At 64.4% G+C, this 56,805-nt stretch carries 50 protein-coding genes and 1 pseudogene (1 of these 51 only partly in view); 20 read left to right on the forward strand and 31 right to left on the reverse strand.

The features are described from left to right. Both C1A35_RS37350 and C1A35_RS14885 read right to left on the reverse strand, forming a co-directional pair. Positions 1-104, reverse strand: a pseudogene (locus tag C1A35_RS37350) (molybdate ABC transporter permease subunit); the annotation flags it as partial. A 121-nt stretch (positions 105-225) separates the two neighbouring features. Continuing rightward, positions 226-1,263 (reverse strand): sulfate ABC transporter substrate-binding protein, encoded by a 1,038-nt coding sequence (locus C1A35_RS14885; protein ID WP_440271527.1) that lies wholly within the window; start codon positions 1,261-1,263, stop codon positions 226-228. Positions 1,264-1,525: 262 nt separating this feature from the next. Here C1A35_RS14885 and C1A35_RS14890 point away from each other — a divergent pair, with 262 nt between their 5' ends. Together C1A35_RS14890 and C1A35_RS14895 are read left to right on the forward strand one after the other, a co-directional pair. Next, complete coding sequence (locus C1A35_RS14890) at positions 1,526-2,359, forward strand: metalloregulator ArsR/SmtB family transcription factor (protein ID WP_199772942.1); 834 nt, start codon at positions 1,526-1,528, stop codon at positions 2,357-2,359. Then, positions 2,352-2,951, forward strand: a complete 600-nt coding sequence (locus tag C1A35_RS14895; protein ID WP_104665082.1) for a dihydrofolate reductase family protein — start codon at positions 2,352-2,354, stop codon at positions 2,949-2,951. The genes C1A35_RS14890 and C1A35_RS14895 overlap by 8 nt, the downstream gene beginning before the upstream one ends. Positions 2,952-3,008: 57 nt before the next feature. Here C1A35_RS14895 and C1A35_RS14900 read toward each other — a convergent pair whose 3' ends face one another. Next, complete coding sequence (locus C1A35_RS14900) at positions 3,009-4,067, reverse strand: D-TA family PLP-dependent enzyme (RefSeq protein WP_104665083.1); 1,059 nt, start codon at positions 4,065-4,067, stop codon at positions 3,009-3,011. A gap of 163 nt (positions 4,068-4,230) precedes the next feature. Between C1A35_RS14900 and C1A35_RS14905 the strand changes: the two genes are divergently transcribed. From C1A35_RS14905 to C1A35_RS14920, 4 genes are all read left to right on the forward strand, one after another. Then, the gene (locus C1A35_RS14905; RefSeq protein ID WP_104665084.1) at positions 4,231-5,070 is read left to right on the forward strand and encodes a transporter substrate-binding domain-containing protein; all 840 of its coding nucleotides are present in this window, start codon (positions 4,231-4,233) and stop codon (positions 5,068-5,070) included. A gap of 66 nt (positions 5,071-5,136) precedes the next feature. Beyond that, entirely contained in the window at positions 5,137-5,799 is a 663-nt protein-coding gene (locus C1A35_RS14910) for an amino acid ABC transporter permease (RefSeq protein WP_104665085.1), read from the forward strand. A gap of 5 nt (positions 5,800-5,804) precedes the next feature. Continuing rightward, complete coding sequence (locus tag C1A35_RS14915) at positions 5,805-6,467, forward strand: amino acid ABC transporter permease (protein ID WP_104665086.1); 663 nt, start codon at positions 5,805-5,807, stop codon at positions 6,465-6,467. Positions 6,468-6,480: 13 nt separating this feature from the next. Further along, on the forward strand, positions 6,481-7,251 hold the full coding sequence (locus C1A35_RS14920; RefSeq protein ID WP_104665087.1) for an amino acid ABC transporter ATP-binding protein: 771 nt from the start codon (positions 6,481-6,483) through the stop codon (positions 7,249-7,251). Between the two features lie 62 nt (positions 7,252-7,313). On the opposite strand, the gene C1A35_RS14925 is transcribed toward C1A35_RS14920, so the two are convergent. From C1A35_RS14925 to C1A35_RS14950, 6 genes are all read right to left on the reverse strand, one after another. Then, positions 7,314-8,399 carry an ABC transporter ATP-binding protein gene (locus C1A35_RS14925; protein ID WP_104665088.1) on the reverse strand — a complete coding sequence of 362 codons (1,086 nt, stop codon included), beginning with the start codon at positions 8,397-8,399 and terminating at the stop codon, positions 7,314-7,316. Next, positions 8,396-9,331 carry a PfkB family carbohydrate kinase gene (locus tag C1A35_RS14930; RefSeq protein ID WP_104665089.1) on the reverse strand — a complete coding sequence of 312 codons (936 nt, stop codon included), beginning with the start codon at positions 9,329-9,331 and terminating at the stop codon, positions 8,396-8,398. Before C1A35_RS14930 ends, C1A35_RS14925 begins: the two co-directional genes overlap by 4 nt. A 3-nt stretch (positions 9,332-9,334) precedes the next feature. Then, positions 9,335-10,351 carry an aminotransferase gene (locus C1A35_RS14935; protein ID WP_104665356.1) on the reverse strand — a complete coding sequence of 339 codons (1,017 nt, stop codon included), beginning with the start codon at positions 10,349-10,351 and terminating at the stop codon, positions 9,335-9,337. A 5-nt stretch (positions 10,352-10,356) separates the two neighbouring features. Next, complete coding sequence (locus C1A35_RS14940; protein WP_104665090.1) at positions 10,357-11,202, reverse strand: carbohydrate ABC transporter permease; 846 nt, start codon at positions 11,200-11,202, stop codon at positions 10,357-10,359. Next, the gene (locus C1A35_RS14945) at positions 11,202-12,083 is read right to left on the reverse strand and encodes a carbohydrate ABC transporter permease (protein ID WP_104665091.1); all 882 of its coding nucleotides are present in this window, start codon (positions 12,081-12,083) and stop codon (positions 11,202-11,204) included. Before C1A35_RS14945 ends, C1A35_RS14940 begins: the two co-directional genes overlap by 1 nt. Before the next feature lie 176 nt (positions 12,084-12,259). After that, positions 12,260-13,498, reverse strand: coding sequence for an extracellular solute-binding protein (locus C1A35_RS14950; RefSeq protein ID WP_104665357.1), 1,239 nt, complete (start codon positions 13,496-13,498; stop codon positions 12,260-12,262). 232 nt (positions 13,499-13,730) lie between these two features. On the opposite strand from C1A35_RS14950, the gene C1A35_RS14955 reads away from it, so the two are divergent. Beyond that, positions 13,731-14,960 (forward strand): ROK family transcriptional regulator, encoded by a 1,230-nt coding sequence (locus C1A35_RS14955; protein WP_104665092.1) that lies wholly within the window; start codon positions 13,731-13,733, stop codon positions 14,958-14,960. 17 nt (positions 14,961-14,977) lie between these two features. Here the strand turns inward: C1A35_RS14955 and C1A35_RS14960 are convergent, their stop codons facing one another. Next, positions 14,978-15,898: a LysR family transcriptional regulator gene (locus C1A35_RS14960; RefSeq protein WP_104665093.1), complete on the reverse strand. Its 921-nt coding sequence runs from the start codon at positions 15,896-15,898 to the stop codon at positions 14,978-14,980. A 121-nt stretch (positions 15,899-16,019) separates the two neighbouring features. Between C1A35_RS14960 and C1A35_RS14965 the strand changes: the two genes are divergently transcribed. Then, positions 16,020-16,889, forward strand: coding sequence for a pirin family protein (locus C1A35_RS14965; protein ID WP_104665094.1), 870 nt, complete (start codon positions 16,020-16,022; stop codon positions 16,887-16,889). Between the two features lie 180 nt (positions 16,890-17,069). After that, complete coding sequence (locus C1A35_RS14970; RefSeq protein WP_104665095.1) at positions 17,070-17,747, forward strand: isochorismatase family protein; 678 nt, start codon at positions 17,070-17,072, stop codon at positions 17,745-17,747. 67 nt (positions 17,748-17,814) lie between these two features. Here C1A35_RS14970 and C1A35_RS14975 read toward each other — a convergent pair whose 3' ends face one another. The 10 genes from C1A35_RS14975 to C1A35_RS15020 all read right to left on the reverse strand — a co-directional run bounded on the left by C1A35_RS14975 (position 17,815) and on the right by C1A35_RS15020 (position 30,661). Continuing rightward, complete coding sequence (locus C1A35_RS14975; RefSeq protein ID WP_104665096.1) at positions 17,815-19,068, reverse strand: Zn-dependent hydrolase; 1,254 nt, start codon at positions 19,066-19,068, stop codon at positions 17,815-17,817. Further along, positions 19,065-19,601, reverse strand: a complete 537-nt coding sequence (locus C1A35_RS14980; protein ID WP_104665097.1) for an L-2-amino-thiazoline-4-carboxylic acid hydrolase — start codon at positions 19,599-19,601, stop codon at positions 19,065-19,067. Before C1A35_RS14980 ends, C1A35_RS14975 begins: the two co-directional genes overlap by 4 nt. 206 nt (positions 19,602-19,807) lie before the next feature. Beyond that, entirely contained in the window at positions 19,808-22,363 is a 2,556-nt protein-coding gene (locus C1A35_RS14985; RefSeq protein WP_234822873.1) for a spermidine synthase, read from the reverse strand. Between the two features lie 69 nt (positions 22,364-22,432). Then, on the reverse strand, positions 22,433-24,016 hold the full coding sequence (locus C1A35_RS14990) for an arylsulfatase (RefSeq protein WP_104665359.1): 1,584 nt from the start codon (positions 24,014-24,016) through the stop codon (positions 22,433-22,435). 211 nt (positions 24,017-24,227) lie between these two features. Beyond that, complete coding sequence (locus tag C1A35_RS14995) at positions 24,228-25,595, reverse strand: BatD family protein (RefSeq protein WP_158665077.1); 1,368 nt, start codon at positions 25,593-25,595, stop codon at positions 24,228-24,230. Next, on the reverse strand, positions 25,592-27,163 hold the full coding sequence (locus C1A35_RS15000) for a vWA domain-containing protein (RefSeq protein WP_104665099.1): 1,572 nt from the start codon (positions 27,161-27,163) through the stop codon (positions 25,592-25,594). The genes C1A35_RS14995 and C1A35_RS15000 overlap by 4 nt, the downstream gene beginning before the upstream one ends. Continuing rightward, on the reverse strand, positions 27,160-28,164 hold the full coding sequence (locus C1A35_RS15005; RefSeq protein ID WP_104665100.1) for a vWA domain-containing protein: 1,005 nt from the start codon (positions 28,162-28,164) through the stop codon (positions 27,160-27,162). Before C1A35_RS15005 ends, C1A35_RS15000 begins: the two co-directional genes overlap by 4 nt. Continuing rightward, positions 28,151-28,609: a DUF4381 domain-containing protein gene (locus C1A35_RS15010; RefSeq protein ID WP_234822874.1), complete on the reverse strand. Its 459-nt coding sequence runs from the start codon at positions 28,607-28,609 to the stop codon at positions 28,151-28,153. Before C1A35_RS15010 ends, C1A35_RS15005 begins: the two co-directional genes overlap by 14 nt. Before the next feature lie 68 nt (positions 28,610-28,677). Then, positions 28,678-29,673 carry a DUF58 domain-containing protein gene (locus tag C1A35_RS15015; RefSeq protein WP_104665102.1) on the reverse strand — a complete coding sequence of 332 codons (996 nt, stop codon included), beginning with the start codon at positions 29,671-29,673 and terminating at the stop codon, positions 28,678-28,680. 16 nt (positions 29,674-29,689) lie between these two features. After that, positions 29,690-30,661 (reverse strand): AAA family ATPase, encoded by a 972-nt coding sequence (locus tag C1A35_RS15020; RefSeq protein WP_104665103.1) that lies wholly within the window; start codon positions 30,659-30,661, stop codon positions 29,690-29,692. A gap of 279 nt (positions 30,662-30,940) precedes the next feature. Here C1A35_RS15020 and C1A35_RS15025 point away from each other — a divergent pair, with 279 nt between their 5' ends. From C1A35_RS15025 to C1A35_RS15040, 4 genes are all read left to right on the forward strand, one after another. Next, positions 30,941-31,906, forward strand: coding sequence for a formylglycine-generating enzyme family protein (locus C1A35_RS15025; protein ID WP_104665360.1), 966 nt, complete (start codon positions 30,941-30,943; stop codon positions 31,904-31,906). 44 nt (positions 31,907-31,950) lie between these two features. Beyond that, positions 31,951-33,015: an HAD family hydrolase gene (locus C1A35_RS15030; RefSeq protein WP_440271533.1), complete on the forward strand. Its 1,065-nt coding sequence runs from the start codon at positions 31,951-31,953 to the stop codon at positions 33,013-33,015. 432 nt (positions 33,016-33,447) lie between these two features. Further along, positions 33,448-33,708 carry a hypothetical protein gene (locus tag C1A35_RS15035; RefSeq protein ID WP_104665104.1) on the forward strand — a complete coding sequence of 87 codons (261 nt, stop codon included), beginning with the start codon at positions 33,448-33,450 and terminating at the stop codon, positions 33,706-33,708. A gap of 234 nt (positions 33,709-33,942) precedes the next feature. Next, entirely contained in the window at positions 33,943-35,715 is a 1,773-nt protein-coding gene (locus tag C1A35_RS15040) for a hypothetical protein (protein WP_158665078.1), read from the forward strand. 127 nt (positions 35,716-35,842) lie between these two features. Here the strand turns inward: C1A35_RS15040 and C1A35_RS15045 are convergent, their stop codons facing one another. The 9 genes from C1A35_RS15045 to C1A35_RS15085 form a co-directional block, all read right to left on the reverse strand. Then, positions 35,843-36,868, reverse strand: coding sequence for an NADP-dependent oxidoreductase (locus C1A35_RS15045; RefSeq protein ID WP_104665106.1), 1,026 nt, complete (start codon positions 36,866-36,868; stop codon positions 35,843-35,845). Between the two features lie 171 nt (positions 36,869-37,039). Beyond that, positions 37,040-38,401, reverse strand: a complete 1,362-nt coding sequence (locus C1A35_RS15050) for an O-acetylhomoserine aminocarboxypropyltransferase/cysteine synthase family protein (RefSeq protein WP_104665107.1) — start codon at positions 38,399-38,401, stop codon at positions 37,040-37,042. A 49-nt stretch (positions 38,402-38,450) separates the two neighbouring features. Beyond that, the gene (locus tag C1A35_RS15055) at positions 38,451-39,488 is read right to left on the reverse strand and encodes an isopenicillin N synthase family dioxygenase (protein ID WP_104665108.1); all 1,038 of its coding nucleotides are present in this window, start codon (positions 39,486-39,488) and stop codon (positions 38,451-38,453) included. 454 nt (positions 39,489-39,942) lie between these two features. Next, on the reverse strand, positions 39,943-40,179 hold the full coding sequence (locus C1A35_RS15060; RefSeq protein ID WP_158665079.1) for a hypothetical protein: 237 nt from the start codon (positions 40,177-40,179) through the stop codon (positions 39,943-39,945). A gap of 119 nt (positions 40,180-40,298) precedes the next feature. Then, the gene (locus tag C1A35_RS15065) at positions 40,299-41,024 is read right to left on the reverse strand and encodes a TfuA-like protein (RefSeq protein WP_104665110.1); all 726 of its coding nucleotides are present in this window, start codon (positions 41,022-41,024) and stop codon (positions 40,299-40,301) included. Then, entirely contained in the window at positions 41,021-42,214 is a 1,194-nt protein-coding gene (locus tag C1A35_RS15070) for a YcaO-like family protein (RefSeq protein WP_104665362.1), read from the reverse strand. Before C1A35_RS15070 ends, C1A35_RS15065 begins: the two co-directional genes overlap by 4 nt. 61 nt (positions 42,215-42,275) lie before the next feature. Beyond that, the gene (locus tag C1A35_RS15075) at positions 42,276-42,497 is read right to left on the reverse strand and encodes a hypothetical protein (protein WP_104665111.1); all 222 of its coding nucleotides are present in this window, start codon (positions 42,495-42,497) and stop codon (positions 42,276-42,278) included. A gap of 29 nt (positions 42,498-42,526) precedes the next feature. Beyond that, positions 42,527-44,398 (reverse strand): SARP family transcriptional regulator, encoded by a 1,872-nt coding sequence (locus tag C1A35_RS15080; protein ID WP_104665112.1) that lies wholly within the window; start codon positions 44,396-44,398, stop codon positions 42,527-42,529. 24 nt (positions 44,399-44,422) lie between these two features. After that, entirely contained in the window at positions 44,423-44,878 is a 456-nt protein-coding gene (locus C1A35_RS15085) for a helix-turn-helix domain-containing protein (RefSeq protein ID WP_104665113.1), read from the reverse strand. A gap of 432 nt (positions 44,879-45,310) precedes the next feature. Here C1A35_RS15085 and C1A35_RS15090 point away from each other — a divergent pair, with 432 nt between their 5' ends. The 6 genes from C1A35_RS15090 (at position 45,311) to C1A35_RS15115 (ending at position 54,029) form a co-directional block, all read left to right on the forward strand. Continuing rightward, on the forward strand, positions 45,311-47,881 hold the full coding sequence (locus tag C1A35_RS15090; RefSeq protein ID WP_104665114.1) for an SH3 domain-containing protein: 2,571 nt from the start codon (positions 45,311-45,313) through the stop codon (positions 47,879-47,881). 142 nt (positions 47,882-48,023) lie between these two features. Beyond that, positions 48,024-50,126, forward strand: a complete 2,103-nt coding sequence (locus C1A35_RS15095; RefSeq protein ID WP_104665115.1) for a mechanosensitive ion channel family protein — start codon at positions 48,024-48,026, stop codon at positions 50,124-50,126. A 36-nt stretch (positions 50,127-50,162) separates the two neighbouring features. After that, positions 50,163-51,617, forward strand: coding sequence for a lytic transglycosylase F (locus C1A35_RS15100; RefSeq protein WP_104665116.1), 1,455 nt, complete (start codon positions 50,163-50,165; stop codon positions 51,615-51,617). 112 nt (positions 51,618-51,729) lie between these two features. Continuing rightward, positions 51,730-52,008, forward strand: coding sequence for a hypothetical protein (locus C1A35_RS15105; protein WP_104665117.1), 279 nt, complete (start codon positions 51,730-51,732; stop codon positions 52,006-52,008). Positions 52,009-52,158: 150 nt separating this feature from the next. After that, complete coding sequence (locus C1A35_RS15110) at positions 52,159-53,256, forward strand: glycosyltransferase family 4 protein (protein WP_104665363.1); 1,098 nt, start codon at positions 52,159-52,161, stop codon at positions 53,254-53,256. Next, positions 53,253-54,029, forward strand: coding sequence for a polysaccharide deacetylase family protein (locus C1A35_RS15115; RefSeq protein WP_104665118.1), 777 nt, complete (start codon positions 53,253-53,255; stop codon positions 54,027-54,029). The genes C1A35_RS15110 and C1A35_RS15115 overlap by 4 nt, the downstream gene beginning before the upstream one ends. A gap of 102 nt (positions 54,030-54,131) precedes the next feature. Here C1A35_RS15115 and C1A35_RS15120 read toward each other — a convergent pair whose 3' ends face one another. Both C1A35_RS15120 and C1A35_RS15125 read right to left on the reverse strand, forming a co-directional pair. Beyond that, the gene (locus C1A35_RS15120) at positions 54,132-54,314 is read right to left on the reverse strand and encodes a hypothetical protein (protein ID WP_104665119.1); all 183 of its coding nucleotides are present in this window, start codon (positions 54,312-54,314) and stop codon (positions 54,132-54,134) included. 237 nt (positions 54,315-54,551) lie between these two features. Further along, positions 54,552-55,385 carry an MBL fold metallo-hydrolase gene (locus C1A35_RS15125; protein ID WP_104665120.1) on the reverse strand — a complete coding sequence of 278 codons (834 nt, stop codon included), beginning with the start codon at positions 55,383-55,385 and terminating at the stop codon, positions 54,552-54,554. A 279-nt stretch (positions 55,386-55,664) separates the two neighbouring features. Between C1A35_RS15125 and C1A35_RS15130 the strand changes: the two genes are divergently transcribed. Next, positions 55,665-56,805, forward strand: the 5' portion of a protein-coding gene (locus C1A35_RS15130) for a DUF3095 domain-containing protein (protein ID WP_104665121.1). 53 nt of this gene lie beyond the right edge of the window; the window shows 1,141 of its 1,194 coding nt (coding positions 1-1,141); the start codon lies at positions 55,665-55,667; the stop codon falls past the right edge of the window.

The following is a 56,805-nucleotide window of genomic DNA, read 5'->3' on the forward strand; positions in this document are numbered from 1 at the left end:
ATCAGAACCAGCCAGCTCAGCGTGATCCCGAGCGACAATCCAAATCCAGGCAAAACACTCGGCTGGCGAAATCGCCAGGGTGCAGTCTTCGTCGCATCCGTCAATGGCACTACCTTTGCAGACTTTACGAGGCACGATGAAGCGCGCTTCGCACCGATGTTCGACACGGTGCGGCGCGAAGCAGAGCGCGCGGCCGGGTCGTCCGGCTGCGCGCTCTGTCATGTCTTATTGACCCGGCTTGTAGAGCGTGTCGAAGACGCCGCCATCGCCGAAGAATTTAGGCTGGGCTTCCTTCCAGCCTCCAAAATCTTCGATGGTGACGAGCTTGAGTTCGCCGAAGCGGGCGATGTCGGCCGGATCGGCTGCCGCCGGCTTGAACGGCCGGTAGTAGTGCTTGGCGGCGATCTTCTGGCCGGTGTCGCTGTAGAGGTAGCCGAGATAGGCCTCCGCCACCTTGCGGGTGCCCTTGGCGTCGACATTGCCGTCGACGAGCGCGACGGGCGGTTCGGCCTTGATCGAGATCGACGGCGTGACGATTTCGAACTTGTCCGGGCCGAGTTCCTCGAGCGACAGATAGGCTTCGTTTTCCCAGGCGAGCAGCACGTCGCCGAGGCCGCGTTGCACGAAGGTCGTCGTCGAGCCGCGTGCGCCGGTATCGAGCACCGGAACGTGCTTGAAGAGTTCCGTCACATATTCCTGCGCCTTGGCATCGTCACCGCCATTGGCGGCGCGGCCATAGGCCCAGGCGGCAAGGAAGTTCCAGCGCGCGCCGCCCGAGGTCTTCGGGTTCGGCGTGATCACCTGGATGTCGGGCTTGACCAGATCGCCCCAGTCCTTGATGCCCTTGGGGTTACCCTTGCGCACCAGGAACACGATCGTCGACGTGTAGGGCGCGCTGTTGTTTTCGAACTTCGCCTTCCAGTCCGCCGGGATCTTCCCGGTTTCCTTGGCGATCGCGTCGATGTCGGCTTCAAGCGCCAGCGTCACGACATCGGCCTGCAGGCCGTCGATGACCGAGCGGGCCTGTTTGCCCGAGCCGCCATGCGACGTCTGGATCGTCACCGTTTCGCCGGTATCTGCCTTCCACTTCTCGGCAAAGGCAGCGTTGAAGTCCTTGTAGAGTTCACGTGTCGGATCATAGGACACGTTCAGGATCGTCGTGTCGGCAAACGCAACACTCGCAGCTCCCAGCTGCAGGCCTCCGAGCACGATTGCCAGTCCCACCATTCCGGTAATTCGTCCAAAGACCATTTCGACCTCCATTGGTTACCAGATAAAACTATCAATTTTGTCGACTGCTACAACGTAAACCGATGACACCAGAAGCAGCTATGGGGAAATGTCCTATCGTTTTGTCGGGCTTTTCGGGAACGGTTTGCCTGCAACCGCCTCCGCGGCCACGTCAAGGCAACGACAGAATACATGGAGAGCGCGACGCCGCTGTCCAGCGGAATCGCGTATCGCCCCAAGGTATTCCTTGACGTGAATATTCCTTGTGAGGAATATGGTCGCCATGGAGAAGATCATGTCAGCCCTCGCGGACAGCGCCCGCTGGCGCATTTTGGAGCTGCTCGCCGAGCGGCCCCGGTCGGTCGGTGAACTGGCGGAGCTGACAGGGCTTCGCCAGCCGCAGGCGACAAAACACCTCCAGACGCTCGCCAATGCCGGCCTCGTTACGGTGTTTCCCCTCGGGCAGCGTCGCGTCTATGCACTAGAGGCAGCGCCCCTCGCCGAAATCGGCGAACGCCTTCGCCTGCTGATCGAGACGGCGGAGACAAACAGCGGCGAGCGCGACGTGGTCGCGCGCTATCGGGCGGCCATCGAGACCGACGCGGCCAAGGCAGATCGGGACCGTTGGGCGGACGGACGCAGTTTCCTGTTCGAGCGCGCCTTGCCGGCCCCGCGCGACCTTGTCTGGCGTCACTTCATCGACTCGACGCTGCTTGCTTCCTGGTGGGCGCCGCCTTCGCTGACGGTTAGCGAATGTGTTCTCGAACCCAAGGTGGGCGGGCGGGCCGTCCTCGAATATCGCGATGCCGAGGGGCGCTATCGTTCAGAGGGCCGCGTTCATGCGGCGCAGGCACCCGAACGCCTCGTCTTCGACCTCTCGGTACTCGACGGGGCCGGCGGTGTTTCCTTTACAGGCCACTATGAGGTTGGCCTCAAGGAAACGGACGGCGGCACCGCGCTCCGCCTTCGCCTGAACATCACCGAGACCACCGCCGGAGCCTTGCCCTACATCGCCGGCATCGAAACCGGCTGGCGGCAAGTGCTCGACAACCTCGCACGGGTCGTCGAGGTCACGCCGCCGATGAAAGCTACGACGAAGAAGAGCAAGGATGAGAACGATCATGACTAGGGCGACTGTCCGCCGCGTAACGGCAAACCTGGCGCTCACCCTCGACGGGCGATACAACGGCCCGGGCGGGGCAGCCGATCTCGGGGCGATCGTCCCTTATGCGATCACCGATGTCGCGCGGAACCATATGGCGCGCATATGGGAGACGGCGACGACGGCCGTGCTCGGCCGGCTGAACGCGGAGGGCTTCCTCGGCTACTGGTCGGCCATTGCCAGGGACGAGGCGGCCGATCCCCGCGACCGCGGCTATGCGAACTGGCTGGTGGGGACGGAAAAGGTGGTGTTTTCCAGGACGCTGACCGAAGCGCCCTGGGAGCGCTCGCGGATCGCGAACGGGTCGGTGGTGGACGTCGTTTCGAAACTCAAGGCGTCCGGCGAAGGCGACATTCTCGTCAACAGCAGCGCCAGCCTCATCAAGTCGCTTCTTTCGGCCGACATGATCGACAGGCTCTATCTGCTGATCTGCCCGGAGATCGCCGGAGGCGGGGAGCGGCTGTTCGAGGATGGTCTGCCGGGCACCTCCTGGTCGGTCGCCCATCAGGAAGCCGGCAGCCGGGGCGAGATCGCCGTTGTCTATGACCGGGTGCGCTGAGCGCGGAGCGTCAGGAGTAGCGGCGCGGCAGATGCGCCGCTCAACTATGCCGACCGGCTAAAGCACGTGGCCGCGCGCCACGACCGGCCAAACGTCCTTGAGCTTGTCGCCTTCGACGATCTGGATGGCGTCGACCATGTTGGTCACGACACAGGCGTGGTTCGGCACGATCCTCAGCTGGTCGCCGACCTTGAGATTTATCGGGCCGTCGGTGACGAGGCGGCCGTGCTCTTCCGAAAGCTGGTCGATGCGGATGTCGTCGCGGCCAAGCACGTGGCCGTAGCCCGAGAGGCCGAGCAGGTCCGAGGTCAGCACTTTGCTGCCGGCGTCGATGATGGCGCGGTTTTCGGACGGAACCGAGACGACGGTCGCAAGCACGGTCAGGGCGCACTCGTCCCAGCTCGCGACGCCACGTGAGACCAGCGAACGGTCGTTGTAGATATAGGTGCCCGGCCGGTACTCGCCGGCGACTGGGGCGCCATCGGCATGCATCATGCTCGGCGTGCCGCCGGAGGTGATGGCCGGGACTACGATACCGTCGGCTTCGATCAACTGCTTCGCCTCCGTCATGAAGGCCTGGACCTTCGCCTGGCCGTCGACCGGCGGATAGGTCATCAGGCCGCCGAAGGCGAGCCCCTTTGCATCCTCGATCCGGCGGGCGAGTTTCGCCGCCGCCGCCGGAGAGCCGACGCCGCAGCGATCGGCGCCGGTGTTGCATTCGACGAACACATGCAGCGGCTTGTCCTTGCCGGCGAAATAGCCGGAGAGTCCGTCGATGACCGCTTCGCTGTCGGCGACGACCGAGAGCGAAACGCGGGCATTGAGCCGTTCCAGCCGCGCCATCTTGGCTTCGCCGAGGATATTGTAGGTGATCAGCACGTCCTTGATCCGGTCGCTGCCCTCGACCATCGCCTCGGCCTCGGTGACCTTCTGGCAGGTAATGCCGATGGCGCCGGCTTCGAGCTGGAGCTCGGCCATCTGTGGCAGCTTGTGCGTCTTGATGTGCGGCCGCACGCGAATGCCGTGTTCATCCGCATAGGCCTGAAAGCGCGCGATGTTGCGCTTGGCAATTTCAAGATCGACGAGAACGGCCGGCGTTTCGATCGGCAGGGGCATCGCGACTCATCTCCTCTTGGGCGGCGCAGGATCGGCAGCGAAACTACCTCAACTGCCCTTGACAAGATATGACCGCGGGCCTTTGATACGTCAATCCATTATTCAAGATTACGATACACAGTAATAGAATAATGGTGGGGAGGCTAAAAAAGGGAGGAATGAAATGAACAAGACCATTTTTGCGGCGGCCGCTGTTGCGGCCATGGCTCTCGCCGGCTCGGCTACGGCCCAGCAGCCGGCGAGCAAGCTGGACGAAGTTCTCGCCCGCGGCCATCTGGTCATGGGCACCGGCAGCACCAATGCGCCATGGCATTTCAAGAGCGCCGAGGACAAGCTGCAGGGCTTCGATGTCGATATGGGCCGCATCATCGCCAAGGCGTTGTTCGGTGACCCGGACAAGATCGAATATGTCAACCAGTCCTCCGACGCCCGCATTCCGAACATCACCACCAACAAGGTGGATATCACCTGCCAGTTCATGACCGTGACCGGCGAGCGCGCGCAGCAGATCGCCTTCACCATTCCCTACTACCGCGAGGGCGTGGGCCTGATGCTGAAGGGCGACGGCAAGTATGCCGACTATGCCGCGCTCAAGGCCGCCGGCTCGTCCGTCACCGTATCCGTCCTGCAGAACGTCTATGCCGAAGACATGGTGCATGCGGCACTGCCGGAGGCGACGGTTGACCAGTACGAGTCCGTCGACCTCATCTATCAGGCGCTGGAATCCGGCCGCGCCGACACGGTTGCCACGGACCAGTCGTCGCTCGCCTGGTACATGACCCAGAACCCCGGTCGCTACAAGGATGCCGGCTATGGCTGGAACCCGCAGACCTATGCCTGCGGCGTCAAGCGCGGCGACCAGGACTGGCTGAACTTCGTCAACACGGCGCTGCACGAGGCGATGACCGGCGTCGAGTTCGATTTCTATGCGAAGTCGTTCAAGACCTGGTTCGGCAAGGATCTTGCCCCGCCGCAGATCGGTTTCCCGGTCGAATACAAGTAAGCCTCTCCGGGGCGATCCCGCAGCCTGCGGGGTCGTCCTCCGTCCTTCGGCATGGGTGGCTGAATCATGGGTTATACTCTGAACTTCGCCGCGGTCTGGCGCTCCTTCGATCTGCTGCTCGAAGGGCTGGCGCTCAGTCTCGGCCTCGCCTTCGCGGCGATCCTCGTGGGCTGCCTGATCGGCCTCGTCACCGCTTTCGGGCTGGTGTCGAAGAACCCGTTCCTGCGCAAGCCGGCCGGTCTCTACGTGACCGTCATCCGCAACACGCCGATCCTGGTGCTGGTGCTGTTCAGCTACTTCGCCCTGCCGCAGCTCGGTGTCCGGCTCGGCAAGATCGAGAGCTTCGTGCTGACGCTGGCGATCTATTCCGGCGCCTATCTGGCGGAGGTTTTCCGCGGCGGGCTTCTGTCGGTTCCGCCGGGACAGCGCGAGGCGGGACTTGCGATCGGGCTTACGGAAATGCAGATCCGCACCTCGATCATCCTGCCGTTGATGCTGCGCAACGTGCTGCCATCCTTGAGCAGCACGATGATCTCGCTGTTCAAGGACACTTCGCTTGCCGCCGCGATCGCGGTCCCGGAACTGACCTTCGAGGCGCGCAAGATCAACGTCGAGACCTTCCGGGTCATCGAGACATGGATCGTCGCGAGCTGCCTCTATGTCGCCACCTGCTCCGCGCTTGCCGCTCTTTTGCGCGCGGTCGAGCGTCGCCTGATCGTACCGAGGTGATCGCCATGGATATCCCGGCATTTCTCGACCAGCTCTGGCTCGCCCGCATTCCCTTGCTGAAAGGGCTCGGCGTTTCGATCTCGATCTCCTTCCTGTCGATCCTGGTCGGAACGGTGCTCGGCGTCTTCGTCGGCCTCGCGCTCACCTATGGCTACCGGCCGGTGCAGTGGATCGTGCGCGGCTACACGGATTTCATCCGCGGCACGCCGGTGCTGGTGCTCGTTCTTGCGAGCTATTATGTGCTGAGCACCATCGGCATCGATCTCGGCCCCTTCCAGGCGGGCATCCTGGCGCTCTCGATCTTCTGCAGTTCCCATGTCGGCGAACTCGTGCGCGGTGCGCTGCAGGCGATCCCGAAGGGACAGACGGAGGCGGCGAAAGCCATCGGCCTGACCTTCCCGCAGACCTTCGTCTATGTGCTCGGGCCCCAGGCACTCAGGCAGGCGCTGCCGGCCTGGGTCAATACGGCGGCCGAGATGGTCAAGGCCTCGACGCTTCTGTCGATCATCGGCGTCGCTGAGCTTCTGCTTCGCACCCAGGAACTGATCTCGCGCACCTTCATGAGCCTCGAGTTCTACTTCTTCGCCGGCTTCCTCTATTTCGTCATCAACTACAGCATCGAGCGCTTCGGCCGTTATGTCGAGCGCAAGACCGCTGTCCCATCCTAAGGCTTCGGCTCCGATGACCCAGACTTTGCTTGAAATCCGCGACCTCCACAAACGCTACGGCGCTGTCGAAGTGCTGAAGGGCGTCGACTGCACCATGGCGCAAGGGGAGGTCATCTCGATCATCGGCTCCAGCGGCTCGGGCAAGACGACGATGCTGCGCTGCATCAACATGCTGGAGGAATTCCAGGGCGGCTCGATCCGCATCGACGGCCAGGAGATCGGCTACGAGACCGTGGGCGGCGTGCGCAAGCGCAAGAAGGAAAAGGAAATCGCCCGCCAGCGGGCGATGACCGGCATGGCCTTCCAGCAGTTCAATCTCTTCCCGCACATGACCGCGGCGAAAAACATCATGCTCGGCCTCATGAAAGTCCGCGGCATGGGTCGCGACGAGGCGCGATCCGTTGCCGAGAAGTGGCTCGATCGCGTCGGACTTCTGTCGCGCATCGATCACTATCCCGGCCAGCTCTCGGGCGGCCAGCAGCAGCGCGTGGCGATCGCCCGGGCAATCGCCATGAACCCGAAGCTGATGCTGTTCGACGAGGTGACCTCCGCCCTCGACCCGGAACTTGTCAACGAGGTGCTGCAGGTCATCAAAGGCTTGGCTGAAGACGGCATGAGCATGCTGCTTGTGACCCACGAGATGCGCTTTGCCTATGAGGTCTCGACACGGGTGATCTTCATGAACCAGGGGCGCATCGCTGAGGAGGGCAATCCGAAGGACATGTTCGTGAAGCCGCAGACGGAGCGCCTGGCGGAGTTCCTGAAAAGCTCCTCGTTCAATTGACGCGGGCCTTCAGATCGCGCCGGCCGCCGCGGAAGCGATGGCCGGCCTTTGCTTGGCGGGGCTCAGCCCTTCGCCAGCGACCGGCCGCTCTCCGGATCGAACAGGTGAAACGCCTCCGCCTCGACGGTGAAGGTGCGTTCTTCACCGGCCAGAACAGAACTGCGCGGCGGCAGGCAGGCGGTAACCCGCTGCTCGCCGATCCGGGCCGTAGTCACAAGCTCGGGGCCGGTGAGCTCGACCACCTCGACGCGCGCCCTGAACTGTGGGCCAGCTTCGCTGCCGCCAGCCAGGCGCAACGCTTCCGGGCGGATGCCGAGCTTGACGCGTTGGCCATCGGCGACCGCGCCGCCAAGGCGGCTGGGCAGGTCGATGGTGTGATCGTCGCCGGCGATGCGCAACTGGCCTTGTGAAGCGGTCGCATCGAGGATGTTCATCGGCGGCGAGCCGACGAAACCGGCGACATAGAGCGTGGCCGGCCGGTCGTAGATCTCTTCCGGCGTGCCGAGTTGCTCGATCCGCCCGTCGCGCATGACCGCGATGCGGGTCGCGAGCGTCATCGCCTCGATCTGGTCGTGCGTAACGTAGACGACGGTGGTCTTCAGCATCTGGTGCAGGCGCTTGAGCTCGGTGCGCATCTCCATGCGCAGCTTGGCGTCGAGGTTGGAGAGCGGCTCGTCGAAGAGGAAGACCTGCGGGTTGCGCACCAGTGCCCGGCCGATCGCGACACGCTGACGCTGGCCGCCTGAGAGCTGGCTCGGCTTGCGCTCGAGCAGGTTCTCGATCTGCAGCAGCTTCGCCGTATCCTTCACCGCCTTCTCGCGCGCGGCGACCGGCACCTTGCGCATCTCCAGGCCGAAGCCGATGTTCCGCGCGACGCTCATGTTCGGATAGAGCGCATAGGACTGGAACACCATGGCGATGTCGCGGTCCTTGGGGTGCGCGCCGAGAATGGAGCGATCACCGATGCGGATGTCGCCGCCGCTCGGCTCGGCCAGTCCGGCAATGATGTTGAGGAGGGTCGACTTGCCGCAGCCGGACGAGCCCAGCAGCACCAGGAATTCGCCACTTTCGAGCGCGATGTCGATGCCCTTCAGCGTCTCGACCTCGCCATAACGCTTGTGGATGTTCTCGATGGCGAGTGCGCTCATGCGCCGGTCTCCTGAAGGTAGGACGAAAGCGGTTTGCCGTAGCTGCGCGGCAGGGTGGAGATCGCTTCGGAAGCGATGGCGACGCCGGTTCGAAGGCATGCTTCCACGGGCATTTCGGCGGCAAGTGCCGCGAGGAAACCGGCATTGAAGACGTCGCCGGCTCCGATCGTGTCGACCACGGTGACGACGGGGGCTGATGCGGTGGAAATCTCGCCGCTGGCATCGATGGCGATCGCGCCGTGCGGGCCGCGCTTGACGACGACGATGGCGCCTTCGGGCATGTGTTTCCGCAGTTCGCGTGCGGCCCCGATCGGGTCGGCAACACCGGTCAGCGTGGTCGTCTCGACCTCGTTGAAGAGGGCCAGCCGGCAGCGCTTCAGCCAGCCGATGGTCGCGGCGCAGTTTGCCGCGGTCCACCCGTCGAGCGGCCAGCCGGTGTCGAGGGCGACGGTGACGTCGTGCGCGTCGGCCCAATCGAAGAAGCGCTCGTAGTCGGAGGTCAGCGCGTCGGTCAGGAACGAACCGGTCAGAAGCGCGTAGCCGCCCCGCAGTTTCTCGCCGTCGAGCATCGCTCGGACTTCCTCGAAAGTGAGGAGCGGCAGATGGCCGCGCGTGGTGAAGAAGGTGCGCTCGCCGTCGGGATGGGTGATGCCGACCGACAGCGTGGTCCCGACAGTCTCGACCGGCCAGGACCTGGATCGCTCGGGAAAGGCTTGCCTCAGCCAGATGCCGAACTGGTCGTTGCCGACATTGGCGGCGATCGCGTAGTCGACGCCGAGCGAATCCCAGGCGAGCGCGCTGTTGCCGGCGCAGCCGCCGACGCGCAGCTCGTCATGGTCGACGATGATTTCCGTTCCGGCTTTCGGCCAGGGGGCCGCCGGCCCGAGGATGAGATCGACATTGGCGTTGCCGATCACGGCAAGAGCACGCATCGTCTATTCGCTCCGGGTGATCTTGGTCGAGCGCACGGGGGTGCCGGCATTCTCGACGCGGGCCGCCGCAAAGGCGATCATGAAGGACTGGGCGACCGGCAGCATGGCAAAGATTGCCGCAAGGCCAGCGGCCGGCGCAAAGGAAATGGTGGTGACGCCTTCGATGGGCGCCTCGCCCGAAGCATCGAAAACGATGATCGGCGAGCCGGCTTCCGCGGCGGAGATGGCCATCGCCCGAACGAGCCCGGCAGTCGGATCCGCTCCGCGGAAGAGCACGACACCGACCGAGGGCCCGAGCATTTCCATCGGGCCGTGCCGGAGCTGGCCGCCTTCGAGCGAGAAACAGGGCAGGCGCGAGAGTTCGGTGAGGCCAAGGCCGATCGCTTCGGCGAGGCCCTGCAGGCGGCGGCCCGAGGTGACGACGGAGTGGACGCCGTTCAGGGTTGCAAGTGCTGCGGACGTATCCGGCGCTTGCGGGTTTTCCAACGCATGAAGCGCGGCGCTCGGGTCGTCACCGAGGGCGGCGAGGATGGCGAGGTGCAGGGCAAAACTGATCGTCAGGCTGCGGGTGGCGGCAAAAGCCTTTTCGGTCCCGCCGACACCGACGAGCGACGCCGCGTTCGTCGCGAGAAATGAACCACCTTCCAGCGTCAGGCCGAAGGTATGCGGCGTTCCGCCATTGGTCTCGGCGAACCAGCGCAGCACCTCGGCGCTTTCGCCGGACTGGGAGGTGATGAGGATAGTCTTGTCCTCGATCGACAGCGGCTGGCCGAGCTGTTCCGAGAGCGGCAGGGCGACGGCGTCGATGCCATGGGCGCGGTAGAGCGGTTCAACGGCGCGGCCGACGGCGTGCGAGCCGCCCATGCCGAGCAGCAGGAGCTTGCCGGTCGCCCTCAGCGAGCGGGCAATCTCTGCGGCGCGCGGTGCATTGCCGGAGACGGAGGCAACCGCATCGGCCGCCTGGCGCGCCATTTCACGATCGATCGCGACGAGCCCCGCAGGGCGTTCCGAAGTGGTCATGGCCGTCATCCCTTCACACCGCCGCTGGTGAGCCCGGAGATCAGGGCGCGTTGCATGACGAGGCCGATCAGAACCGGGGGCAGGGCGGCCAGCACCCCGGCTGTGGCGATCAGCCCGTAGTCGGAGACACGGCCGCCGGCGAGGTCGGAAATGGCAACCGTAAGCGTCTTGGCGCGCAGATCCGAGGTGAAGAGCAGCGCGTAGAAGAATTCGTCCCAGGCAAGCAGGAAGGCAAAGAGCGCCGAGGTTGCCATGACCGGTGCGGCGAGCGGTAGGGTAATCAGCCGCAGGATCTGGTCGAGGCGGGCGCCGTCGATCATCGCAGCACTCTCGATCTCCTTGGGAATGGAATCGAAGCCGGATTTGAGCAGCCAGGTGGTGAAAGGCGCCAGAATGGTAAGGTAGACGAGCGCCAGGCCGAACACTGAATTGAGGAGGCCGAGATAGGCAAGCCCCATGTAGAGCGGCACGGCGAGCGCCACCGGCGGCAGCATGTAAGTGGCGATCACCGCATAGAGCGACCAGGAGACGTTCGAGGTGCGCGACACCGCCCAGGCGGCCGGAATGGCAACCGCGATCGCCGCCAGCGTCGCCATACCGGCAACCTTCAGGCTGTTGAACAGCGAAGCGGTGAAGGCCGCACCCGCGCTGTTTTCGATCGTCGACAGGAGCAGCCGGTAGCGCGACAGGTCGATTTCCTCCGGCCACCAGTTGAGCGGCTTTGTCGAAAGGTCGGCTGCGGACGAAATGCTCATGACGAAGAGCCAGAGGATCGGGGCGAGGATGACCGCGGCCAAGAGCAGGGCCGCGGCATAGACGAAGACGGTGAAGACAGCGCTTTGGCGTTCCATCACGAGGCTCCCGCGGCTTTGCGCACCATGGCCGCGTAGGCGACGGCGAGCACGGTGACGAGCAGGGTGACGATCAGCGCCAGCGACGCTCCGGATCCGGCACGCTGGAAGGAGAAGGCTTCCTGGTAGACGAGGATCGACAGGGTGCGGGTGCTGTTTGCCGGCCCCCCGCGCGTCATCACCCAGATGATGTCGAAGACCTTGAAGGCCTCGATGGTGCGCAGCACCAGGGCGACGAGCAGCGGGCCTGCCAGATAGGGCATGATGACGTAGCGAAAGCGGTTGAACGGGCCGGCGCCATCGACGAGCGAGGCGGCGGTGATGTCGCGTGGTACAGCCTGAAGGGCGGCAAGCGCGATCAGCGCGACCAGCGGGAAATTCTTCCAGCAATCGGCGACGATCAGGGCGGCCAGGGCGGAGCCGGGCTCGCCCAGCCAGGAGCGATAGCTGTCGATCAGTCCGAGCTGCAGCAGGGCGGCGTTGAGCGCACCGTATTCGGGATTGTAGATCAGTCGCCAGAGCGTGGCGTTGACGACCGTCGGCAGCGCCCACGGCAGGATCATCAGCGCTCTCAGCGCCGTTCGGCCACGAAATTGCTGGTTGAGAAGCAGGGCTGCGAGTACGCCGAGCACCATTTCGGCAGTGACCGAGACGACCGCGAACCAGGTCGTCGTGATAAACGCGCGCTGGAAGTTCGAGCCGCCGAGCATCTTCGCGTAGTTGTCGAAACCGACGAACGTGCCCTCCGTGCCGACGAGCCTGGCGTCGGTGAAGGAAAGCCTGACGGTATCGACGAGCGGCCAGCCGATGACGGCGATCATCACCGCCAGCAGCGGCAGCATGAGCAGCCATGCGCGCGTTGTTATCCAGGTGCCGGACATAGGATGGAAACCTTCTCGGGCCTCGGGAGCCCCGTCATGCTATCGCATATTGCCCCGGACCGTCATCGATCCAAGCGAATGATGCGCCAATCAAAGTGTTGAAACGCAAATTCCGGCACTGCCGCTGACCCTCTCGATCCCCGGGCGGTTGTCCGCCCGGGGCTTGAGAGGCCGGCTCAAAGGCCGCTGTTTTCGGCCGCCGTCTTCAGGGCGTCTTCGGCCGAGGCCTGGCCGAGAAGCGCTTCCTGGATCGCCTGCTGAAGGGCAGTCGAAAGTTCCTGGTACTTCGGGGTCGTCGGGCGCGGATACATGGCCGCAAGACCAAGCTTGGCAGCGCCGATCAGCTCTTCCTGGCCCTTGGTGACGCTGGCGTCCTCATAAGACGAGGCCCAGATCGGCAGGCTGAGCTTGGCATAGGCGTTCTGCGTCTGCTGCGAGGTCATGTAGACGATATACTTCCAGGCCGCGTCCGGGTTCTTGCTGGTCGAGGTGACGCCGAGACCCATGGAACCGTTGACGGCCGAGACTTCGCTCTTGCCGGCAACACCCGGCGCCGGCACGACGCCGACCTTGCCAGCGACCTTGCTTTCCTTCGGATCGTTGGCGAGGTTGTACATATAGGTCCAGTTGAGTGCGAAGGCGGCTTCGCCGTTCTGGAACACCTTGCGCACGTCCTCCTCCAGGAATTCCTTGGAGTTCGGATTGGTGAGGCCCGAGGTGTAGCTCGTCACCATGTAGTTGAGCGCATCGAGACCGCCACCGGTGGCAAAGGCCGGCTTGCCGCCGTCGATGAACTTGCCGCCATAGGCGCTGACGAGCGTGGTGTAATCGCAGATCGCGGCTTCGGCCTGCGACCAGCTCCAGGCGATCGGGGTTGCGAGCAGACCCTTGTCCTTGATCACCTTGGCCTGTTCGGCAAGCTCGTCCCAGGTCTTCGGCGGTACCTTGATGCCGGCCTTCTCCAGGATTTCCTTGTTGTAGAACAGGTATTTGGTGTCGAGGATCCAGGGCATGCCGTAGCGCTTGCCGTCATATTCGACCGTCGTCCAGGCGCCCGGCAGCACGCCGGACTTCATCTCGTCGCTGATGCGGTCGGTCACGTCGACGAGCACCTTGTTGGCGGCATATTCCGCCGGCCAGATCACGTCGAAGAGCACGACGTCATAACCGCCGCCGGAGCCCTGAGCGAGCACGGTCTTGTCGTGCAGGCCTTCGTAAGGCACGAACTCGAGATTGACCTTCACGTCCGGATTGGCCTTGGTGAAGGCCTCGGTCATGGCGCGCACATCCGCCTCGCTATAGGCGGCCTGGGCCATGAACAGTGCGTTGAGTGTCGTTTCCGCGTGCGCGTGGCCAGCAAAGGAGACGCCGGCAAGGGTCGCGCAAAGCAGCGTCGTTCTTATGGATTTCAACATTTCCATCTCCCAATGACATAAGCGTTTCAGATTTCCCGGCATGCCTTATGCGGCACGCCGCATGCGAGACGTCCGCCCTTCACGAAAGCGGCTGTCGACATATCAATTGGAGCGCTCGCGGTGGTCCTGCCGCCGCTGTCGTTCCCCCGAAGCTCTTTTCGGCTTCTATTAAGTCAATTGTCTTGACTTATTTTTTGTTCAATATTCTAACAGTGTCAAGAGGGGTTTTTGGATGAACGATATGCGCCTGATCCGGGCGAAGAGCGGCACCAATCAGGAGGGGACGAGCGCGCATAACCGCCGCGTCATGATCGACGCGTTGCGGCTGAACGGGCAATTGTCCCGCGCTGACCTCGCCCGCGCAACAGCGCTGACGAAGCAGACCGTTTCCAACATCATCGAGGATCTGGAGCGCGACGGGCTGGTCGAGTCGCTGGAAGCCGTACGCAACGGCCGTGGGCAGCCTTCGACGCCCTACCGGCTGGTGCCGGAGGGTGCGTTCGCGATTGGGCTGCAGATCGACCGGCACGTGACGCGTACGATCGCGGTCGATCTCGTCGGCCGGGTGCTCGCCCGCGGCGAGGCCAATTTGCCGGCCGGCGGGCCGGCGACCGGGGTCAGGACCATCCTTGAGCTGATCGAAAAGACCCGCCGCGACCTGACGGCGCTTGCGCCGCATTCGGAAGATCGCCTCGTCGGGCTTGGCGCGGCCATGCCCGGTCCCTTCGGAGTGGAGGCCGATGCCGACGACCCCTGGATGATGGCGGCCTGGCAGAACTTTCCGCTGCTCGAAACCCTTGCCGCCGGCACCGGGCTCGATGTCGGCCTGCAGAACGACGCCGCCGCCGCTGCGACCGCCGAACGCATGGTCGGGGCGGCGCATGGCGTCGATCACGCGATCTGCATCTATTTCGGTTATGGTCTCGGCGCCGGCCTGATCCTCAACGGCGAACTTTATCGCGGCGCCAACGGCAATGCCGGCGAGATCGGCATGATCCTCAGCCTGCCGCGCGGAGCGAGCTCGGACGAGCGCATGCCGCTCGAACATCGCGCCTCGATCGCGTCGCTGTGCAAACTGCTCGACCTCGATCCCGCCGACCCGGACCTCTATGCGCGCATCGATGCCGCGGCGGCCAACCCGGACCAGGGGCTGGTTCGATGGATCGACGCGGCCGCCTTCGAAATGCGCGCAGCCGTCCAGGCGCTGGAAACGATCTTCGATCCGCAGACGGTAATCCTCTGCGGCGGCTTGCCGTCGGGGCTCGCGCGCCTGCTGATCCAGGCGATGGTGCCGCTGCTGCCGTCGATTGCTGATCGGCGCGACCGCACGCTTCCCCGGCTGCAGGTCGGCTTCACCGATCCCTGGGCGGTGGCGATCGGCGCGGCGGCCGAGCCGATCAGCCGCACCTTCGATCCGCGCTTTTCCGCTATCCTCAAGACCCGGGTCAGTGCCGCCGTCTGATCGCCGGCTTTCGAGGGTCAGGTCCGAGGCTCGTCCAGACGGGCGAGTTCCGCAAACTCCGCGCCAAGAAAATCGAGCAGGGCGCGGACCGAGGGAAGCAGGCCGCGGCGCGACGGGAAGGCCGCGTGAATGATGCCGGCCTTCGGCGCCCAGTCGGGCAGCACATCGACAAGCGTGCCGTCCTTCAGGTCCTGGCGCACCACCATGGTTGGCAGCTGGCAGATGCCGACGCCATTGAGGGCCGCCAGCCGCAGGGCCACCATATCCTCTGTCACGAGCCGCGGCCGGTGTCGCACGACCGCGGTCGCGCCGTTGGGGCCGTCGAGCCGCCAGTCGTGGCTCTGGCGATCGGGGTTCCAGGCGAGGCTCGGAAGGGTGCCGAGATCGGCCGGCGCCGGCGGCTTGCTCATGCCGGCAAGCAGCCTGGGGCTGGCGACCAGCCGTTGGGTGCTCTCGGCGAACCGCTTGACGACGAGATCGCTTTCCTCGAGTGGCGGGAAGCGCACGCGGATCGCGACGTCGATGCCTTCGCGCAGGACATCGACGCGCCTGTTGGTGCTTTCCAGCACGACCTCGACCTTCGGGCATTCGGCCATGAACCGCGCGATCATTTCGCCGACCTGGAAGTAGACGACCGACGACGGGCAGCTGACATGGACCACGCCCTGCGGCTCGGAGCGGGTGCGGTCGATCATTTCCTGCGCCGCCTCGGCCTCCACCAGCATGGCGACGCAATGGCGATAATATTCGCGCCCGATCTCGGTGATGACGAAGTGACGGGTCGAACGCTGCACCAATCGTACCCCGAGCCGTTCCTCCAAAAGGCCGATGCGGCGGCTCAAGCGCGAGCGCGGCATGTTGAGCCTGCGGGCGGCCGCAGCAAATCCGTTCTGCTCGACCACGTCGACGAAGAGCTTGAGATCGTTCAAATCCTGCATGGGCCTTTGTCCTGTTTTCAGGACACTATAGCCCGATACGGCCGGCTACCGCCAGATTTGGTGCGGGCATATCTTCCCTCCAACGCTCTCGCTGAAACCGCGAGGCCAAGGAGAAACTGCCATGAGAAAGATACTCGGCATCTTCGGGAACACGCATCCGCATTGGGTTGGCGATGGCTTCCCGGTTCGTTCCCTGCTGGCGCGCGATCGCGCCGGCGATCACGCCAGCCCGTTCCTTCTGCTCGATTATGCAGGTCCGATGAATTTTGCGCCGGGTGTCACGCCGCGCGGCGTTGGCGTCCATCCGCACCGCGGCTTCGAGACGGTGACGATCGTCTACCAGGGCGAGGTCGACCACCGCGATTCCGCCGGCAATGGCGGCCATATCGGCCCGGGCGACGTGCAATGGATGACAGCTGCCGGCGGTATCCTGCATGAGGAGTTCCATTCGGAGCGCTTCACCCGGGAGGGCGGCACGCTTGAAATGGTGCAGCTCTGGGTCAACCTGCCGGCCGCCCACAAGAGCGTCGATCCCGGCTACCAGACCCTGCTCGATCGCGACATTCCGACGGTCGGCCTGCCGGATGGCGCCGGATCGTTGCGCGTGATCGCCGGAAGCTACGGTGGAGCGCAGGGACCTGCGCGCACCTTCACGTCCCTCAACCTTTGGGATCTGCGCCTGAAACAGCAGGGCTCGCTGAGCCTCGATCTGCCCGAGGGCCATTCGCTCGGCCTGGCGGTCCTGCGCGGCAATGTGCTCGTCAATGGCAGCGATCTCGTCGGGGAGGCGCAATTCGTCCTTTTCGGCCGCAACGGCGGCGGTGTTTCGCTGGATGCCAGTTCGGATGTGACCGCGCTCGTCTTGAGCGGTGAGCCGATCGACGAGCCTGTCGCCATGCACGGCCCGTTCGTCATGAACACCGAAGAGGAAATCCGGCGGGCGATGACGGACTTCCGGTCGGGCCGCTTCGGGAGGATTGCGAGCGTCTAACGGCGCCTTCCCACGCAAGATCGCATCGCGAACACGCAATGCCGAACCGCGACTGAGCAGAACACCGGGCGCTGCGCCCCTCAATCTCAACGCCGAAGCGCAAGGACGCGCTTCGGGGAACCCGAACGCATGCCTGTTGTCCGAATGCGGCATGCAATCAAGCCAACAAGGAGCAAGACCATGACCCCTGCAAACTTCAATGGACAGCGCCCGGTTATCGATCCCGATGATGCGGTGATGCTTCTGATCGACCACCAGAGCGGCCTGTTCCAGACCGTCAACGACATGCCGATGCCGAAGCTGCGCGCCCATGCGGCAGCCCTGGCCAGCATGGCGACGCTGACGAAGATGCCGGTTATCACCACGGCCTCCGTGCCGCAGGGCCCGAACGGTCCGCTGATCCCGGAAATCCACGCCAATGCACCGCATGCCAAATACATCGCCCGCCGCGGCGAGATCAACGCCTGGGACAATCCGGACTTCGTCGCCGCCGTCAAGGAAACCGGCCGCAAGACGCTGATCATCGCCGGCACGATCACCAGCGTCTGCATGGCCTTCCCGGCGATCAGCGCCGTTTATGACGGCTACAAGGTCTTCGTCGTCGTCGATGCCTCGGGCACCTATTCGAAGATGGCCGAGGAGATCACCCTTGCCCGCGTCGTCCAGGCCGGCGTCGTGCCGATGGATACGGCAGCGGTCGCCTCCGAACTGCAGCGCACCTGGCATCGCGACGACGCCCAGCAGTGGGCCGAGATCTACACCAAGATCTTCCCGGAATACCAGCTGCTGATCGAAAGCTACCTCAAGGCCCAGCAGGTCGAGAAGGACCACGAACAACTGGACTCGCAGCGCGGCTAAGGGCCAGCGCAAAAATGCACGAAGCACCCACGGCAGATGCCCTGCCGTGGGTGTTTTGCCTTGACCGTCAGCGGCGGTCGATTTCCAGAATGGTCTGGAACAGGACCTCGGCGCCGCGGGCACATTCCTCGGGCGCGGTGTATTCCGCCTCGTTGTGCGAGAGCCCGTCCTTGGACGGCACGAAGATCATGGCGGTCGGGGTGATCGTCGCGATATGCGCGGCATCGTGGCCAGCGCCGGAGACGATGTCGGTCGCCGAATAGCCGAGTGCGTCGGCGCTGTGACGCACGGCCTCGACGATCGCCGGATCGAAAACGACCGGCGCCTTCGACCAGATGTGCTTCAACGCGACGCCCGCGCCGGCCTTGCGCGCAGCACTCTCCAGGGCAAGTTGCATCTGGTCGAGGCCGGCATCGGAGGGATGGCGCATGTCGATCTGGAGTCGAACGGAGCCCGGCACGACATTGCGCGAATTGGGGCCGACCTCGGCAAAGCCGACGGTGCCGACGCCCGGCGGATTTTGGCGGGCGATGTCGCGCACCGCAAGGATGATCTCGGCCGCGGCTACGAGCGCATCGTCGCGCTGCGCCATCGGCGTGCTGCCCGCATGCGCCTCGGTGCCGGTGATGACGACATCGAACCAGCGCAAGCCCTGGATGCCGGAGACGACACCGATCTCGGTTGCCGACGCTTCAAGCAGCGGCCCCTGCTCGATGTGGAGCTCGACATAGGCGGCGAAGGCCGCGGGTTTGACGTCCGCTTCGCCACGGTAGCCGATGGCGTCGAGGGATGTGCCGACGGTTATGCCCTCGCGATCGGCGAGCGCCTGCGCCGCGTCGAGCGCAAGCGCGCCGGCAAAGACGCCGGACCCCATCATCGCCGGCGAGAAGCGCGAGCCTTCCTCGTTGGTCCAGTTGACGACCATAAGGGGATGACGGAGCCGGGTGGCGCTCTCCTTCAGGGTGCGCAGCACCTCAAGTCCGGCAAGCACGCCAAGGATGCCATCGAACCGGCCGCCCTGCGGCTGGGTGTCGAGATGGCTGCCGACGGCGATCGCCGGCAGCGACATGTCCTCGCCCGCATAGGTCGTAAAGATATTGCCGATGCCGTCGACCTCGACCGTGCAGCCGAGCGCCCGGCATTCGGCGACGAACCAGTCCCGGACCTGCCGGTCCTCCTCGGTCAAGGTCAGGCGGGTGACACCGCCCTTGTCCGCAGCGCCGAAGCGCGCGGTCGAGACGATGTCGGCCCACAGCCGGTTGCCGTTGGTTGCCGGCGTGTTGATGCGCCGCTCGTCGGCGCGCAAGGCTTCCACGCTCATTTCGGCTGCTCCGGCGCGTCCTTGTTGAGCCGGTAGCGGAAGTCGCAATGGGAGGCGCCCTGCATCACGGTCTGGGTGCGCTCCAGCGTGATGCGCGGGTCGTAGCCGGTGCAGAAGACGCCGTCGCGGTTGCAGGACAGCAGGTGTCCGATATGGCCGAGCCCCATTTCGCGATAGGTCTCGGCGTAGCGACAGCGCTTGACGTTGTAGTGAAATTCCTCGTCCGTCGCCTTGGTGACCTCGATGACAAGCGCGTCGTCCTGCGTCCAGAGATCCTGCAGCTCCTGGAAGGTGCGAAGACTGGTACCGCCGGGCGTCTTGGCGGCAAAGGTTCTGCCGGCTTCGATCGCGGCCCTGGTGATCGCCTTGTCGAGGATCGCCTGGGCGCGTTCTTCGCCGATCTCCTCGCGCATCGCCTCATAGATCGGCGCGATGATGCCGGCCTCGATACGGCGGCGCGCGAGAATGCCGATCTCGCCATCCATCGCCGCGCGCGAGTTGGCGTCGGGGTTGGGTTTGTCCGTCTTTTCCATGGAAATGCCTCCCTGTCTGCCATAGGGCAGAGCAACAGGAAGAGGATACTACGCCGGCGATGCCCTGGTGTTGCAAATTCGTGCCGGAGTGGTTGGGCGTGGCGCAAATAATTTGCGCCATTCGTCGGCTGTGCAGGAATTACTCCCGCCCCATTGCAGAAGGTGCAAAGCTGCGTGGTGTCGTGTTCGGAATCGGCGTTGCGCCGTCACAGCTCGCTGCTTGAAACGAACCAGCGATAATAGGGATTGTCCGGCTCCACCCGCATCAGCAGTTCCATGTCGCGCGCCCATTCGTCGCGATAGCCGGCATAGGCGTTGAGCGAGGCCTGATAGAAGAGCATCAGCCGGTTGTGAGCCTCCGCCACCGACTTGTCGAACGCGGCGTCGCCGCCGGCAATTGGCGCCTTCGAGCGCAGGGCAACAAGGGCCGGAAGCGTGCGCTGCAATTCGTCGGGGCGAACCCAGCTTGCATATTCGATCCGCGGCTGGTCGTCGGTGACGGGCAGAGTGGAGCCGGCGTAACGCTCGAGCCCGGCGCGATCGGTCATCCAGGTGGCGAGCAGGTCGGCCGGCCCGGAAATGCCGACGTCGCGAAGCGCCGTGGCAAGCGTGGGGTCGGCGATCCGCGCAGCGATACGGGAAGCGTCGAGCTCCTGCGGCTCGATGGAGCCAATCAGCAGCATCTCGTGCAGTTCGGTCGACCAGAGCGTCGCATGCGGGAAGCTGTCGAGGAAGCTGCGCACGAGCGCACGGGTGTCCTCGTCGTTCTGGGTGGCGATCGGCAGCCACTGTGCGACAAGCCCATTCGGCTCGAGGCGTTCGCGCGCCAGGCGGTAGAAGTCGGATGAATAGAGATTGACGACGCCGGCGGCCGATGGCGGCGGCGGCTCGAGCGTGATGAGATCGTAGCGCTCTTGGCTTCGCATCAGTTCGCGCCGGCCATCCGCGACGCGCACGTCGAGGCGGCTATCGCCGGCCGCATTGAAGTTGCCGGCAAAAAGGGCGGAAGCACGCGCCACCGAAGGCAAGAGTTCGGCGGCAACACGCCGGTCAAGGCCGGGATAGGCGAGAAGAGAGCCGGCGGTGATGCCCGTGCCGAGGCCGATGACCAGAGCTGATTTCGGTTCGCCCTTGTGGATGACGAGCGGCAGCAGCGCCTGCAGCCGCATGTAGCGCAGCGACGGCATGGCGTCGCCGGTGTTGGAAACGCCCTGGATGTAGAGGCGGCGGAAACGGCGGTCGGGCTGGCCCTGCTCGATGACGGCGACGGTGGCGCCGAGACCCTCTTCATAGGAAACGATCGTACCATTTCCGCGCGAAAGGTTGAGCAGGCTCGCCAGCCGGTCCGACGGCACGATGACGGCGATCAGCACGGTGAGGGTGCCGAAGGCCGGCGCGAGTAGCCGCCAGCCCATCCAGCCGCCCTGTCCGCGACTGACGGCGACGAGCCCGATTGCGGCTGCGGCAATGGCGAGGACGGAAAAGCTTCTGACGATACCGAGAGACGGGATCAGCACGAAGCCGGTCAGAAGCGTGCCGAAAATGCCGCCGAGCGTGTTCAAGGCAAGAACCCGGCCGGTGTCGCGGCCGGTATGTTCAGGACTGACGGCGAGCCTGAGGGCGACCGGGAAGGCGGCGCCGAGGATCAGCGTCGGGATAAAGACGATGGTCAGCGCGGCAACGAGGAAGCGCGCACACATGCCGGCGAAGATGCTGCCGGTGATATCTGCAACGGCGGCCTCAGCGCTGGTCTGTAGCGCCGTCAGCCAGGGCCCTAGCAGCGCAAGTTCGGCGAGCGCCACCAGGCCGGCGAGCGTAATCAGCAGGCCGAAGGTCCACCAGGGATCGGAGAGTCGCTCGGTCCGGCGGGCAAAAAGGGCAGCGCCGAGGGCGAGACCGGTGAGATAGGTGGCAAGCACCACCGAAAAGGCGAAGGAGCGGGTGGAGATGAACTGCACGATCGCCTGCGACCAGGCGACTTCATAGCCAAGGGCAATACCGCCGGCGATCGCATAGAGGATGAGCGCCAGCCACGAACCGCTGGCGCCACGCATCTCTGCGGGCAGTCTTGCTTGAACCGGCTCGCGAGCAGTCAGTTTGTTCAGCGAAAGCGCGATGACCGCGGCGACAAGCCCGAGCCCTGAGGCTGCAAGCCCGGTCGCCCGAACGCCGAGCGCGGGAACGAGGAGGAAAGAGACAGAAAGGCAGCCGACGATGGCGCCGAGCGTATTGGCGGCATAGAGCCGGCCGCCCTTTGTCGCGACACCGCCCGGCGACGCGTTCAGCGCTCGCAGGAGAACGGGCAGGGTGCCGCCCATCAGGAAAGCGGGTGTTGCGACGATCACGATCAGCAGCGCCCAGGCGGCCAGCGGGCTGGTGCCCTCAATCGCGACGAAGACCGGCGCAATCCTGGAAAGGATGAAGGTGACGCCGGCGCCGAGCATGGCGACCCCGGTTTCAAGCAGGGCATAGAGGCGGAGCGGCTGGCGGGAACGGTCGCCGGCGCGGCCAAGGACAAAACTGCCGAGCGCAAGGCCGAGGAAGAAGGCGCTGATCCCTGTGCTGACCGCATAGACATCGACGCCGGTGACCAGCGAAAGCTGCTTGATCCAGAGCACCTGGAAGACCAGGGCGGCCGTGCCGGAGAGGAAAAGCATGAATGCAGCGGCTGCCGGAGCGAAGTGCACCACTTCTTCCGCCATCGCGTCTTCATTCGACGCCTCCATGGCAACCGTTCGAGCGGGCGGAATGGTTTTCGTCATTGCGGCACGCCATCTCTTAGCAAAGGCAAGAGGAGAAAGGCGGCGCACCGGGCGCCGCCTCCGAGAGTGTTATTGAGCCGGTTGCGACTTGGCCAGGATCTCGTCGATCTTCTGGTGCACGCTTTCTTCGATCTGGTCGACCGAGAAGCTTGCCGGCTTTTGGCTCGGCGGATACTCGATGAAGGTCTCAAGGAAGGCCGCCGATTTCCCGACCGCTTGGGCGGTCAGGTAGACGTTCTTCGTCCGCCAGTCGTTGTACTGGTCCGAAACGATATCGGCCCGCTCATAGGGGTCCATGCGCAGGTTGAAGATCTTCGGAACGCGCAGGCAGGTGAACGGATCCTGCCAGACGTCGAAGCCGCCGGGCTTGCGCATCTCGCAGAAGACGTATTTCCAGTTCTCGAAGCGCATACCGACGAGCTTGGCGTCGTCGTTGAAGTAATAGAACTCGCTGCGCGAGCCCTTCGGCTGCTCTCCCGTCAGGTACGGCAGCTGGTTGTAGCCATCGAGATGAACCTTGAAGGTCTTCCCGCCAAGGTCGGTGCCTTTCAGCAGGCGCTCCTTGACATCCTTGTCGCCGGCAGCCGCAAGCAGCGTCGGGAACCAGTCGAGACCGGAGAACATCTCTGTAGAAATACCGGGCTTGATCTTGCCGGGCCAGCGGATCATTGCAGGCACGCGGAAGGCGCCCTCCCAGTTGCTGTCCTTTTCGCTGCGGAACGGCGTGGTTGCCGCGTCCGGCCAGGAGAACTGGTTCGGCCCATTGTCCGTCGTATAGACCACGATGGTGTTGTCGGCGATCTTCAACTCGTCGAGCAGGTCGAGCAGCTTGCCGACGTCGTTGTCATGTTCGACCATGCCGTCGGCATAATCGTTGCCGGGCATGCCGCTCTGGCCCTTGTACTGGTCGCGCACGTGGGTGAAGAGGTGCATGCGCGTGGTGTTCATCCAGGTGAAGAAGGGCTTCTTCGCCTCCGTCTGCTTCTTGATGAACTCCATCGCCGCGGCCGTCGTCTCGTCGTCGATGGTCTCCATGCGCTTGGAGTTCAGCGCGCCGGTGTCCTCGACCTTGCCGTCGGCGAAGGAGTGCAGCACGCCACGCGGCGCATAGGACTTCAGGAAAGCCGGGTCGTCCTTCGGCCAATAGGGCCGCTCGGGCTCCTCCTCGGCGTTGAGGTGATAAAGGTTGCCGAAAAACTCGTCGAAGCCGTGCGCCGTCGGCAGGAAGCGGTCCTGGTCGCCGAGATGATTCTTGCCGAACTGGCCGGTGGCGTAGCCCTGCGCCTTAAGCGCCTGGGCAATCGTCACGTCGCGGTCTTGGATGCCAACCGGAGCGCCGGGCACGCCGACCTTGGACATGCCGGTACGCAACACCGTCTGGCCGGTGATGAAGGTGGAACGGCCGGCCGTGCAGCTGTTTTCGGCGTAGTAATCCGTAAACATCATGCCGTCCCGGGCGATCCGGTCGATGTTCGGTGTCTTGTAGCCCATGACGCCGAAGGAGTAGGCGCTGATGTTGGTCTGGCCGATATCGTCGCCGAAGATCACCAAGATGTTGGGCTTGGCTGCGTCCTGCGCGAAGGCGGGCAGGGCCGAGGCAGTTATGGTCGACATCAGCACGGTGCCGGCCAGCGCCAGCGCCTTCGGCTTCATGGACCGCCCGACCGCGTTCGCGGCGAGCCGGCCGAGCCTGTTCTTCAAATCGATACTCATTTCAAGTCTCCCTGAGGCAGCAGACAAATCGCTCTCGGAATGCCGGCAAAGTTCAATTTGCCGGGGCAATCTGCGCGGAGACACACCAACGGGTAAGTACGTAACAGTTACGATGCGGCCGCGCGGCGGTTAAGCGCTGCCTGAAAGGGGATCAGAGCGTTCTGCGCCCGGCGTTTTCGAAGCGCGGATTGAGATCGGGTAAATCGCCTGTTTCCTGTCCGCCGCCGGAGGTCTTTTGTAGCCACCGCCGTCGCGCCGTCTTCAGGCCCCGCAGCAGTCGCCCAAGGTCGATCACGTCGTGGTGTGCGCGAGAAGCGCCGTATCGGCCCTCACGGTAGCGCGCAAAACCGGCCTTCGTTTCCGGGTCGGCAAAGCGATCGATCCACTTTGAAAGCGGCACGTTTCCGGTCTGGCGCGACCAGCGGTCGAGGGCTGCGTCCAGCCCCGCCGCATCGTGCTTCATGCAGGCATCTACCACGCGGCGATACGCCGTCGCCTCGGACTGCTCCTTGCGGGCAAGGACAGCGGTCAACCAGACTTCCAGCCGTCCGCAGAGATTGGCGGCGAGCTGGATGAACAGGCCGATGGCGAGGAGCGTGGCGGCGCAGCCGCCCCACCAGAGCCAGTCAAAAGGCTCCTCGGCCGGGGGCGGTGCGGGTGGGGCGAGCGTCCCCTCGGTCACCGGTGCCGCGCCGACCGTGACCAGGGCGCCATCCGCCTCTGCTGTTTCCGTCTGCCCGCTTGTGGGGTTGAACCATTGCAGTGCGATTGCCGGCAGGGTGAAATGGCCGGGCTTGGTGAAGACGTAGGTCGCCGTATCGGTGCGCAGCCCGGCGGTAACATCGCCGCGCGAGGTGCGCTCCTGCGACAGGACCGGGTCATGGACATAAACCTGCACGCCCGCCGGCGCATCGAGGGTTGGCACCGGGATCATCATCGGCGCGAGACCGGCGGCATGAATGGAGACCGTGCGCACAAGCGCATCACCGGCCCGCAGCCCCGCAGGATCGCGGTCGAAGGTCTGGGTGATGGTGATCTCTCCGGCCGTCACGCCGGGTGTCCCGCCTTCGCCGCCCGGAACCGCGGCAACCGTGAACCTGAGCGGCGGCAGCGTCACCTTTCCCTGGCTTGTCTGGCCGGGCACGGCGGCATAGCCGAACGGAATGACCGCGGCCGGCAGGGCATAGTCGCCGGCGGTCTGCGGGGTGATGGCGTAGGTCTTGCGAATGCCGGAGAAGGCCTCGCCGTTGACGGTCTCGTTGAGGTTCAAGCCGCGGTCGTCGGGCATGGTGACGACGGAGCCGGGAAGATCGAACAGGGGAAACTGCGGCGGCGAGAGGAAGTAGTTCGGCACGAAGACGTCGACATCGACCTCTACCTGCTGGCCGGCGTAGATCGTGCCCTTGGTCGTGAGCGTCGCGCGCGCAAAGGGATCCGCGGCTATGGCAGTGCCGACAGGCAAGAGCAGAAGACCGACGATGCAGACGAGCAGACGCGTCAGGGCGGGGAGGGCTGTCACGGTGCCGCCTCCTTTGCTTCGATGGCAAACTTTCGCGCCAGCAGTTCGGCCGGCGACACCTGGATGTTGCGCATCCACATGTCGGCCGTCTGCGGTCCGCCCTGAACGGTGGCTTCCGTCCCCTTTTTGCCCTTGTCGTCGAACTGGACCTGATCGGGGTCGATGCCGGCCTGTTCCTGCTGCGCGTCCTGTTCCTGCTTGTCCTTGTCGGCCTTGCGCTTCCTGGCGATCTCGAGGTTCTTCTTGGCATCGGGCCAGTCGGGATGGCGCTTCAACGCCTGCCCGTAGGCGGCGATCGCCTCTTCGGCCTTGTCGAGATGCAGGAGGGCATTGCCCTGGTTGTAGTAGCTTTCCGCCGTATCGCTCTCGGCAAAGGCATCGATCGCATCCTGGAAGCGGCCGGCGCGGTAGAGCGCCGCGCCGCGCCAGTCTGGATCGGCGAATTTTTCGGACGCAGCCGGGAAATCGCCCCGTTCGAAGGCGCGGCGGCCCTGTTGGTCCGGTGTCAGCCACAGGTCGAGAAAGCGATTGTCCGCCGCTTCCGCGCGTTCGTTGCCGGCAAGCAGCGTGGCGGCGAGCAGATAGACGGCCCAGCGTATGGTCCAGCCGCGCCGGAACCAGAAGAGGCCGAAGACGGCGATCGGGATCGTCAGCCACCAGCCGAGATCGTGCCAGCGCGTCAGTCCCTCGGCGGTCTTCGCGGCAAAATTCGTCTGGATGCGCCGGATGATCCAGCCAACGTCGGCATCGTCGGATGTTATGGTCGCAACCTCGGCCTTGGATGCGGACTGCAGCGCCTTCAGGCCGTCGATATCGAGCTTCGCCCTGACATGCGCACCGGTCGCGTCGCTCAGGAACCCGCCGTCCGCCGTCTTGACCGGCCCGCCCTCGGCCGTGCCGATGCCGAGCACCATGAGCGCGTTGCGCCCCTGATACTGACCGAAGGCCTGGAAGGCCGAACGTTCGACGCCGTCGGTCATGAAGAGGATCGTGCCGGGCACGGTTTCGTTGGCGAGCGCCTTTTCGACCTCCTGCAGAGCCTTGGCCGTATCCTTGCCGTCGACGGGCATGATCTGCGGCGACAGCGCGGCGAGATAGGTTTTGACCAGCGCGGCATCGTCGCTGAGCGGCAGCACCATGTGGGCGGAGCCGGCATAGGCGAACAATGCGGTGCGCGAGCCCTTCCTGCGGGTGAGAATATCCTGGACCTTCAGCTTGGCGCGTTCGAGCCGTGTCGGCGAGATATCGGTCGCGTTCATCGTCGCGTTGAGGTCGATGGCGATCGCCAGCGGTGCCGTGTCCTCCACGAAGGGCGGCCGCTCGCGCTGCCAGGTCGGACCGGCGGTGGCGATCGCCGCGACGGCAATCAGCGCCGCGGTGATGTGCACCGGCTGGAAACGCCGCTTCCCGCCCTTGTCGATCAGCAGATGATCGAGCAGGTGGGGGGCGATCATGTCCTGCCATTGCGAGCGGACGTCGCCACGCCGGGTGACGAGATAGATCAGCAGCGGGACGGCGGCGAGCGCCAGCAGCCAGAGCGGCCTCAGAAAGTGGAAATCCGAGATCATGGCGCTGCCTCCCGGCGCTGGCGGCGATCGGCGAGCGAAGAGAGGAGCCACATGGCGGCGTGATAGGCGAGCACGATCAGGAGTGCAGCACCAAGCGGGTAGTAGAACAGTTCGATGCGCGGCCGCCAGGAGAGCGTCTTCTGGTTTGCCGGCGTCAACTGGTCGAGCAGTTCGTAGATATTCTGCAGGCCGGCCTGATCCTGGCCGAAGAAGTACCGCCCCTTCGTCGCCTCGGCGATCTGCTGCAGTGCCGCGGTGTCGAGCTTCTGTTCGCCTTGAGCGTTGGGATCGCCGATGCCGACCGTGTGGATGACCACCTTCTTCTCCGCCGCGATATCGGCGGCCTTGTCGGGTGGCATCTTGCTCGCGGTGTCGTTGCCATCGGTCAAGAGGATCATCACCTTGTCCGGTGCGGTGCTCACATCGAACATCTTGATCGCGAGCCCGATGGCGTCACCGACCGCGGTGCGGGGGCCTGCCATGCCCGGCAGGCTGTCGGCCAGCATCAGCTTGACGGTCTTGTGGTCGAGCGTGAACGGCACCAGCGGATAGGGCGCATCGCCGAAGGCGATCAGGCCGAGCCGATCGTTCGGCCGGCGGTCGATGAACTCGGCGACCACCTTGTGCACCGCCTCGGCGCGGGTCTGCAGGTTGCCGGCGGGATCGCGAAAATCGCGCGTGTCCATGGATTGCGACAGATCGATCGCCAGCATCAGGTCGCGCTGCGGCTCGGTCTTCTCGATCGGCGGTTCGACATATTGCGGCCGCGCCAGCGCCAGCACGATCAGCGTCCAGCAGATCGGCGCGATCACCTTCTGGCCGAGATTGGTCCTCGGAACGACAGAGCCTTCGGTCGGGCCGAGATTGGCGGCCGCGGTGATGTCCTTGAAGAACGGCACCCTGACGGCGGCCGACTGCTCGCGGTAGGGCGGCAGCATCCACCAGACGAGGAAAGGCAGCGGCAGGAGGATCAGCGCCCAGGCGTAGTCAAGCACGTACATGGTGCGCCTCGATCCAGTGACGTGCCGCGGCGGCATAGGCCCGCGCCTCGGGCTCCGGAACCGTCGCGAGCGCCTGGCTGCCGCGATATTCCGCTTCCTCGAAGAAACGCGCAGAGGCGATCGGAAAGACGGGGCCGCCGGAATGGGCGTCGAGGAACCCGGTCCAGCCGGTGCCATGCAGGCCGGCAACGGATTCGCGCGGCCAGATCGACAGCGCTGTCCGCTTCAGGAGGACGGGCAGGGCAACGAGCGCTTCGCCGCGGGTCGTGGTTGCCGCAAGCCCGGCCTCGATCTTCCGGAGGTCCACGAGCGCCTCCCGGCGGTAGCGGTTGGCCTCCCAGCGCCGGTACCAGCGCCAGCAGGCAAAGGCGATCAGCAGCAGTATCAAGAAGCCCAGCACTGCCCACGCCGTGGTCTGCGGCATCATCGAGACAGGCTGAGGCAAGGCGATATCCGCAAGCCCCCGAAGGGCGGCCTCGAGTAGCGGGTCTTTCGGGGGAGGCGCCGTCGCCATCATCGCCTCCGTTGCCGGCTGGCAAGTTGACCGAGCATCGTGCGCAGCTGCGGTGCCACTTCTTCCGCCGCTGAAATCGGCAGCATCGGCAGGCCGAGTTCCTCCTGCCAGGCGCGCAGTGCCCGCCCGCGCTTGCGCGCAAAACTGTCGATCGCCTCGCGCGCGTCGCCATGGCCGAACTGCACCTCGGCCTGAAGCAGCCCACCGCTGAAGACGATATCGCCCTTGCGTGGCAGTTCGAGCAGGAAGGGGTCGTAGATCAGCACGGAGATCACGTCGTTGTGGGCCGAGAGCTTCAGGAGCATGTCGCGGGTTTCGAGGCTGTAGCCGTCGAAATCGCTGATGACGATGACAAGGTGGTCGTGCCGCGCGATGTTGGCGACGGTCGTCAGCACGACGTCGAGCTGCTCGGCGCCGTGCGGCGCCTGCGAACGCGCCTGCAGTGCCGTGTTGTGGCGAACGATGCTGTCGGCGAGCCGGATCACCGCTTCGCGGCTGCGGTAGGGGCGCACCTCGGTGACCTCCTCGTCGCCGAAGACGAAGCCGCCGACCCGGTCGCCGAGTGCCAGAACACGCCAGGCGGAAAGCGCTGCGACCTCCGCCGCGGCGACGGATTTCATCGCGCGGCGACTGCCGAAGAACATGTTGATGCGCTGGTCGACGAGGATCAGCGCCGGCCGATCCTTCTCCTCGTCATAGACCCGGACGACTGGCTTGCCGGTACGCGCCGTCACCCGCCAGTCGATCGCGCGGATATCGTCGCCGGGCAGGTAGTTGCGCAGTTCCTCGAAGGAGAGGCCGCGGCCGCGCATGCGCGATTCATGGCGCCCGGCAAGCAGACGGCGCACCGGCGCCTTGCGCAGGAACGTCAGGTCGCGGGCCATGGCTTCAAGGCCGACCAGCGCGTCCACGGACGTATAGACGCCGGTCGTTTCGACGGCGCGGGACTTTATGATGCCGCGGGAACGGGCGAGAGCCGGCAGGGACATGGCCATCGGCGAACCTCCATCCTCAGGCGACCGCGACGAGCTCGACGATGCGGTCGATCACCTGGTTGGCGGTGGTGCCGCCGGCATGCGCCTCGTAGGAAAGCACCAGCCGGTGGCGAAAGACGTCGTGCACGGTTGCCTGTACGTCGTCGGGCGTGACGAAATCGCGGCCGTCGAGCCAGGCATGCGCCCGCGACACCTTGTCGAGGCCGATGACGCCGCGCGGGCTGACCCCGACCTGAAGCCACTTGGCGAGATCCTTGTCGACCTTGTCGGGATAGCGGGTCGCCATCACCAGCGCGACGATGTAGTTCTCGATCGCTTCGGAAACGGTGATCGCCGCTATTTCCTTGCGTGCGGCAAAGACCGCGTCCTGGGCAAGCTTCTCGTTCGCATGGTTGTTCGATTTGGCGTTGGTTTCCTCCGAACGCACGAGCCGCATGATGTCGGCTTCCGAGGCTGCGTCCGGATAATCGACCTGGATGTGCATGAGGAAGCGATCGAGCTGTGCCTCCGGCAGCGGGTAGGTGCCCTCCTGCTCGATCGGGTTCTGGGTCGCCATCACAAGGAATAGGTCCGGCAACGTGTGGCTCTTGCCGCCGATCGTGACCTGGCGCTCCTCCATCGCCTCGAGCAGGGCCGATTGCACCTTGGCCGGCGCCCGGTTCACCTCGTCGGCGAGAATGAGATTGGCGAAGATGGGCCCTTCCTGGAACTGAAACGCGCCCTTGCCGCCCTCGGAAAAATAGACCTCGGAGCCGGTGATGTCGGCGGGCAAGAGGTCGGGCGTGAACTGGATGCGGGAGAGCTCGGCGTCGAGGTTCTTGGCCATGCTCTTGATCGCGCGGGTCTTCGCCAGTCCCGGCAGGCCTTCGACCAGGAGGTGGCCGTTGCTGAGCAGCCCCAGCAGCAAGCGCTCGATCATGCCCTCCTGGCCGATGATCGCTTCACCGATGCGCTTGCCGAGTTGCTGGATATCGTCGCGTGCACCCATGAGGCCCTGCTCCCTTGCCCTTCCGGCAACATCAGTCTTCATGAACTTTTGTAAGAGCTTATTGTCAAATCAGCCCGATTGGAAAGCACGTAACAGTAACGAAGGCCTGAGCGGCGATGGCGGCCGTGCCCCATGGCGCGTTGCTTGCGCGCCCAATGGTTTCGAGCGGCTGCGTAACGGTTACGTACTTTGGCCGGCAGGCATTTGGCGCTACCTTGCCTTCTGCCGTTCGCATGTTCGGTTGCCGACGGTGCCCAGGGAGATGAGAGCCATATGCAAATGTCCCCGAAAATGCCCCTCGTCGACGAAACGCCGGCGGCCATCAGCGCCCGCAAGCAAGTCTGGATCGAGGGCGGGACCTTCCTCATGGGCTCGGACAGGCACTATCCGGAGGAAGCGCCGGCCCACCCGGTGAAAGTCGACGGCTTCTGGATCGATGTCACGCCTGTCACCAACCGGCAGTTTGCAGCCTTCGTCGAGGCGACCGGCTACGTGACGGAGGCCGAGAAGGTGCCGGACCCGAAGGACTATCCCGGCGCCCTGCCGGAGATGATGCGGGCGGGCTCGGTGATCTTCGATCCGCCGAAGCGGGTGACCAGCAACAGCCCTTCGCAATGGTGGAACTTCAAGTTCGGCGCCGATTGGCGACGGCCCTACGGGCGGCAGAGCAACATCCGCGGCAAGCTCGACCATCCGGTCGTGCAGGTCTCCTATCTCGACGCCAAGGCCTATGCCGCATGGGCGGGCAAGGACCTGCCGACGGAGGCCGAATGGGAGTTTGCCGCCAAAGGCGGGCTCGAGGGCGCGGAGTTTGCCTGGGGAGACGAACTGGTGCCCGAGGGACGCTTCATGGCGAACACCTGGCACGGCATGTTCCCGACGGAAAACCTGAAGCCCGACGGTTTCGAGCGGACCTCGCCGGTCGCGAGCTTTCCCGCCAACGGCTACGGCCTCTACGACATGATCGGCAACACCTGGGAATGGACCAGCGACTACTGGTCGACCCGTCACCCGGCCCCGGCGCAAAAGAGCTGCTGCATTCCCTCCAACCCGCGCGGCGGCGACCGGGAGGCAAGCTTCGACCCGCGGCAGCCGACGATCCATATCGCCCGCCGCGTGGTGAAGGGCGGTTCGCATCTCTGCGCGCCCAACTATTGCCGCCGCTACCGGCCGGCGGCGCGCCATGCGCACGAGGAAAACGCGGCGACGACCCATATCGGTTTCCGTTGCATTCGGCGGCCCTGAGCCGGCCAGAGATCTTGAGAATCGTAGCGCCAGGAGGATGGATGATGACGGCAACAGCGATGCGATCCGGTTCTGTGCCGGACAAGAACTCCCGAGGACGGCGACGCCGTTTCGGTCTGGCCGGTCTGCTGCTCCTGTTCGCCGCGGTCTTTGCGCCGCCTGCTGCCCTCGTGGCGGCCGATGCACCGGCCGACGTTCTCCCATCGTGGAACGATGGCGCGGCGAAAACCCAGATCGTCGATTTCGTCACGCGGGTTACGAGCGAGGGCAGCGCCGACTTCGTGGCGCCCGCGGAACGGATCGCGGTCTTCGACAACGACGGTACGCTCTGGACCGAGCAACCGAACTATTTCCAGGGGATGTTTGCCATCGACCGCGTCAAGGCGATGGCGCCTGACCATCCGGAATGGAAGGACAAGGAGCCGTTCGCATCGCTGCTGAAGGGCGATATGGCCGGGGTTGCCGCGGCCGGCGAGAAAGGCATCGTCGAGCTTGTGATGGCGACCCATGCGGGCATGACGACGGATGCCTTCACGAAAACGGTCAAGGATTGGTTCGCGACCGCGAGGCACCCGCGCTTCGACCGTCCCTATAACGAGATCACCTTCCTGCCGATGCGCGAGCTGCTCGATTATCTCCGGGCAAACGGCTTCAAGACCTATATTGTCTCCGGTGGCGGCATCGAGTTCATGCGTCCGATGACCGAACAGATGTATGGCATCCCGCCTGAACAGGTCGTCGGCAGCAGCATCACGACGAAGTACGAGCTTGATGGCGACGCACCGGTGCTGATGCGTGAACCCAAGATCGACTTCATCGACGATGGTGCCGGCAAGCCGGTCGGGATCAACACCTTTATCGGCCGCAGGCCGATCTTCGCCGCAGGCAATTCCGATGGCGACTACGAGATGCTGCGTTGGGTAACGGCAGGCCCGGGCGCGCGCTTCGGCCTGATCGTGCACCATACGGACGGAGAGCGCGAATGGGCCTATGACCGGCAATCGCCCGTCGGCAAGCTGGACAAGGCGATGACCGAGGCCGAGCAGAGGAATTGGCTGCTGGTCGACATGAAAAACGACTGGCGCAAGATCTACGCCTTCGAAAAATAGGCGGGCCCGACCGCCGGCGCCGACGGGCGCCAGCGCTCGATGCCGAAAGCCAGGTGTCAGGAGCCACGTGCGGACCTTGGCCGGCCACCCCTGCGCGGAGGGGCTAAACTGTACGCCCATCCCTGTCGCTGTGCATTTGCCAGGATCCATCGCGTGGCGCCAGCTGTCTGGCGGTGATCGCAGATTCCATCCGATTCGAGATGGAGATCCTGAAGGCGCCGGCCAATCCGAGCCAATGTTACTGTTACGTACTTCCGAAAATCGGCGTTCGTGCCACTTTTCGCTGAGGGGAGAGGCAAGCAAGGGCCGGATTGGCCACAAAGCGCCGACCGGCGAGCCGATGCCCCGCCCGTAACGGTGTCTGGTCGTCATGGACACCCCAGGGAATGTCAAAGCATGAGCATCGATTGTCGTTCAGACGGATGGTAACCCATGCCCAGCGCAGCCTCTCAACGGGGACTTCTGAAGCTTATGCTCAAGCTGCCGGCCTTGCGCGGCCAGCTGCAATTGCTCAGCGCCAAGAATCAGTCCTTGGCAAGCCTCTGCGAAGCCTATGAGGAGGCGAGCTCGATGCTCGACCGGCAGAGGCGTCTCGCCCCTCTGGATCATTCGATCATCTCGGAGTATGAATTGATCTGTCGAGAGATCGAAGAAGAGGTCATTTCCGTCTGTATCGCCGATACGGGGACGTGAGACTAGTCCATTGTGATTAATGATTACCTCCTCTTGAGCTTGTCGGCTCGACGAAAACCCCACAAGAATTCTATGGGAATTGTCGGTAGTTCCTGTTCCGATATGAAATGATTCAATTGTTTGACAAAAATATTTTGTGACGGTGCGATATTCTTCTTCCTGCAACGGTAGCTCTCGTCTAGAGTTCGCCTCGCGTTGCACTCTCTTTGGGGTTGTGGCAGTTGGGAGCGCATCATGGAAGCCAGCAGAAATGCGGGTCATATGAATTGCAGTGCCGTTGCAGAATGCGAGGCGCGAGCCGCCCTTGAACGCATTCTTGCCGACAGCCAGTTTCACGCGACCGAACGTCATCGCAAGCTGTTGCGATACCTGGTCGACGAGTTTTTCGCTGGCCGTTCGGGTCAGGTGAAAGCCTATACGATCGCCATAGACGTCTTCGGACGGCCCGCCTCCTTCGATCCCGCGACCGATCCGATCGTGCGCGTGGAGGCGTCGCGCCTGCGCGCCGCAATGGCACAGTATTACGAGGCGCTCGGCGAAAGAGCCGAACTTCGGATCGAGTTGCCGAAGGGCAATTACGTTCCGCAATTCGTGATCGGCAGCGAGCCCTTGAGGGGGCTGCCCGAGAGCGTGGCGCCGGCTGCTGAGCTGGCAGGCGAACAGCCCGTCGAACTGGCGATTGCGCCGCCCGTCGCTTCGCGCAGATTGCTCCCGCTCGCCGGCTTCGCCGCGCTCGGGGCCGGCCTGGTGCTCATGGCCGGCGCCTTCTACATGTCCGTTGTCGATCGCCTGCCCTGGCAACCGGTATTCTCGGCCAAGCCGACGATCGTCATTGACGTGCCGATGCGGCAGGGGGCCGACGACGACGTGCAGAAGAAGGCGGGAGACTATCTGGTCCATGCGCTCTCCCAGTTTTCCGCCGTCCGCACACTCGCGCAGCCCTCGCCGGCGGGCGTGGACGTGGCGTCGATAACGGGATGGGTCTCGTCCGCGCCGCCGGTCAAGTTGGAGGGCAGCAAGGAATACAGGCTGTCGGTCGCCTACAGCACCGACGAGCGCAAGCATGAGGTCTCCTGGCAGGTGATCGATGTGCAGAGCAACGAGGCCTTGAGGGCGGGCAGCGCGAAGGCGGCGCTCGACAGCGGCGATGCGCGGGAGATCCGGGAAAAGCTGCTCTCCCGTCTTGCCCTTTCGCTTGCCGGTGAAGAGGGCGTCATTGTCAGCCTGGAGGCTGCGCGGCAACTGGTGACGCCGTCGATCGGTTACGGTTGCGTGCTTCAGGCGGATGTCGCGCTGGCGCGGATCGACGCCGAGGGACTGGCCTTGGCCCATGGCTGCCTCGAGAAAACGGTGGCCTACCAGGTTGCCGACGCCGACGTCTTGGCCAGCTTGGCGATAGTTCTGGTTGCGACCGGCGAGGCGAGTGCCGCACCGACGGTGGCTGAGCGTGCGCTGAAGCTGGCAGACAAGGCCGTTGCGCTGGCGCCGCAATCGAGCCAGAGCTACGTCGCCCAGATGCAGGCGCGCTTTGCGGCCGGCGAGACGGAAGCGGCGTTCATCTCCGGCCGCCGTGCGGCGGCGCTCAATCCTCTCGACGACGCGATCCCGGCGCGGCTCGGCCTGCTGCTTTTCGTAAGCGGCGCCTATTCCGAGGGGGTCAACCTTGCCCGTGCGGCGGACGCCGGCAGCGAGTATCTGCATCACGACGCCGCGCTGACCCTAGCACTCGAAGACTATCGGAGCGGCCGTTACCGTGAAGCGCTCAGGCGCGCCCGGGAGCTTGCCAATCCGGCGGACACGACCGTCAACCTGCTGCGCGTGGCAGCGGCGGGTCAGCTCGGCCTGATGCGGGAAGCGACCGGCGCCATGGACGGTTTGCGCTTGAACGAAGCGCGCACGACGCAGCCGCACGAAACGGAACTGGCCGCCCGCGGCTATGCACCGGAGCTGATCACTCTCCTCGATGACGGTCTCGCCAAGGCCGGCTTGCATCCGGCCGCCCGCTAAAGCGCGTCGCGATCCTTCAGATTCGCTCCGTGCGCTTTAAGTTATTGATTTAGCGCATGTCGTTATCGCAAAACCGCTGCGCACTTTTGTGCGACATGCTCCAGCAACCATTGGCCCGAGCGGATGGTCAGCTTTCAGCGGCGACCCGGATCACCAGCTTGCCGAAGTTACGGCCTTCGAGCAGGCCGATGAACGCGTCCGGCGCATTCTCGATGCCGTCGACGACGTCTTCGCGGTAGCGGACCGCACCGCTTTTGATCCAGCCGGCCATCTCCTGATAGAAGGCGGGCCGCTGATCGGCGAATTCGCGCTGGATGAACCCACGGATGAGCAGGCTCCGGCTCAGCACCTCGCGCATGACGCCCGGCAGCCGGTCTTGGCCGCCTTGCGCGCCGGCGGGCTGATTGTAGTGCGCGATCAGGCCGCAGACGGGCACGCGGGCGAAGTCGTTCAACAGTGGGAACACCGCATCCCAGACGTGGCCACCGACGTTCTCGAAATAGACGTCGATGCCCTTGTGGCAGGCGGCGGCGAGTTGTTCGGCGAAATCAGGCGCGCGGTGGTCGATCACGGCATCGAAGCCGAGCGTGTCGCGAACGAAGGCGCATTTGTCCGCACCGCCGGCGATGCCGACGGCACGCGCGCCCTTGATGCGGGCGATCTGGCCGACCGCCGAGCCGACGGCCCCGCTCGCAGCCGCCACGACGACCGTCTCGCCAGGCTTCGGCTGGCCGATCGTCAGCAGTCCGGCATAGGCTGTGAAGCCGGGCATGCCGAGAATGCCGAGTGCTGTCGAGAGGGGGGCTGCATCCGGATCGAGCTTGCGTAGCTCGGCGCCGCGCGACAGCGCATAGCTTTGCCAGCCGGAATGGGAGAGCACGAAATCGCCGTCGCTGAAGTCCGGGTGGCGCGAGCGGACGACGCGCGCGACGGTGCCACCCTCCATGACAGCGCCGATCTCCACCGGTTTTGCGTAGGACCGGCCGGCATTCATCCGGCCGCGCATATAGGGATCGAGCGAAAGGTAGAGGACCTTCAGGAGAACTTCGCCGTCCGCCGGCTCCGGGATCGCCGTCTCGACGATGCGGAAATCGCTCGGCGCCGGTTTTCCGGATGGCCGGGCGGCAAGCAGGACCTGGGTGTTCTTGCTCATTGTCTTTTCCTTCCTGTCTGTGCCCCGATGCGCCGCGGCGACTGGCCGCGCGACACGCGCCTCTTTTCGCATGAAACGGAACAAAGGCCTACAGGCCTCGATTTGAACCCAAAACGGTTCCGCGGGCTCGCCCTGATGGGTGAGCCCGCGGCAATCGCGAAGACAGCGCGTTCAGGCGGCGTCGATCGCCTGTCTGAGGTCGGCGATGATGTCGTCCGGATGTTCGATGCCGATCGAAAGCCTGACATAGCCGGGGGTGACGCCGGTTTTGAGCTGGTCGATTTCCGACAGCTGCGAATGCGTCGTTGTTGCCGGATGGATGGCCAGCGAGCGTGCGTCGCCGATGTTGGCAACATGATAGAGCAGCTTCAGCGCGTCGATGAAACGGCGCCCCGCCTCGCGTCCGTCCTTCAGTTCGAAACCGACGAGCGCACCGTAGTGGCCGTTCCGCAGGTATTTTGCGGCACGCGCCTCGGCCTCGCCGTCCTGGAACTTCGGGAAGATCACCCGCGCCACCTTGGGGTGGGTGCGGAGGAACTCGGCCACCTTGATGGCATTGTCGTTGTGCTGGCGGATGCGGAGCGGCAGCGTTTCCAGGCCCTGGATGAACTGGAAAGCGTTCAGCGGACTGATGGCGGCGCCAAGGTCGCGCAGGAGCACCGCGCGGGCGCGCAGGATATAGGGATGAAAGGCGATCGTGGCGGCCTTTTCGAGCCAGGTCTTGCCCTGGTAGCTCGGATCCGGCTCGTGCAGGTTCGGGTGGCGCGCCTCATGTTCGTGCCAGGGGAACTGGCCGCTGTCGATGATCGCGCCGCCGATCGAGGTGCCGTGACCGCCGATGTATTTGGTCGTCGAATAGACGACCACCGCGGCGCCGTGATCGAACGGCCGGATCGTCAGCGGTGCTGCCGTGTTGTTGACGATCAGCGGGACGCCGAAGCGCTTGCCGATCTCGGCGACCTCGGCGATCGGGAAAACCTCCAGCTTCGGGTTCGGCAGGGACTCGGCATAATAGGCCCGCGTCCTGTCGTCCGTCGCACGGGCGAAGGCCTCGGGGTCGGCGGCATCGACAAAACGCACCTCGATGCCGAAGCTTTTGAGCGTGGCGGCAAACAGCGCCCAGGTGCCGCCATAAAGGCCCGCGGCGCTGACGATGTTGTCGCCGGCGCGCGCAAGGTTCAGCAGCGCGAAGGCCGAGGCCGCCTGGCCGGAGCCGAGCGCCAGCGCCGCCGCGCCGCCTTCGATTTCCGCCAGCCGCTGTTCGAAGGCGTCCTGCGTCGGGTTGGAGACGCGGGTATAGAGATGTCCCGGCGCCTCCAGCGCAAAGAGCTTGTCGGCGCCGTCGGTGCCGGGCAGCTGATAGGAGGTCGTCTGGTAGATCGGCACGGCGACGGCGCCGCTTGCCGGATCGAAGCGATAGCTGCCGCCGTGCAGCGCCAGCGTTTCGGGATGTAGCCGCGAGCCGGCCTCGCGCAGCCCGGTCGGCGCCTTGATCTCGGCTGCGGCTTCCTCCGGCTTTTGATGGATCGTCATCGCATGTCTCCTTGGCTCTTCGGGTTGGGGGGATCGGCAGCGTCGTTGGTCATGCGGGCACGGCCGCCTTCTGCTGTTCCAGCAGATCGGCGTGGTGGGCGGCGGCGACATCGGGGTGCGAGCGCAGCCGGGATTTCAGCACGTTGCGCCCGACTTCGTGGAAGAGCGGGTTTTGTGGGTCCTGGGTGACGCCACGCACCTCGGCTGCAAGCTCCTTCGGCAGGTCGAGCACCGGGATGGTCGAGGCGAGGTTGGCGCCGAGGAAGAAGGCGACCGAAAGCCGGTCGCCGCCGGCCGGCGGCGTGACCACCCGATGGATGTTGGCGAGCAGATAGCCGTTCGATGCCAGTTCCAGCAGTTCGCCGACATTGATGACGAAGGTGCCGCGCTTCGGCGGCGCATCGATCCAGCCGCCCTTGCCGTCGTCGACCTGCAAACCGCCGACCACGTCCTGCAGCAGGATGGTGACGAAGCCGCCGTCCTTGTGGGCGCCGACGCCCTGATCGCTTTCGGTCTTGTCGCGGCCGGGATAGCGGATGATCTTCAGCAATTGGTTTGGGCCGTCGCGATAGATCGGTCCGAAGACATCGGGCCTCTGGCCGAGCGCCTCGGAAAATATCTCGATCAGCCGGATGCCGAGCCCGGTCACGGCTTCGATGTAGCCGAGGATCGCCGGTTTCAGCTCCGGCAGGGCGTCCGGAAACTGGTTTGGGCCGACGAGCCGCTTCCACGGCGCGTCACTGGTCGCGATATCGAGGCTCTGGCGTTCCGGGCCGAAGTCGACCTGTTCGCGCCAGTCCTGGGTGCCGCGCGTAAACTCGAGGCCGGCGCGATTGTAGCCGCGGAAATGTGGCGACTTGCGCATCTCGATCGCCAGCTTGTCATCCTCCGGCAGCGCGAAGAAGCGACGCGAAAGCGAGAGAATGCCATCGATCTCCTCCTGCGGAATGCCGTGGCCCTGGAGATAGAAGAAGCCCACCGAGCGGGCAACGCTGCGCAGTCCGTCGAGCGCTGCGGCCCGCTCGGGATGGCCCGCCGCAAAACGCGCGAGGTCAAGGACGGGTAGGGTCGGATTTGTCTGGCTCAAGCTGGTCTCCCTTCGTCATTCGGGTGCTTAGGGCAGTGGGTGAGAATTGGTCCTGCCGCGGGTCGCACATGATGCACGAAGCCTAACCGGAGGCGGCACTTTCACTCAATATTGTCTATGGAAAATATGGACTAAATTTCAACGAAAGCGCGAAGCATGCTTTCGAACGGAAACGGTTCACGGGAAATTTCCGTCCTGACCGACTGATTTCCGATTTTTTCCGGGCAGTCGCTCGGTCCAACGGCGACGATGGCTTCGACCGCGAAGCCGCCTGTCATCGCAGCGAGGGGCGCATGCCCGCAAAACGAGCAACAGCAATAGCCCCGCTTCGCCTGGAGCGAAACGGGGCTATTCTGTCATTGGCCTCGACACCGTCCAGGTTTCGTCGTTCATCCGCGAAACCAACGATCCGCGGAGGTCCGCGATGACGGCATCCCAGTATACGCGCGACGGCTCAGCAGCGGCCGAGGCTCGGGCGTGTCATCAGTTCGTTGGTGAGATGCGCTCTCTGGCTGCCGCAGTCCTCGGCTTCCTTGAGCAGCGACGCCAGCGCCAGCTCGAGGCAGTATTGGACGCCTTCGACGTTGAGGGTCTTGGCGGAGTCGCGCGCATAGGTGACAAGACGAGCCAGTGCCAAGAGCTCCTTTTCCTTGTCTTCCGGTTCCACCGGTACAGCAAATGAAGATAGCATGATTCTCCCCAGCTCCCTTTGGATCAACAGATCCTGTCCAGCGTGGCCAATCATAGCGTGACTTCGCGGCAGTGCGCGTGACATGAGCGTGACACACGTTGTATCTGAAAACCGCATCCTTAAGATGAAGCGTCAGGTTGACTTAGCAACCTCTTCCACATGCTGGTAGAATTGAATTTCCAGCTTTGCGCTACAACCGTCCGTTGGGCCGGTGTGCGTCGCAGCATATCGAGCAACTGCTCAGCGTCGACGCGCTTCTGATCGACATATTCGGTCGCTAGCAGCGTGACGAGACGGTGAGCATCGATCCCCGCCGGCAGCGTGACGCCCGCGACGATGCGGGCCCAGTTGCGCTCCTTGTAGAACATGTCCGACGCTGTCGCGTCGAGCGACGCGATCAGTTCCGGAGCAAGGGCCCGGCTATGCAAAAGGCGCTTGAGCGTCGCATCGACGTTGACGAGGGGCAGGGTCAGCGGCAGATAGCCGAGTTCGGTGGGGCCGTGGATGAGTGCGACGTCGGCGTCGTCCACGCGCGCACCTTCGGCGTACTGCCGGTAGATTTCGCCAAGGCCGACCATGCCGTAGGCAGCACATTCCGCCGCGCGAAGCGCGCCCATGCTGGCGGCGCCGAAGACCTGCACGCCCAACGACAGCGCGTAGAGGATCTCCTTGTGCCAGACGGGCGCGACGTTCTCGAAATTGCCGTCGACCAGTCCGATGGCGGTCGCGCCGTCTTCGACCGCGCGCAGGACGTCGCCCTGAACGGCGGGCGGGCGGACGATGAGATCCCTGTTTGCCGCGTGGCGTGCGTCCGGCAGCGTCGGGCCAATGAAGACGACGTTCATCCAGCCTCCAGCGCACGGGCGAGCGCCCGTTCTCCAAAGCGGCGCTTGCGCGCACCGTCGGGATTTTCGAGAGCCGGCACGACAACCTTGACCACGGAAAAAGGCGCAGCGTCTTCCGTGAGCGGGACGACGACGACCGTCCGGATACAGGCCGCTTCGAGCCGCCGCAGCACGAAGTCGAGCAGCGGCTGCGGCCCGGTCGGGGCTTCTGTCGATGCCACGGTTCTGCGTTGCGGCATGGCCGCAAACAGGCGTTGCGTTTCCTCGGGCAAGTTTCGGGCGAATGTTTCCGGGAAGACGTCGTCGCGGGCGCCGCTGATATAGGTCAATCGCGACTGGGCGGCCTCGGTCACTGCGCGGATGGCCGCGCGGCGCGCCAGCGGATGGGCGCCATGGCCGATGGTCACGTCGTGATAGCGGGGCTGCCTGGCCGACAGGATGCCCGCTTCGGCCAAGGTTGCCGCATAGCAGGGAACACCGATGTCGCTGGTCATGTCGAACAGGCGCAGATCCAGGCCCGAAGACATGATCCGCTTTGCAAGGCCGTCGAGAACGGGGTCCTCCAAGCATGCCGGATCGATGCAGCCCCGGTGCTTGCCGCCAAGCGGCAGCAGCCGCCAGAGCGTTTCGGCGTCGCGCTCGATGCGCTCCAGCAATCCGTGCAGGATCGCCTCGGCCTCGATATTGCCCGAGGCCAGTCCATCGGAGGATTGCCAGTAGCGGCAGCCGTCAATCGTCCGGTCAAGGATTGCCGCTTCGCGCGGAACCCACGTCGTCGCGCCGTCTAAGAGATCAAAGCCCCGGAGCCAGTCGATCGTTTCGTCGTCCTGAAGATCCGCTTGCCCGGCCGCGATGAGCCCGGCAAGCGGCAGCGCCCGATCGCCGGTTTCAAACAGCGCCCGGGCGGTCGCCGTTCTTGCCGGCACCAACGGCGCGCAGGCTATGGCGCGCTCGATCGCTTCCATGGCCGCCGAAACCTTGGCGTCGATATCGGTGACGCCCTTTCCCTGGTTGATGACGATCGATCGCGCATTGGGCGATACCGCGCTCCAGACGGGGATGCCGATCCGGTCGAGCCCGGTCAGTCGCGCAAGCCGGCTGACGCCGAGCGCCGGCAAGAATGCCTCGATCCGCCGGAACGTTTCCTCGGGCGGGCAAGCGCGATCGCTGTAGGAAAGTGGGCCGGCCACCGGGCGGCTGAAATGCCCGTCCGGCGGCCGGCCAATTTCGGTGGTTTGCGCCACGCGTGGACTAGCCGTCCATGAACCCGCCGGAAACGGAGTCGGACGAGGCTGCAGCCACGGCGAGATTGACGCCCTTGTGTACCGTTGCGCCACTGCTGATGCGCAGGTCGTTGGCCACGGCCAGCGGTCCTTGCTTCGGCTTCGCGATCTGCGACACCGTGCCCGCGTCCAGATCCGCAACCCAAAGCCTGTCGTCGCCCGCCAAGCCGATCACTACCACTTTCGCCATCTGCCCCTCCTGTTGCTTGATGTGAGAAATCAGAAGCCCGCCTTGCGCAGGCCTTCGCAATAGTGAATTCGCTGCCATTCCTCTCTGAAGGGAACGATGGCGATCCATTTGTCGAGATCGAAATCCGGGTGCACGTCGAAAGTCTTGCGGACGAACTGACGGGCCTTTTTCTGGTTGCCGAGCATGCCCCAGCTCGCTGCCGACAGGCGATCGGCCGGCGTTGGGTCGCGCATGCGCTCGATATAGGCGATGGCCTGTTCGTATCGGCCGAGCGAGTAGCTGGCGCCGGCCGCGGTCCAGAAATACTCGTCCGGCGCAATCGGGTTGAGGTCGAGTGCCGCCTCTATCTTGCGCAGCCCGCCTTCCGGCCGCGAGGCCTGCACCAGCGTATCGGCGTAGCTCGCAATCACGTTGGCATGCTGCGGGCTCAGCGCTTCCGCCTTGTCATGGAATTCCATGCTCTCGTCGAACTGCCGGAGGTAAAGTTTGACGACGCCGAGTTCGCGGTAGCCCGTCGCCAGCGTGTCGTCGGCGACAACCGCGTCGCGTGCATGCCGTTCGGCGAGTGCCAGCAATTCTGCATCGCCGCGGGCCGTCAGCAGCCATTCGACGAAGTAGCTGCGCGCCAGGCCGCTCATCGCGGGCGCGAAGTCGCCGTTCTGGTAGAGCGCCTCGCGGAAACTCTTGCGGGCGCGCCGCACCTCCGGAAGGTTGAGCTGCTTGAGATAGCGCTGCCCGAGCAGGAAGCTGCGGTAGGAGCCGACATTGGTCTCGTAGGTCTTGCGATGGGTCTCGTTGCGGTCCACCTGGCTCGCGATGGCCAGCGCGATCTGGCGCGCGATTTCGCGTCGCGAGGTCATCAGTCCGTCGCCGTCGAGATTGAAGCGGTCGGCCCAGATCACCTCGTCATTGGCAAAGAAGATCAACTGCGTGAAGAGCGTCAGCCGGTTGCCTTCGTTGGTGAGGCGCGTGTCGAGAATGTAGCTGATGGCGTGCTTCTGGTACGTGTTGGCCTTGTCGGCCTGGAGGCTGATCTGGGCGGCGGTATAGGGCGCGATCACCGAAACCGAGCGAAGCGCGCAGAGCCCGATGGTCACGTCCTCGATCAATGCGCTCGCAAACTGTGTTGCCGGACTGTCGATCGCGCCGTTGTTGGGCGGCAACAGGACGACGCGCGGCAGGCGCGTGTCGACAGCCGGCTCCGGCGTCGGCGCGTATACCGTCGAGACCGGCCGCCACTCCGGGCCGGCCGACGCGACCGCAGTGCCGCTGTTTAAGACTGCCCGCGCCTCCAGGTGGTTGCCTTCGAGCTGGAACGCCTGCGTCAGGATCTTGCGGACGTCCTCGTCGAGCGGGTTGCGCTCGAGCAGCCGGGTCGCGGCCGCCTTGACCAGCTTGCGGTGATTGTTCGTCGCATCCGGCGCGGCCAGAAGCAGGCTTTCGCGCAAGAGCGCCATGTGCTCGCACCGCTGCCGCTCGATCCAGCCATGCAGTGCCTGGCCCTGGGATTTCAGGTCCTTGAGGAAGTCCTCCTGGAAAGTCTCTACCGCCCACTGGAGACGGGAAAGCGGATCGCCCGCCTCACGCCCGATGGTATCGAGATCGCTCTTGAGCAGGGTGGTATCGAGACGCACCACCGACGGCGAAAAACTCAGGAAGTGACAACCGAGTTCTTGCTGGCGTGCGCTGATGCGGGAGATCGTCTTGCGCAGATTGACGAAGGCCTGGCTCGGGACGATCTCGTCCCACAACAGCTTGGCGACTTCGTTTCTGGACTGCTCGCTGATCCCGCCGACGATCAGATGACACAGGATCAGCAGACCTTTTTCCGGGAAAGCAACTTCACGCCCGTCGCCATCGACGAGCTGCAAACGCCCGAGGGTCTGCAGTCTGAATGTCATCCGGTCGTTCCTGTCGCGCGGTGCTTAGCCGTGCAGGTCCTGAGCGTGGCTCGCCGCAGCGCGGGGGCTCTCGGTCTCTGGCGTCTGGGCAACGGCTGCTACCAGCGAGATGATCTTCTTGCGCAGCACCGGGTCCGTGATCTTCAGGAACGCGCGATTGAGCGCGATGCCTTCCTTCGACGAAACGAAGGACGAGATTTCGCTCGGTTCGCGCGTCGTGTCGCCCGCACCGTTGCGCGCGCCGGCGGGGTCTTCACCCTCCTGGAAGAAGAAGCTCGGGTGCACGCCGAGGATATCGGCGATCGCCTGCAGACGGCTCGCGCCGATGCGGTTGGTGCCTTTTTCGTACTTCTGTACCTGCTGGAATGTGATCCCGAGACCGTCGGCCAGCTTTTCCTGGCTCAGTCCGGCCATCAACCGACGCATCCTGACGCGGGAACCGACAAAGACATCGATCTGGCTGGGGGCTTTCGTGTTCACTTGTATTTCCTCCGCACGTAGGAGTGGTCAATTCATACATATGAGTTTGCTTGAATAAATGGCCTGATGCAATCACTACGGGCTAAAACACAAAGATTTGCGACGCTTTGGTGATTTTGCCCGGGGCGCATGGGACAATGACCGTCGCGATCGGGACATGTCCCGGCATGATGGCATGCCGGCAGGCGCGCGGAGACGGCGTTGGTCGCTGTCGCGCGGCGAATCGGTCCTGTGGCGGGATGCCGCCCCGAGCAGCAGCTCTTCGTCGTACAAGCCTTCTCGGCGACCCGTTACGGTCGCCGTTACTGTTACGTACTTGCGCTACGGCAGCGGGCAAAGATGCTGATGGTTCAATCGGTTCCGGTGTCAGCTTCGGCCAAAGGTCGTCGTCGGCCCGCCGAACCGGACCGCCCGGGATCTCGGAGAACCGAAATGCACAGATTGACACTCGCCTTGACGCTCTTCGCGATCGCCACGGTTCCGGCGCAGGCCGGGCCGGCGACGACCAGCGCCTCCGTCAATTTCCGCGAAGGACCGGGAACAGGCTTCGGCAGTCTGGGCACGCTTGCGGAGGGAAGCGAGGTCGACGTCAAGGAATGCGACGATGCAGGCACCTGGTGCGCGGTGAGCTTCAACGGCCAGAACGGCTTCGTCAGCGGCAAGTACCTGAACGATGCCGATCCCAAGGGACTTGGCTGGCCGCGCGCCTTCAAGACCGAAGGCGGCGCGACCATCACGCTCTTTCAGCCGCAGATCAACGCCTGGAAGGATTTCACCGAGCTCGATGCGCTGATCGCTGCCGAATACAAGCAGTCCGACGATGCCAAGCCGATTTTCGGAGTGGTCGGTGTCACCGGCAAGACCGATGCCGACAACGCCGCGGGCCAGGTGGTCGTTTCCGACATCAAGGTGACCGAGATCAACTTCTCCGTCCTCGACCGGAAGGAACTGGCGGATCTGGCGCTTGAAGTCGGCAAGCTGATGCCGGTCGGAACGATTACCGTTTCGGAGGACAAGCTGACGGCGAGCCTCGCCGACTACCAGCGGCTCGGCAATGTCGAAGGGTTGAAGGCCGATGCGCCGCCGATCTTTATCAGCAGGAAGCCTGCGATCCTGGTGCAGACCGACGGCAAGGCGGTGTTTGCCCCGGTCAAGGGCGTCGAAGGGCTCTCCTTTACGGTCAACACCAATTGGGACCTGTTCAAGGTCGAGGCTGACGCAACCTATTACCTGCGCAACGACAGGGCATGGCTACGGTCGAAGGATCTCGCCTCGGGATGGGAGCCCGCCTCGTCGCTTCCCGACATTCTCAGCAAGCTGCCGGACGACGACAACTGGAAGGATGCCAAGGCGGCGATCCCGCCGCAGGCGGACAAGGTCATCGTGCCCGACGTCATCTATTCGGACAAGCCGTCGGAACTGATCGCTTTCGACGGCGAGCCGAAACTCGAGCAGGTGCCGGGCACCGGTCTCAAGGTTGCGAGCAACACCGAGAGCGACGTCTTCTTTCGCGATGCGGATTCCAACTGGTACGTCCTCGTGTCCGGTCGCTGGTTTGCGAGCACCGCGCTCGAAGGGCCCTGGACCTTTGCGACGCCCAAGCTGCCGGCCGACTTCCAGAACATTCCACAGGATGCCGCCTATTATACGGTGCGTTCGTCCGTTCCCGGCACGTCTGAAAACGCAGAGGCACGGCTGAAGGCCAGCATTCCGGAAAAGGCGCGTGTCTCGCTCGACGGCTCGGTCAAGGTGGATGTGGCCTATAGCGGCGACCCGAAGTTCGAGGAGATCGACGGAACGTCCGTTGCCTACGCCGTCAACACCAACGAGACCGTCATCAAGGTCGCAGACAAGTACTTCGTGCTGAAGGATGGCGTCTGGTTCGTCGGCGATACTCCGACCGGGCCTTTCAGCGTCGCCAAGGCGGTGCCGGACGCGATCTATGCCATCCCGCCATCGTCGCCGGTCTACAATGCCACCTATGTGCGCATCTACGACACCGAGCCCGATGCGGTCTGGTTCGGATACACGATGGGCTATCTCGGCGCCTATCTCGCCTGGGACACCTTCGTCTATGGCACCGGCTGGTACTATGACGACTATTGGGACTATGGCTGGGCCGGCGGCGGTTACTGGCCCTATTATCCGCGCCCGGTGACCTATGGCGTCGGTGCGTTCTACAATCCGGCGATCGGCACCTTCGGCCGTTACGGCTATGCCTATGGCCCCTACCGCGGGATTGCTGCCGGCGCCGCCTACAACCCGCGCACGGGCACCTATGTTCGCGGTGCGGTCGGCTACGGGCCGAACGGAGACCGCGGTTTCGTCGCAGCCTACAATCCGCGCACCGGCAACGCGGCGATCGCCCGTGGCGGCCATAACGTCTACGGAAGCTGGGGCACGGCGGCCGTCAAGCACGGTTCCGATTTTGCCCGCATCAGCGGCGGGTCGACCGCCAACGGTGCCGGCGCCCACTGGCGCACGTCCGACGGCAACCATGGCTTTGTCGCCGGCGGCAAGGGCGGCGATATCTATGCCGGCCGCGACGGAAACGTCTATCGCCGCGACGACGGACAATGGCAGAAACACACGCCCGACGGTTGGCAACCGGTACAGAAACCCCTGGTCCAGGACAGGGCAAAGGCAGGCCAGCAATTTTCCGCCAACCATCCGGATGCGGCCGCGAACCTGAACCAGCGGATCGACGCGGGCCGGCAAGCCGGTCATGGTGTTGCGCCAGACCACCTGGCGATCGACAATATCGGGCGTCAGCTCGGCAACCAGCGCACCTTCGAGCGCCAGTCCTTCGACCAGCGGCCGTTGAACTTCCCGACCGGCGGTGGCGGCGGCTTTGACCGCCCGGGTGGTTTTGGCGGCGGTGGTTTCAACGGGGGCGGCGGCTTCCACGGAGGAGGTGGCTTTGGTGGTGGCGGCGGGTTTAGCGGCGGTGGCTTCCAGGGAGGCGGTGGGTTCCATGGCGGTGGCGGTTTCCGCCGCCGTTGACCGCGACGCTTTTTGACATTGGCGCAACAGCCCGGTGGTATGTTAGCCTTTGTAATGATTGAGAGTCGTGCCGGTCGGGGGACGGGCATGCGCGTCGGGGGTGTTGAGAATGGGCTGTGTCGGGTCGTCGGGTCGCTTGCTTATGGGGCCGGTCTTCGGTCTCCTTGTCTTTCTTTCGGTTGCCTTCGGGCTGGCTTCGCCAGGGCTGGCGCAGGAGGCCGCGCCTGCCGCTCCGCCGGCAAAGGTCCAGCAGCTGATCCAGCTCCTCGATGATCCGGAAGTGAAGCAGTGGCTGTCGACGAAACAGGCCCCGCCCGCCACTGCGGCCGAAGCTCCGGCCGGAACGCCCGCAACCGGTGTCGTGGCGCGCTGGACCGCCGAAATCAGGCGTCATCTCACCGGTATCGGCAATGCCGTGCCGCGTGTTCTTCCGGAAATGCAGGCGGCGCGCCAGCGCCTTTCCGGCGACATGGAGAGCCATGGCGCGGCACCCATTCTCAAGGGATTTTTCCTGATCCTGGCGATCGGCTACGGCGCCGAATATCTCCTGCGCTGGCTGCTGGGGCGCAGCCTGAAGGGGGCGGTGCTGACGGGGCCGGCCCGCACCATGCTCACACGGGTTCTACCGCTCATCGTTTTTGCGGCTGCCAGCATGTCGGTGCTGGCGATCGCCGACTGGCCGACGCGGCTGGAAACGACGATCGCGCCGCTGCTCGGCGCCTGGATCGGAGCGCGCCTTTTGATGATCATCGCCTCGGCCGTCCTGACGGGGGGACCGGTCAACGAGGAGAATGCGGACGGGCGAGGGGGCTACCTCTCGCTCACGCCCGATGAGGCCAGCTTCTGGCACCGGCATGCCCTGTGGCTGATCGGTGGCGGGGCACTCGTCTGGGGCGTCGGCGACGCAATGAGCGCGCTGTCGATTTCTGCGGACGTGCGCAATCTCATCACCGCGCTTCTTGGGCTCGTGGTCCTGGCGCTCGGGATCCTCACCGTCGTGCGGCGTCCGGCCGGCGCCGTGGTTGGCTCGCGCCGTATCGTCGGCAACGTGTTCCTCGTCGCCTTCCTGGTCGTGCTTTGGCTGCTTTGGGTCGCCGGCATGGACGTGCTGTTCTGGATCGGCCTTTACCTGATCGGCTTGCCGCCGCTGTTGCGCTTCACCAGTGCCTTCACCAGGACGATGCTGGCTAGCTCGGCAGAGGACGATCCGCGCGTGGTGCGCAACATCTTCATCGAGCGCGGCGCACGGCTGCTGGTGATCGCGCTCGCCGCCGGCTGGCTGGCGCTCGTCTTCAAGGTCAGCGCCACGTCGATGATGCAGGACGACGCCTTCAATAGGGTGTTCCGCGGCGTCCTTGCGGGCATCGTCATCCTGCTGGCTGCAGATCTGGTCTGGCAGCTCGTCAAGGGTTTCATCAACCTGCGCGTCAAGCAGGCCAATCACGCGACCGAAGACCCGGCCGAGCGCGCCCGCAATACCCGCCTGATGACGTTGCTGCCGATCCTGCGCAACTTTCTGGCGGCCTTCATTGCCGTCGTCGCGGTGCTGATGGTGCTCTCCGGCCTGGGCGTGGAAATCGGCCCGCTGATCGCCGGCGCCGGCGTCTTCGGCGTCGCGATCGGCTTCGGCTCGCAGACGCTGGTCAAGGACGTCATCAGCGGCATCTTCTACATGATGGACGATGCCTTCCGTATCGGCGAATACATCCAGAGCGGCAGCTACAAGGGCACGGTCGAGTCCTTCAGCATTCGTTCCGTCAAGCTCCGGCATCACCGCGGCCCTGTCTTCACGGTGCCTTTCGGCTCGCTCGGCGCCGTGCAGAACATGAGCCGCGACTGGGTGATCGACAAGTTCCTGATCAACGTTTCCTTCGATGCCGACGTCGCCAAGGTGAAGAAACTGGTGAAGGGCATCGGCGCCAAGCTGCTCGAGGATCCGGATATCGGGCCGTTGATCCTGGAAACGGTCAAGATGAAGGGCGTCGAGAATTTCGGCGACTACGGTATGACCTTGAGCTTCGCCATGAAGACCAAGCCGGGGGCCCAGACCCAGGTCAGGCGTCGGGCGCAGGTCATGATCAAGGAGTCCTTTAAGGAAAACGGCATCAACTTCGCCTCGCCGACGGTGCAGGTGGCGGGCGACGAGCAGCAGCAATCCGTCGCTGCAGCCGCTGCGACCCGCGACGCGATCGCCAAGAAGAATGCGGCCGCCGCGCTCGGCGAAGGCGGTCCGCCGCAGGAATAGCATTTCGGCAACAGGGTTCTCGGGCTGGGGGCTGACATGAAACGCGTTTTCTTGGGGCTGCTGCTTCTCGTGTTCTTCACGGGAAGCGGTGCCTTGGCACAGTCGAACGATCAATTCCTTCGCTCGATGTTCGTCCCCCACAAGGACGACTTCGACGGAATGGAAAAGCGGCGGTTAATCCGCATCATCGTGCCGTTCAGCAAGACGATCTACTTCGTCGATCGCGGCCAGCAGCTGGGCACGGCCGTCGAGTTCGGCACGGCGCTTGAAAACGAGCTCAACAAGGGGAAGAAGAAGCAGATCGACAAGATCCGCGTCGGGTTCCTGCCGATGCCGCGGGCGCGGTTGCTCTCGGCGCTCGAAGAGGGGCTTGGCGACATCGTCATGGCCAATCTGACGATCACCGAGGCAAGGCTTGCAAAGGTCGATTTCACCGCACCGCTCTTCGACGAGGCGCAGGAGGTGCTCGTCACCGGTCCTTCGGCGCCGGCGATCGCCGGCATCGACGATTTGAGCGGGCAGGAACTGCACGTGCGCCGATCGAGCAGCTACTACGAGCATCTGGCGGCGATCAGTTCCGGCTTCGAAAAGGCCGGTCGCGCGCCGATCGTGCTGAAGGACATGGATGAGAACCTCGAGGACGAAGACGTTCTGGAGATGATCAATGCCGGCCTGCTGCCCTGGACGGTGGTCGACAAATACAAGGCGGACATCTGGACGAAGGTTTTCACCGACCTCAAGGTGCGCGACGACATCGTTGTCTCCGACCACGGTCAGGTCGCCTGGGCGATCCGCAAGGATAGCCCGAAGCTCAAGGCGACCCTCAACGCCTTCGTCAAGACCCACAAGGTCGGAACCACCTTCGGCAACATTCTGAGAAACACCTACTACAAGGGCGACAAGATGCTGAAGCGCGCCTATGCGCCAGCCGATGTCGAGCGTTTCAAGCAACTGGTGGAGATCTTCCGCATCCACGGCAAGACCTATTCCTTCGATCATTTGATGCTGATGGCGCAGGGTTACCAGGAATCGCAGCTCGACCAGTCTCGTCGCAGCCACCGGGGCGCGGTCGGCATCATGCAACTGCTGCCCTCGACCGCCGCGGACAAGGCGGTCAACATAAGCGGCATCGACAAGGACGAGAACCTCAATGTCGAAGCCGGCGCGAAGTATCTGCGCTATCTCGCCGATACCTATATCGACGATCCGGCCGTCACGCCGAAAAACCAGATGCTGTTTGCTTTTGCGGCCTACAATGCGGGGCCGGGAAACCTGCGCAAGTTCAGGGCCAAGGCCAAGGAGATGGGGCTCGATCCGAACCTCTGGTTCGGGAATGTCGAGAACGCGGCCGCCGCAATCGTCGGGCGCGAGACGGTTCAATACGTCAGCAACATCTACAAATACTATGTCGCCTATGGCCTGCTCTCGGAGCATGATGCGGAAACATCGGCTGCGAAGGCCGGCAGCGCAGGGGTGGTCGCAACGCCATAGCCCGCACCGGTGGCGGCCCTGAGACCTGGCCGCGCGCTGGAAGACGAGAAACGAAACAAGGAGTGGCAGGCAAGGAGCGGTCGGCAGACGGCGAGGGGCCTGTCAGGTGGTCATGGTGAAAGATATCCGTAGTCTCGGTGGGCTCGCTGGCCTGCTTGTCCTGTGCGCGATGACGCTTGCGAGCTGCACGACGCCGGACCTCGAGCCGATCCCCGGCAGCATCACCTATGGCGGTCAGCCGCGCACGAAGCTGACGAAGGCGCCGGTCGGCAGCATCGTCCCGCACCGCTTCACCAGCGGCAACAGCTTCGTTCAGGAGACCTACGTCATCGAGCCGGACCGCTCGCTGAGGCTCATCCGCCGGGACTACTACGATTTGCCGATCGACTGACGAACCGGTGGCGCGACCGCGGCCTTGCGTTCCTTTGAGCACAGGCGGACGTAAGAGCACCTTTTGGGGTCGGGCGATCCCATGGGAAAGCGCAAGCTCCCGGGGCTGTCGGTTGACAGTCCGCTGCAGAGAAACGATAGCTCGCTTTGGATGAAGATCGCCTTTTACGCACCGCTGAAATCTCCTGACCATCCGGTTCCATCGGGTGACCGGCTGATGGCGCGCATGCTGGTTGCGGCGCTGCGTGCGGGAGGACATGAGGTTACGGTCGTCTCGGCCCTGCGCAGCTTCATGGCAGCCGCATCGGCTGCGGACTTTCATGAACTGGAGCGGGCAGCGGCAGACGAAATCGCGCGGCTTCGGGATGGCTGGAAGCGCGACGGCGCCCCCGATCTCTGGTTCTGCTACCATCCCTACTACAAGGCGCCTGATCTTCTCGGCCCGGTGCTCGCCGCCGAATTCGCCATCCCTTACGTGACGGCCGAAGCCTCCTATTCCATGCGGCGAAACGAAGGCGTGCGCGCGATCGCCCAACACCACGTTCTCTTGGCCATCGAGCAAGCCGCGGTCAACGTCTGCCTGACGCGACGGGACCGGGATGGCTTGCTTGAAGCCGCACCCACATGCCGCCACGCGATGCTTGCGCCATTCATCGACGCAACCCCTTTCGCGCCGGGCGGTGCCCGCGGGGATGATCTCTGCCGCATGGTCGTGGTCGCGATGATGCGCAGCGGCGACAAGCTGGACAGCTACCGCATGCTTGCGCAATCGCTGCTGCCGATTGCCGACAGTCGCTGGACCCTGACGATCGTCGGCGATGGTCCGTGCCGCGACGAGGTACGGCAGGCCTTCTCGGCCCTGCCGTCCGACCGGCTGGAATGGCTCGGCGAAAGAAGCGCTGCCGACCTGCCGGCCATTCTGGCGCGCAGCGATCTCTACGTCTGGCCCGGCTGCGGCGAAGCCTACGGGCTTGCCTATCTCGAAGCACAGGCCGCGGGCTTGCCGGTCGTTGCACAGCATACGGCCGGCGTGCCTGAGGTGGTCAGGCACGGCGAGACTGGGGTTCTCACGCCCGACGGCGACGTCGCCGCCTTTGCCGCGGCGATGCGCCTGCTGATCGAGGATCCGGTCCATCGCCGGAGACTGGGCGCGGCGGCCGGACAGTTCGTGCACGACGAGCGCTCCTTCCCGGCTGCGGCGCGGCGGCTCGGCGCCATATTTGACGAGCACCTGGAGACGACGGCATGAGACAAACCCATTGGCAGCAGCTTGCCGACGCGCTCGACCGCGTGGCTGCATCCGGGCGACAGGTGGATTTCTGGTTGCGGGACGACGACGCCGCCGAGCCCTCGGCGGCGCTCGACCGCCTGGTCTCACTGGTCGACAAATACGAGGTTCCGGTAGTCATCGCCGCGCCGCCGGCGCTTGTGGGCGAGGCGCTTGCGCGCCGCCTCGATGGTCATGCCGGCGTCGGCGTCGCGGTGCACGGCTGGGCGCATCGCAACCACGCCCCGCCGGAGGAAAAGAAACAGGAACTCGGCGCGCACCGCTCGCGCGTCGCGGTTCTCGACGAACTCGCCGAGGGGCATGCGCGGCTCCAGACGCTGTTTCCGCGCAGTTTCGTGCCGATGCTCGTGCCGCCGTGGAACCGGATCGATCCTTCGCTCCTGGATGGCCTGCCCGGGATCGGGTTCGTAGCGCTATCGGTATTCGGACCGGAAAAGCCGTCGCCGTTCAAGCTCGTCAACACCCACGTCGACGTGATGGACTGGCACGGAACGCGCGGGTGCCGCGACCACGGATCGATCGTCGCCGATATCATCGCCAGGCTCAGGCAGGTTTGCGGCGATGACGAGAAGAAGCTGGACCAGACTGGACGCACCATCGGGCTCTTGACCCATCATTTGGTTCACGACGAGGCCGTCTGGTCGTTCATGGAAGCGCTATTCACCAGAACGGCGAAGCATCCGGCCTGTCGTTGGCGCACGGGCGTCGATCTCATCAACAGGTCATCTGACTGAGCGGCTGGCGATTGCCGCCGTCGGCCTGTTTGCCGAGCAGCGCGCTATTTTCCGGATGGATCGAGCGCATCAAGCGGTCTTCGGCGTTTTTCGCACGTCGCTTCAGCCGCTCCCGGGCACGACACTTTCTTCGTCCTTATCCGGCAGCAATCCGGTGCCAGGCGTCTTGCTCTTGTCGGTCAGCCGGTCCTTTGCGTGAGGTCCTGCGGTCGGAAGGTGCTTTCCGCCCGAGGGCTCCTTGCCCGTTTCTTCGATCGCCTGTTGTGCCTTCTTGTCCTTGCCCATCTGAAACTCCTGTCTTGCACAGGAGGAATCCGCGGAGCGTGAAATGGTTCCGGATCGAAGGCTGTTCACAGCGGCAAAGGGGCGACCTCGACAAGCCCGCGAGCAGAACGATTGAGCCTTTAGCCAAGGCGGACCGCGGTTCGTGCAGAACCGGTTGAGGCGATGCAATCACGGACCGCACTTCCGAGGGAAAAGCCGCTCGGCCCGAGGGAAACATCCCCGACCGTCTTCCGACGTTTAATCCAGATCGATGATCTGTCCGTCGCGGGCGGCAAAGGCGCCGGCGAAGGTCGCTTGAACGTCACGCTCCATGGCGGCCAATGCCTCGTCGGTGCGCGACGGGTCGTGGTGGAACATGGCGAGCTGTTTGACGCCGGCGGCCATCGCCAGTCGCGCGCCGTGCATGCCGGTCGAGTGCCCGTAACCCTGGAAATGCTCCATCTCGCTTTCGAGATAGGTGCAGTCGTAGACGAACAGGTCGGCGCCGGCGATCAGTTCGAGCACGCCGGGATCGAGAACACCCGGCTCGTGCTCGGTATCGTAGACGAGCGCGACGGCGCGGCCGTTCCATTCGATCCGGTAGCCGACGCAGCCGCCGGGATGATTGAGGCTCGTCGTGCGGATGGTGACGCCGGCGCGCGGGGTCAGCACGTCACCGGGTTTGAAGTCCATGCCGTCGAGGCTTGCCTGACAGATGTCCGGATCGACCGGGAACCACGGCGGGCGCATGAAATCGCGGATCATCTCCCGCGTGGTCATGGTTCCGTGCAGATGGCCGGACCAGAAGCGCACCGAATTGCGACACTTGTAGATGGGCTTGAAGTAGGGAAGGCCGATGATGTGGTCGTAGTGGCTGTGGGTAAAGAACAGATCGAACTCTTCGACGCCCTCGGCGATCAGGGCATAACCCGCCTCGCGCAGCCCGGACCCGGCATCGAACAGCAACACGTCCTTTCCGCATCGAACCTCGATGCAGGATGTATTCCCCCCATAGGCAAGGTATTGTTGGCCGGAGACCGGCAAACTTCCTCTTACGCCCCAGAACCGCACTCGAAAGTTGTCGTCACGCATTCAGTTTCGGCTTCACTACGCACGCTTGGATCATTTTGATCCTTGTGTGACTGTTAAACAAGCACAGATGGCCATACCCCTGCAACGCCATGGGTTATTATTTGGAAACTAACCTTCGCGTCGCCAAGTCCCGCTCCGGTCAAATCCGCTCCCCGCGCATGTTGTAGGCGGCTGAAGCGGACAGAGGTGTCCCCTTGGTAACAGCCAATGAAACTTTTTGTTGCGCTCGCGCGTGAATTATCTGACGAACGTTAAGGGGGAGCGAAGATCGAGGCGCAGATGACCGAGGCAATGGAAGGGCAATTTTACGACAGCGTGCCGCTTTTCGACGCCTTCGAAGGCGTTGCGGACGAGGCGAATTACCGGCCGTTGCCGGACGGCTGGCTGCTGGCCGTCGCCGATATCGTCAATTCGACCGGTGCGATTGCCGAAGGTCGCTACAAGACGGTCAATATGGCCGGCGCGAGCGTCATTTCCGCCCTGATGAACGTTCTCGAAGAAAAGACGATGCCCTTCGTATTCGGGGGGGATGGCGCGTTGGCGGCGCTGCCTGCATCGATGGCCGGCAGGGCGCGGGACGCGCTTGCCGCGGTGAAGACCTGGGTGGCGGAGGAACTTGATCTTGAGTTGCGGACGGCGCTGGTTCCGGTCAGCGACATTCGCCAGCACGGGCTCGACATGCGTGTCGCCCGCTTCAAGGCCAGCGACGAGGTTTCCTACGCGATGTTCGCAGGCGGAGGCGCAAGCTGGGCGGAGGCCGCAATGAAGGCCGGGCGCTATCATGTCGCCGCGGCGCCGGCCGGCAGCCGGCCGGACCTGACCGGCCTTTCCTGCCGCTGGAACCCGATCGAGTCCCGCCATGGCACCATCGCGTCGATCATCGCGGTGCCGGGGGCGAAAGGCAACGGTCCGCAGTTCCAGGCGCTGATCGCCGACATCGTCGCGCTTGCCGACGAGGAGGATCGCAACGGCCACCCCGTTCCCGCGCTCGGGCCTAACCCGCGCTTCTCTTTCCGCGGGATCGAGACGGAAGCGCGTGCTGCAGCACCCCGGGGACGTCGCGTCGGCGCGCGCGTCTGGATCACGCTGCAGACGCTGGCGCTTTTCGTCTGCCTCAAGATGGGCTGGAACCTCGGCACTTTCGACACGAGCCGTTACCGTCGCGATCTCGCCGACAACACCGACTTCCGCAAGTTCGACGACGGCCTGAAAATGACGGTCGACATCAGCGCCGAGCGTCTCCGGCGGATCGAGGCGCGATTGCAACAGGCGGCGGCAGAAGGGGTGGGCCACTATGGCCTGCACCAGCAGGATTCGGCGCTGATGACCTGCATCGTGCCGACGCCGATGTCCCGCGATCACATGCATTTCGTCGACGGCGCCTCGGGCGGCTATGCGGTGGCGGCGAGCAAGCTCAAGG

The organism is Ensifer adhaerens, from assembly GCF_002940685.1.
Classification (GTDB): Bacteria; Pseudomonadota; Alphaproteobacteria; order Rhizobiales; family Rhizobiaceae; genus Ensifer; species Ensifer adhaerens_E.

Coding starts and splice junctions, on each gene's coding strand:
- C1A35_RS14885 (WP_440271527.1), bottom strand. CDS start 1,263: ATGGAGGTCGAAATGGTCTTTGGACGAATTACCGGAATGGTGGGACTG.
- C1A35_RS14890 (WP_199772942.1), top strand. CDS start 1,526: ATGTCAGCCCTCGCGGACAGCGCCCGCTGGCGCATTTTGGAGCTGCTC.
- C1A35_RS14895 (WP_104665082.1), top strand. CDS start 2,352: ATGACTAGGGCGACTGTCCGCCGCGTAACGGCAAACCTGGCGCTCACC.
- C1A35_RS14900 (WP_104665083.1), bottom strand. CDS start 4,067: ATGCCCCTGCCGATCGAAACGCCGGCCGTTCTCGTCGATCTTGAAATT.
- C1A35_RS14905 (WP_104665084.1), top strand. CDS start 4,231: ATGAACAAGACCATTTTTGCGGCGGCCGCTGTTGCGGCCATGGCTCTC.
- C1A35_RS14910 (WP_104665085.1), top strand. CDS start 5,137: ATGGGTTATACTCTGAACTTCGCCGCGGTCTGGCGCTCCTTCGATCTG.
- C1A35_RS14915 (WP_104665086.1), top strand. CDS start 5,805: ATGGATATCCCGGCATTTCTCGACCAGCTCTGGCTCGCCCGCATTCCC.
- C1A35_RS14920 (WP_104665087.1), top strand. CDS start 6,481: ATGACCCAGACTTTGCTTGAAATCCGCGACCTCCACAAACGCTACGGC.
- C1A35_RS14925 (WP_104665088.1), bottom strand. CDS start 8,399: ATGAGCGCACTCGCCATCGAGAACATCCACAAGCGTTATGGCGAGGTC.
- C1A35_RS14930 (WP_104665089.1), bottom strand. CDS start 9,331: ATGCGTGCTCTTGCCGTGATCGGCAACGCCAATGTCGATCTCATCCTC.
- C1A35_RS14935 (WP_104665356.1), bottom strand. CDS start 10,351: ATGACCACTTCGGAACGCCCTGCGGGGCTCGTCGCGATCGATCGTGAA.
- C1A35_RS14940 (WP_104665090.1), bottom strand. CDS start 11,202: ATGGAACGCCAAAGCGCTGTCTTCACCGTCTTCGTCTATGCCGCGGCC.
- C1A35_RS14945 (WP_104665091.1), bottom strand. CDS start 12,083: ATGTCCGGCACCTGGATAACAACGCGCGCATGGCTGCTCATGCTGCCG.
- C1A35_RS14950 (WP_104665357.1), bottom strand. CDS start 13,498: ATGTTGAAATCCATAAGAACGACGCTGCTTTGCGCGACCCTTGCCGGC.
- C1A35_RS14955 (WP_104665092.1), top strand. CDS start 13,731: ATGAACGATATGCGCCTGATCCGGGCGAAGAGCGGCACCAATCAGGAG.
- C1A35_RS14960 (WP_104665093.1), bottom strand. CDS start 15,898: ATGCAGGATTTGAACGATCTCAAGCTCTTCGTCGACGTGGTCGAGCAG.
- C1A35_RS14965 (WP_104665094.1), top strand. CDS start 16,020: ATGAGAAAGATACTCGGCATCTTCGGGAACACGCATCCGCATTGGGTT.
- C1A35_RS14970 (WP_104665095.1), top strand. CDS start 17,070: ATGACCCCTGCAAACTTCAATGGACAGCGCCCGGTTATCGATCCCGAT.
- C1A35_RS14975 (WP_104665096.1), bottom strand. CDS start 19,068: ATGAGCGTGGAAGCCTTGCGCGCCGACGAGCGGCGCATCAACACGCCG.
- C1A35_RS14980 (WP_104665097.1), bottom strand. CDS start 19,601: ATGGAAAAGACGGACAAACCCAACCCCGACGCCAACTCGCGCGCGGCG.
- C1A35_RS14985 (WP_234822873.1), bottom strand. CDS start 22,363: ATGACGAAAACCATTCCGCCCGCTCGAACGGTTGCCATGGAGGCGTCG.
- C1A35_RS14990 (WP_104665359.1), bottom strand. CDS start 24,016: ATGAAGCCGAAGGCGCTGGCGCTGGCCGGCACCGTGCTGATGTCGACC.
- C1A35_RS15000 (WP_104665099.1), bottom strand. CDS start 27,163: ATGATCTCGGATTTCCACTTTCTGAGGCCGCTCTGGCTGCTGGCGCTC.
- C1A35_RS15005 (WP_104665100.1), bottom strand. CDS start 28,164: ATGTACGTGCTTGACTACGCCTGGGCGCTGATCCTCCTGCCGCTGCCT.
- C1A35_RS15015 (WP_104665102.1), bottom strand. CDS start 29,673: ATGGCCATGTCCCTGCCGGCTCTCGCCCGTTCCCGCGGCATCATAAAG.
- C1A35_RS15020 (WP_104665103.1), bottom strand. CDS start 30,661: ATGGGTGCACGCGACGATATCCAGCAACTCGGCAAGCGCATCGGTGAA.
- C1A35_RS15025 (WP_104665360.1), top strand. CDS start 30,941: ATGTCCCCGAAAATGCCCCTCGTCGACGAAACGCCGGCGGCCATCAGC.
- C1A35_RS15030 (WP_440271533.1), top strand. CDS start 31,951: ATGACGGCAACAGCGATGCGATCCGGTTCTGTGCCGGACAAGAACTCC.
- C1A35_RS15035 (WP_104665104.1), top strand. CDS start 33,448: ATGCCCAGCGCAGCCTCTCAACGGGGACTTCTGAAGCTTATGCTCAAG.
- C1A35_RS15040 (WP_158665078.1), top strand. CDS start 33,943: ATGGAAGCCAGCAGAAATGCGGGTCATATGAATTGCAGTGCCGTTGCA.
- C1A35_RS15045 (WP_104665106.1), bottom strand. CDS start 36,868: ATGAGCAAGAACACCCAGGTCCTGCTTGCCGCCCGGCCATCCGGAAAA.
- C1A35_RS15050 (WP_104665107.1), bottom strand. CDS start 38,401: ATGACGATCCATCAAAAGCCGGAGGAAGCCGCAGCCGAGATCAAGGCG.
- C1A35_RS15060 (WP_158665079.1), bottom strand. CDS start 40,179: ATGCTATCTTCATTTGCTGTACCGGTGGAACCGGAAGACAAGGAAAAG.
- C1A35_RS15065 (WP_104665110.1), bottom strand. CDS start 41,024: ATGAACGTCGTCTTCATTGGCCCGACGCTGCCGGACGCACGCCACGCG.
- C1A35_RS15075 (WP_104665111.1), bottom strand. CDS start 42,497: ATGGCGAAAGTGGTAGTGATCGGCTTGGCGGGCGACGACAGGCTTTGG.
- C1A35_RS15080 (WP_104665112.1), bottom strand. CDS start 44,398: ATGACATTCAGACTGCAGACCCTCGGGCGTTTGCAGCTCGTCGATGGC.
- C1A35_RS15090 (WP_104665114.1), top strand. CDS start 45,311: ATGCACAGATTGACACTCGCCTTGACGCTCTTCGCGATCGCCACGGTT.
- C1A35_RS15095 (WP_104665115.1), top strand. CDS start 48,024: ATGGGGCCGGTCTTCGGTCTCCTTGTCTTTCTTTCGGTTGCCTTCGGG.
- C1A35_RS15100 (WP_104665116.1), top strand. CDS start 50,163: ATGAAACGCGTTTTCTTGGGGCTGCTGCTTCTCGTGTTCTTCACGGGA.
- C1A35_RS15105 (WP_104665117.1), top strand. CDS start 51,730: ATGGTGAAAGATATCCGTAGTCTCGGTGGGCTCGCTGGCCTGCTTGTC.
- C1A35_RS15110 (WP_104665363.1), top strand. CDS start 52,159: ATGAAGATCGCCTTTTACGCACCGCTGAAATCTCCTGACCATCCGGTT.
- C1A35_RS15115 (WP_104665118.1), top strand. CDS start 53,253: ATGAGACAAACCCATTGGCAGCAGCTTGCCGACGCGCTCGACCGCGTG.
- C1A35_RS15120 (WP_104665119.1), bottom strand. CDS start 54,314: ATGGGCAAGGACAAGAAGGCACAACAGGCGATCGAAGAAACGGGCAAG.
- C1A35_RS15125 (WP_104665120.1), bottom strand. CDS start 55,385: ATGCGTGACGACAACTTTCGAGTGCGGTTCTGGGGCGTAAGAGGAAGT.